The sequence below is a fragment of the Klebsiella sp. GW_Kp182 genome, from assembly GCF_040062275.1.
Lineage (GTDB): Bacteria > Pseudomonadota > Gammaproteobacteria > Enterobacterales > Enterobacteriaceae > Klebsiella > Klebsiella michiganensis.
In genome coordinates this window covers 1-57,671 of the sequence record NZ_JBEAFQ010000010.1, presented here as the reverse complement: position 1 = coordinate 57,671, position 57,671 = coordinate 1, and the positions used below count along the sequence as shown (strand labels likewise).

Sequence of the window (57,671 nt, the reverse complement as noted above, 5' to 3'; positions counted from 1 at the left end):
CAAACGGCACGCCGTAGCGCTCGGCAAAACGGGTCAACGCCTCGCCGGCGCCGGAGTATTTCACCCCGCCGCCGCAGACGATCAGCGGCTTACGGCTGGCTTTAATCGCCGCCACGGCATCCGCCAGCTGCGCGGCGCTGGCCGGGCGGCGATCAAGGCGGTGTACCCGGCGGGTAAAGAAGGATTCCGGATAATCCCAGGCTTCGCCCTGGACATCCTGCGGCAGACAGAGCGTGACCGCACCGGTTTCCGCCGGGTCGGTCAACACGCGCATGGCGTTGATGCAGGCGCTCATCAGCTGTTCCGGACGGGTGATGCGATCCCAGTATTTACTCACCGCGCGAAACGCGTCGTTAGTGGTAATGCTGAGATCGTGGCTCTGTTCGATTTGCTGCAGCACCGGGTCAGGCTGGCGGGTCGCAAACACATCGCCCGGCAGCAGCAGCAGCGGGATGCGGTTGGCGGTCGCGGTGGCGGCAGCGGTAATCATATTCGCCGCGCCGGGGCCAATGGAGGAGGTGCAGGCAATAATCTGACGACGCAGGGACTGTCTGGCAAAACCGGTGGCGACATGCGCCATCCCTTGCTCGTTACGCCCCTGATAGACCCGCATTTCACCGCTATCTTGTTCAAGGGCCTGGCCCATTCCCAGCACGTTGCCGTGGCCAAAGATAGCAAAGATGCCTTTGACGAACTTATGCTCTTCGCCATCGACTTCCAGGTACTGGTTATCCAGGAACTTCACCAGCGCCTGCGCCATTGTCAGTCTCAGTTTGCCCATGTTGCCCAATCCTTATTGTTCAGTATTTGCGTGTGGGTTCGCGTTTTGCCCTGCACAGCGATACAGCGATGAGTCAGGGAAATCGTTAACGTCACTGGAATACTTCTGGATTATAGGCAAACATTTTTTTCATTAAATAGAAATACAGAAGAAATATTTCATTTTGCGAGAGCGATCAAACTCTCTATGCATTTCACCCGTTTCATTCGCATCCTGTATACGGGATAACGCGCAAATTACGCGGCCCACCTCTTAATATCCCCTTAAAAATCATAGGTAAAGACCGCATCTAAACGGGCTCTGGTTCAACTTTCAGCCGCAGCCCAGGATCCGAGGCAGAATGAGGCTCAGCGCGGCATAGTGGTATATCCCTCACATTTTTGGTTTTTTAATTTCGATCTAGTTTGCAAATGAAATATTTATTTCTCAAACTAGAGATAACCAATAACCCTCAGGCTGTTTTCGGAGACGCTGTCGGTATCCCGACTCTTCCGTACAGCAGAAATGCAAAAGGAAACCCTAGCTATGAATGCAGCAGTAAAGCGACTCGACGTCATCTGTATTGGCCGGGTGGCAGTCGATCTCTATGCCCAGCAGATTGGCGCGAGGCTGGAAGATGTCGCCAGTTTTTCTAAATACCTGGGTGGCTCTTCCGGCAACGTCGCCTTCGGCACCGCCATTCAGGGATTAAAATCGGCAATGCTCGCTCGCGTGGGCGATGAGCATAATGGTCGTTTTCTACGCGAAACCCTGAGCCGCGCCGGCGTCGATACCGAATATCTGATCACCGATAAGCAGCGCCTGACGGCGTTAGTGATGCTGGGGATTAAAGATCAGGAGACGTTTCCGCTGATTTTTTACCGCGATAACTGCGCCGACATGGCCCTTTCGCCAGAAGATATTAAGGAAGAGTACATCGCCTCTTCCCGGGCGCTGGCGGTAACCGGCACCCACCTTTCGCACGCCAACACGCGCGAAGCGGTGCTGAAGGCGCTGGAGTACGCCCGCCGTCACGGCCTGCGTACCGCGCTGGATATCGACTATCGTCCGGTGCTTTGGGGGTTAACGTCTTTAGGCGACGGTGAAACGCGTTTCATTGAATCCGGCCAGGTGACCAGCCAGCTGCAGGAAGTCCTGCATCTGTTCGATTTAGTGGTGGGGACAGAAGAGGAGTTTCATATTGCCGGCGGCAGCACCGATACCCTGACCGCGCTGAAAAACGTGCGTAACGCCACGAAAGCGACGCTGGTTTGCAAGCGCGGTCCGATGGGCTGCGTGGTGCTGGAAGGCGCTATTCCCGACAGCTGGGATAGCGTGCCGCTGCAGCAGGGCGTACGCGTAGACGTGCTTAACGTCCTGGGCGCGGGCGATGCCTTTATGTCCGGCCTGCTGCGCGGCTGGCTTAACGATGAAGGCTGGGAGCAGGCCTGCCGCTACGCTAACGCCTGCGGCGCGCTGGTGGTTTCACGCCACGGCTGCGCGCCCGCAATGCCGACCAAAGCCGAGCTTGACGACTATCTGTCGCGGGCAGAATCGGTGCCGCGTCCGGATATCGACGATCGTCTCAACCATCTCCATCGCGTCACCAGCCGCCGCCAGGCGTGGCCGGAGCTGTGCATTTTCGCCTTTGACCACCGTAAACAGCTGGCAGACCTGGCGCTGGAAACCGGGCGTGATGAATCCTGCATTCCGCAGCTGAAGCTGCTGCTGCTGGCGGCCGCGGAAGCCGCCGCAGACGAAGCCGGTCTTGACGGTCGCAGCGGCATCCTCGCCGATGGCACCTACGGCCAGCGCTCGCTCAATGCTATCACCGGCAAGGGCTGGTGGATTGGTCGACCGATTGAAATGCCGAGCTCGCGCCCGCTGCGCCTGGAACATGGCAACATCGGTTCCCAGCTGATCGACTGGCCGCTGGAGCACGTGGTGAAATGCCTGGTCTTCTATCATCCGGCCGATCCGGCCGAGCTGCGCGCCGAACAGGATGCGCTGCTGCTGGAGGTCTGGCAGGCGTGCAACAAGTCCGGGCATGAGCTGCTGCTGGAAATCATCCTGCCGGAAAACGGCCCGGATAAAGATGAACGCCACTACCACGACATGCTGGAGCACTTCTATCAGTTGGGCATCCAGCCGGACTGGTGGAAGCTGCCGCCGCTGTCGAGCGCGGAATGGGAAAGGATTGGCAAACTGATCGCGCGCGAAGATAGCTGGTGCCGCGGGATCTTAATCCTCGGCCTGGACGCCCCTTCGGACCGTCTGCGCGCCGGTTTTGCCGAAGCGGCGAAGCATCCGATGATCAAAGGTTTTGCCGTAGGACGCACCATTTTTGGCCAGCCTTCACGGCGCTGGATGCAGGGAGAGCTCAGCGACGAGGCGCTGATTAACGAAGTGAAACGCAACTACCTCACGCTCATCGGCTACTGGCGAGAAGCCCGCGGCTGATTCCGCCCAGGCCCGCATCCTCTTCAGAAGATGCGGGCTTTTTTCTGGATCTTCGTGAAATGAATCGCGTATTTCATCGTAGTAAATGAAAAATTCGCTTCATTTGATACACTGGAAATTATATTCCTTTCATTTTCTCAGAGCGCAATCTATGGCCAATAATCCGACCCAACTTACCATCTTGCAGGATGAAATCAGGCGTCGCTACGACACGTTAAGCAAACGCCTGAAACAGGTAGCCCGCTATATTCTCGATAACAGCAATAGCGTGGCTTTCGACACCGTGGCCTCTATCGCGCAACAAGCTGACGTCCCCCCTTCCACGCTGATCCGCTTCGCTAACGCCTTTGGTTTTAGCGGCTTCAACGAAATGAAGCAGATGTTCAAGCAGCATCTGATGGAAGAGACGGCTAACTATACCGAGCGCGCGCGTCTGTTCCGCCAGACCACCACGGATGACGCAACCCCGCCGGAAACGCCGACCGAAATCCTGAATATGTTCACCATGGTCAATACCCAGGCGCTGCAGCAGCTGGCGATGCAGACCTCCGGCGACGATCTGCAGCGCGCGGTCGCGCTGCTGGCGGAAGCTGAGAATATCTACGTTATTGGCCTGCGCCGCTCTTTTAGCGTCGCCTCCTATCTGACCTACGCCCTGCGCCATCTGGACCGTAAAGCGTTCCTGATTGACGGTCTGGGCGGCATGTTTACCGAGCAACTGAGCCTGGTCGGGCCGAAAGATGTCGTGGTGGCGGTGAGCTTCTCTCCGTATGCGCGGGAAGTGGTTGAACTGGTGGAGCTCGGCGCGCAGCGTAAAGCACGACAGATAGCGATTACCGACAGCCAGGTCAGCCCGCTGGCGGCCTTCAGCGACGTCTGCTTTGTGGTGCGCGAGGCGCAGGTTGATGGTTTCCGCTCGCAGGTGGCCTCGCTGTGCCTGGCCCAGACGCTGGCGGTCTCGCTGGCGCTGAACAGCAGCAAAGATGCAGAGACGAAGCAGCTGGCTTAAGTTTTTCATGCTTCCCGGATGGCGACGTAAACGTCTTATCCGGGCTACTTGTCCGCAGACGACGGTAAACCCGTAGCACGGCTAAGCGCAGCGCGAGCCGGGGTGCAGCTGGCTTAAGTTTTTCATGACTCCCGGATGGCAATGTACACGTCTTATCCGGGCTACTTGTCCGCAGACGACGGTAAACCCGTAGCCCGGCTAAGCGCAGCGCGAGCCGGGGTGCAGCTGGCTTAAATTTTTCATGTCTACGGATGGCGACATAAACGTCTTACCCGGGCTACTTGTCCGCAGACGACGGTAAACCAGTAGCCCGGCTAAGCGCAGCGCGAGCCGGGGATGTGGCAGAGTTGCGACGACGATCTTATTCGGGTAACAGGATCAAAAAGGCCGGCTAGCATGGCTAACCGGCCTTTTTATCCTCAACCGATGCTAATCGTGGCGGGGATAATCAGGGCTATTGATCCACGCGTGATCCTCTTCCCAGGTAAACATCCATTTGCGATCCGGACCGGCCATCACGTTCAGATAGTAGCTGTCATATCCGGCAATCGCCGCCACCGGATGGTAGCCGCGCGGCACCATGACCACATCGTGGTTGTAGGGGGCCATGCAGGCATCAAGGCTGCGGTCATCGGTATAGACGCGCTGGAAGGCAAAACCCTGCGGCGGATCGAAACGGTGGTAGTAGGTCTCTTCCAGCTGGGTTTCCTGGCCCGGCAGTGCCGTATCATGCTTGTGCGACGGCCATGAGCTGGTCGCCCCTTCCTCGGTGTAAACCTCCACCACCAGCAGGCAGTCCGCCTGCGCGCTATCCGGCAGAATATTGTGCACCAGCCGCTGGTTACGCCCTTTACCGCGATGCTCTACGCCCACGTCCTGCGGGGAGATAACCCGTGCAGGGAAGGTTCCTTTACCCGGGGCGCTGCATACGGCCAGCTCGAGGTCAGAATCTGCCGTCACTTCGACTTTATCCTGCGGCGGCACGTAGACTGACCAGGGCGGCGTCCGCTCAAACGGCGACATACGCTGGCCGAGGTTCGGGAAATCCGCCTGCGTGGTTTTTACCGAAGCCAGGCCGGCAACCAGCACCAGGCACAGTTCGCGATCGCCGCTTTCCAGGGTGACGGTTTGCCCTTTCTTTAACATCCAGACATCAAAACCAATGTACTTCCACCCCGCGCTCTGCGGGGTGATGTGCTGAATCTGCCCTTCTTTTTTTGCTTTAGCCAGTAAAGACATGGCGCTCTCCTTCGCCGATTAGCCTAACGTCGGCATACTGAATTCAGATACGGTTTGCTGACCCTGCGGCCAGCGGACGGTGGCGGTTTTCATACGCGTATAGAAGCGCACGCCGTCCGGGCCATGGACGTTCAGTGCGCCGAATACGGAGCGTTTCCAGCCGCCAAAGCTATGGAAGGCCATTGGAACGGGTACCGGTACGTTGACCCCAACCATTCCGGCCTGGACATCATGGACAAATTCACGCGCGGTGTGGCCGTTGCTGGTAAAGACGGCGCTACCGTTGCCGAACTCATGGCTGTTCACCAGCTCCAGCGCGCTGTGGTAATCCGCCACGCGAACAATCCCCAGCACCGGGCCAAAAATCTCTTCGCGCCAGATAGTCATCTCCGGCGTGACGTTGTCGAACAGCGTTCCGCCGACGTAGTATCCCTCTTCAAACCCGGGCACCTGCGGCTTGCGTCCGTCAACCACCAGCGTCGCCCCCTCGCTAACCCCTTTATCAATATATCCCAGCACTTTTTTCTGATGGGTATCGGAGACGACCGGCCCCATTTCGTTCTCTTCTTTTCCGCGCATACAGCCCGGCCCAACCTTCAGGGATTCCACCAGCGGCTTCAGGCGCGCAATCAGTTTATCCGCCGTTTCATCACCCACGGCAACCACCACCGGCAGCGCCATGCAGCGCTCGCCCGCCGAGCCGAACGCGCCGCCCATAATGGCATTCACGGTGGCATCAAGATCGGCATCCGGCATCACAATCGCGTGGTTTTTCGCCGCACCAAACGCCTGTACCCGCTTGCCATAAGCGCTGGCGGTTTTATAAATATGCTCCGCCACGCCGGAAGATCCGACAAAGCTTACCGCCGCGATCCGCGGGTCCCGGTATAGCTGCTCGGCATCTTCGTTGCTGCAGTGCACGACGTTAAAGACGCCATCCGGCAGACCCGCTTGTTTCAGCAATTCCGCCAGACGCACCGCGGCAGTAGGCGCCAGCGCTGGCGGCTTCAGGACAAAGCTGTTGCCGCAGGCCAGCGCCAGCGGGAACATCCACATCGGTACCATCGCCGGGAAGTTGAACGGCGTAATGCCCGCTACCACGCCCAGCGGCTGCATCAGAGAATAGCTATCAACGCCGGTGCCGACATCCGATGAGAACTCCCCTTTGATCAGGTGCGGAATACCGCAGGCAAACTCAACGACTTCCATGCCGCGCGTCAGCTCCCCCATCGCGTCGGAAAACACTTTACCGTGTTCGCTGACGATAATCCCCGCCAGCTCTTCAGCGTGCTGTTCCAGTAACATTTTAAAATTGAACATCACGCGGGCGCGGCGCAGCGGCGTGGTGCGCGACCAGCTTTCAAAAGCATCACGCGCCACCTGAATGGCGTCAGAGACTTCCTGCGCGGTCGATAACGTGACTTCGCGGACCACTTTGCCCGTCGCGGGGTCGAAAACCGGCATTGTTTTGCTGCTGCCGCTGGTAACGGTTTTCCCGCCAATAAAGTTTCCTGTGATAGTCATGCTCTCGCCTCATCTGTATGGGGTATCGGGGGCCAACGCAGTACGGCCCATTACTGGATCTGCTGTGCTGTAACCGTAGTAAAATGAAATTAATATTTCAATATTGATGACTAGTGAAATTCTATTTTGGTGATGATGGTCGCAATTTCGTGTAAGAAATTGCCGGCTTGCGGACTAAAGCACGATAAAAAGAGTTGAGCTTTAGCGCCACCTGCAACCCGTGCCCTTTAAAACGCAGCAGAAAAATATTTTGCGAGTCGGCTCAAAAAATCACCATTTCATACATTGCTAATTTTGGAATAAATGTTTTGACTATGAGGCATTCGAACGAATCCGATCCCTACATTTCTGGAGAGTCAAAATGGCTATTGCATCGCAACGTTTCTGCATCAACCGCAAGATCGCCCCGTCACTCAGCATTGAGGCCTTTTTCCGGCTGGTGAACAGCCTGGGGCTGAACAAAGTCGAGCTACGTAACGACCTCCCCAGCGGAAAAGTAACCGACGACCTGAGCCACCAGCAGGTGCGGGAGCTGGCTGACCGCTACCATATCGAGATCCTCACTATCAATGCGGTCTACCCCTTCAACTGCCGCACCGCAGAGGTTCGTAGCCTGACGGAGTCATTGCTGAAAGAAGCCAAAGCCGTTGGTGCCAAATCGCTGGTGCTGTGCCCGCTGAACGATGGTACCGAGGTTCCGGCGAGCGAAACCCTTAACGCCCTGCGTGACCTGGCGCCGCTATTCGCCTTCTACGGTATTCAGGGGCTGGTGGAGCCGCTCGGTTTCCCGCAGAGCTCGCTCCGCTCCTCGGCGCAGGCGCAAACGCTGATCCACGACGCGCGGGTGCCGTTTAAGCTGCTGATAGATACCTTCCATCATCATCTTTATCCGCAGGCGGAGCAGGAGTTTAACCAGGTGGATATCGGCGAAATCGGTCTGGTCCATCTTTCCGGCGTAGAGGATACCCGCCCGCGCGAAGCCCTTACCGACAATGAGCGCATCATGCTGACCGCAAAAGACCAGCTGCAAAGCTGCGAGCAGGTCAAAAACCTGGAGGCGCGCGGCTATCAGGGCGTGTATGCGTTCGAACCCTTCGCGCCGGAATTGGCAAACTGGAGCGAAGACGATATCCGCCGCGAAATCGAGCAGAGCATCGCGTTAATTCAGCGCCACTGCGCCTGACGTGAATAAGCGAAGGTGTGCGTGATTTCCCTCCTTTTGCTATCAGGTTGCCTATACTCGCAGCAGGATAAATGGAGAAATCGCTCATGAGCTCACCTCTGCTGATTGCACGCACGCTGGATAAACAGCTGCATTTACTGCCCGCTATGGCCAACCGCCACGGCTTGATTACCGGCGCCACGGGGACCGGTAAAACCGTCACTCTGCAAAAGCTGGCGGAGTCTTTCTCGGAAATCGGCGTTCCGGTATTTATGGCCGATGTGAAAGGCGACCTCACCGGTATCGCCGAGTCGGGCCAAAGTTCGGAAAAGCTGCAGGCGCGTCTGGAAAAAATCGGCGCAACGGACTGGCAGCCGCACGCCAATCCGGTGGTGCTATGGGATATTTTTGGCGAAAAAGGCCACCCGGTTCGCGCCACGGTTTCCGATCTCGGGCCGCTGCTGCTGGCTCGCCTGCTCAACCTCAATGAGGTTCAGTACGGGGTGCTGAATATCATCTTCCGTATCGCCGACGATCGCGGGCTGCTGCTGCTCGACTTTAAAGACCTGCGCGCCATAACCCAATACATTGGCGACAACGCCAAAGCGTTTCAGAACCAGTACGGCAACATCAGCAGCGCCTCCGTTGGGGCGATTCAGCGCGGATTATTAACCCTGGAGCAGCAGGGCGCGGAGCACTTTTTCGGCGAACCTATGCTCGATATCCAGGACTGGATGCGCGTCGACGCTGAGGGTAAAGGGGTGATTAATATCCTGAGCGCCGAAAAGCTTTACCAGATGCCGAAGCTGTACGCCGCCAGCCTGCTGTGGATGCTCTCCGAGCTTTACGAACGCCTGCCGGAGGCCGGTGACCAGGAGAAGCCAAAGCTGGTCTTTTTCTTTGATGAAGCGCATCTGCTGTTTAACGATGCGCCGCAGGTGCTGCTGGATAAAATCGAGCAGGTCATTCGCCTGATTCGTTCTAAAGCCGTCGGGGTCTATTTTGTTTCACAAAACCCGGCGGACATTCCCGATGCGGTTCTCGGTCAGCTGGGTAATCGCGTGCAGCACGCCCTGCGCGCCTTCACGCCGAAAGACCAAAAAACGGTAAAAACCGCCGCGCAGACCATGCGCGCGAATCCCGCGTTCAGTACCGAACAGGCGATCCAGGAGCTGGGCACCGGCGAGGCGCTGATCTCCTTTCTTGATGAGAAAGGCAGCCCTTCGATAGTGGAACGCGCGATGGTTATCGCACCCTGCTCGCGTATGGGGCCGGTCACCGATGACGAACGTAACGGGCTGCTTAACCACTCGGCGCTGTACGGAAAATATGAAGAAGAGATCGACCGTGAATCGGCCTTTGAAATGCTGCAACAGGGCGTTCAGAGCACAACGGAGCAGCAGCAATCACCGCCCGCAAAAGGCCAGCAAAACGGCGATGACGACGGTCTGCTCGGCGGGCTCAAAGACATTCTGTTCGGCACCACCGGGCCGCGCGGCGGCAAACGCGACGGCATTGTGCAAACGGCGGCCAGGAGCGCGGTGCGTCAGGTCACCAACCAGATAGTCAGGGGAATGCTGGGAAGCTTACTTGGCGGGCGGAAACGCTAAAAAAAGCCCCCTTTCTGAATTCAGAAAGGGGGCGCGTGACGTCAGGTTTTACGCATCATCAGCCAGAGGCTCAGCAAGAAGAAGCTGGCGCTCGGCAACAGCGCGCCGATAATCGGCGGAATGCCGTACACCAGGGTGAGCGGGCCGAAAATCTGGTCCAGCACGTAGAAGATAAAGCCGAAGCTGATCCCGGTCACCACTCTGACGCCCATCGGTACGCTACGCAGCGGGCCGAAGATAAACGACAGCGCCATCAGCATCATCACCGCCACCGACAGCGGCTGGAAGATTTTGCTCCACATATTGAGCTGATAGCGGCCCGGATCCTGACCGCTGGACTTCAGATAGGTAACATAGTTGTGCAGGCCGCTGATGGACAGCGCGTCCGGGTCCAGCGCCACCACGCCGAGCTTGTCCGGCGTCAGGTTGGTCTTCCAGGTCCCGCTGACCGTCTGCGTTCCGGTGACCTGTTTCGGGTCAGTCAGGTTGGATTCATCCACCTGCGACAGCCGCCAGAGCTTATTCTCAGTGTCGAACTTTGCCGAAGCGGCATAGCGAACGGACTGTAAGCGGCGCTGGTCGTTAAAGGCGTAAATGCTCACCCCGCCCAGCTCATCGTTGCCTTTTACCCGCTCGATATACACAAAGTTATGGCCGTCTTTCGCCCATAGCCCCTGCTGAGTGGAAAGCAGCGAACCGCCGTACATCTGCTGAGCACGATAGTTACGCGCCATCTGCTCGCCCTGCGGGGCAACCCACTCGCCCATCGCCATGGTCAGCAGCACCAGCGGAATCGCGGTTTTCATCACCGACAGCGCCACCTGCAAACGGGTAAAGCCGGAAGCCTGCATCACCACCAGTTCGCTGCGCTGCGCCAGCATCCCCAGCCCCAGCAGCGCGCCGAGCAGCGCCGCCATCGGGAAGAAGATTTGGATATCTTTCGGCACGCTGAGAATCGTGTAGATTCCGGCCCCCAGCGCATCATAGTTGCCCTGCCCGGCCTTTTTCAGCTGGTCGACAAACTTGATGATGCCCGAGAGGGAAACCAGCATGAACAGGGTCATCATGATGGTATTGAAAATCGTCTTACCGATATAACGGTCAAGTACCCCAAACGCCTGCATCACGCCGCTCCTTTGTTAAAACGGGCACGGAAGCGGCGCATCGGCACCGTATCCCACAGGTTCAACAGCACGGCCAACGAGAAATAGAGCAGGTTTACCGCCCACATCCAGACCATCGGATCCATTTTGCCTTTACCGCCGCTCGATTTAATCGACGTTTGCAGCAGGAAAAACACCAGATAGAGCAGCATCGCCGGCAGCATCGACAGCACGCGGCCCTGGCGCGGGTTCACCACGCTGAGCGGCACCACCATCAGGGCCATGATGAACACCGTTGCCACCAGCGTGAAGCGCCAGTGCAGCTCCGCCCGGGCGCGATCGGTATCGGTATGCCACAGGGTGCGCATATCCATCTGCTCGGTATCGTTCGGGTCGGAGGCCACCGCCTGATGGCCGACTATCGCCTGATAGTTTTTGAAGTCGGTAATGCGGAAGTCGCGCAGCATCGCGGTGCCTTCAAAGCGGGTGCCCTGATTCATGGTCACCACCTGCGAGCCGTCTTTACGCAGCGAGAGCTCGCCGGTATCCGCGACCACCACCGACGGGCGCGCGTTGCCTCGCGGCCGCAGCTGAGCAAGGAAAACGTCGCTGAAGCGGTTGCCGTTGACGTTCTCAATAAACAGCACCGCGCTGCCGTCGCTGGCCTGCTGGAACTGGCCCTGAGCCAGCGCCGCCATGCCGGGGTTCGCTTTCGCTTCCGCCAGCACTTCATCCTGGTGCCGAGAAGACCAGGGGCCGGCCCACATCACGTTGACCGCCGCGACGACGCCCGTAAAGAGCGCCAGGATCATGGCGGCTTTCACCAGCACGGCTTTACTCAGGCCGCAGGCGTGCATCACCGTAATTTCGCTTTCGGTATACAGTTTGCCCAGCGTCATCAGCAGCCCGAGGAATAAACTCAGGGGCAGAATAAGCTGCGCCATTTCAGGTACGCCCAGCCCTAACAGCGAGAGCACCAGATTTGTCGGGATATCGCCATCAACAGCGGCGCCGAGGATCCTGACCAGTTTCTGACAAAAGAAAATGAGCAGCAGGATGAATAGGATCGCCAACTGGCTTTTCAGCGTCTCACGAACCAGATATCTTATGATTATCACTATAAATACGCCCGTAAAAACCCGTTTTATTGCAGGAAAATTGCTTGTTTCATGGCTTAAACGTCATTTATTCTCTTTGGTCGTCGAAAACATCGCTAAGATTAAATGACTCGCTGGTTCTGCGTATCAGGATCTTTTCTGACGAACCAAGGCCGTAATAACGTTAAGATTAACACGAAGTCACCACAACAGCGGACATGAGTTACGAAAGCTTTCAATTTCTATACTCTATGGATTTCGAGTTGCAGGCAGGCGGCAAGACTGTGAAGCCCCGGAGCTTACATCAGGTAAGTGACAGGGGTGAGCAGGCGCAGCCAACGCATCTGCAACTTGAAAGACGACGAGTATATCTGTAGCCACCACTGTTGTCTTTAAGATTCAGGAGCATAGTGCATGGAGTTCAGTGTAAAAAGCGGTAGCCCGGAGAAGCAGCGGAGCGCCTGTATCGTGGTCGGCGTCTTTGAACCACGTCGCCTCTCCCCCATCGCCGAACAGCTTGATAAAATTAGCGACGGTTATATCAGCGCCCTGCTGCGTCGCGGCGAGCTGGAAGGCAAACCTGGCCAGACTTTATTGCTGCACCATGTGCCGAACATTCTGTCAGAGCGCATTCTGCTTATTGGCTGCGGCAAAGAGCGCGAGCTGGATGAACGTCAGTACAAGCAGGTCATTCAGAAAACAATCAATACGCTGAATGATACCGGCTCAATGGAAGCCGTCTGCTTCCTGACCGAGCTGCACGTCAAAGGCCGCAATAACTACTGGAAAGTGCGTCAGGCGGTCGAGACCGCCAAAGAGACGCTATACAGCTTTGACCAGTTGAAAACCAACAAAAGCGAGCCGCGTCGCCCGCTGCGTAAAATGGTCTTCAACGTCCCAACCCGTCGCGAGCTGACCAGCGGCGAACGCGCTATTCAGCACGGTCTGGCGATTGCTGCCGGCATCAAAGCGGCGAAAGATCTCGGCAATATGCCGCCAAACATCTGTAACGCCGCCTATCTGGCCTCTCAGGCGCGCCAGCTGGCCGATACCTACAGTAAGAACGTCATTACCCGCGTTATCGGCGAACAGCAGATGAAAGAGCTGGGAATGAACTCCTATCTGGCGGTCGGCAACGGTTCGCAAAATGAATCGCTGATGTCGGTTATCGAATATAAAGGTAACCCGGCGGAAGACGCGCGCCCTATCGTGCTGGTGGGTAAAGGTCTGACCTTTGACTCCGGCGGCATCTCCATCAAGCCTTCCGAAGGCATGGACGAGATGAAATACGACATGTGCGGCGCGGCGGCGGTGTACGGCGTGATGCGTATGGTTGCCGAACTTCAGCTACCGCTGAACGTTGTCGGCGTGCTGGCCGGATGTGAAAACATGCCGGGCGGCCGCGCCTATCGTCCAGGCGACGTGTTGACCACGATGTCCGGGCAAACGGTGGAAGTGCTGAACACCGATGCCGAAGGGCGTCTGGTGCTGTGCGATGTGCTGACCTACGTTGAGCGCTTCGAGCCGGAAACCGTTATCGACGTGGCCACGCTGACCGGCGCCTGCGTGATTGCGCTGGGCCACCACATCACCGGTCTGATGTCGAACCACAACCCGCTGGCCCACGAGCTGATCGGCGCGTCCGAACTGGCGGGCGATCGCGCATGGCGTCTGCCGCTTGGCGACGAGTTCCAGGAGCAGCTGGAGTCTAACTTTGCGGATATGGCCAATATCGGCGGCCGTCCCGGCGGGGCGATTACCGCGGGCTGCTTCCTGGCGCGCTTTACCCGCAAGTACAACTGGGCGCACCTGGATATCGCCGGTACCGCGTGGCGTTCCGGGAAAGCCAAAGGCGCGACCGGTCGTCCGGTGGCAATGCTGTCGCAGTTCCTGCTTAATCGCGCCGGATTTACCGGCGAAGAGTAATTGCCGTCTGATGCCCGGTGGCGTTACGCTTGCCGGGCCAACGAAAAGATGCCGTTTATAGGCCGGGTCAGCGTAGCGCCGCCCGGCTTAAGCATTTAAAGTCACCACAAGAAGCCCCATATATGAAAAACGCAACGTTCTATCTTCTGGACAATGATACGCAACAAGACGGCCTGAGCGCCGTTGAACAACTGGTGTGTGACATTGCCGCAGAACGTTGGCGCAGCGGCAAGCGGGTACTCATCGCCTGTGAAGATGAGCAGCAGGCCATTCGTCTGGACGAAGCGCTCTGGGCTCGACCCGCGGAAAGTTTCGTTCCGCATAATCTGGCGGGAGAAGGTCCGCGCGGCGGCGCGCCGGTGGAGATTGCCTGGCCGCAAAAGCGCAACAGCAGCCCGCGGGATATTCTGATTAGCCTGCGGCTAAACTTTGCAGATTTTGCCACCGCTTTCACAGAAGTGATAGACTTCGTCCCTTATGAAGATTCTTTGAAACAACTGGCGCGCGAACGCTATAAAGCGTACCGCATGGCTGGTTTCAACCTGAACACGGCAACCTGGAAATAATGGAAAAGACATACAACCCCCAAGATATCGAACAGCCGCTTTACGAGCACTGGGAAAAGCAGGGCTATTTCAAACCCAATGGCGACGAAAGCCAGGAAAGTTTCTGCATCATGATCCCGCCGCCGAACGTCACCGGCAGTTTGCATATGGGTCATGCCTTCCAGCAAACCATCATGGATACCATGATTCGCTACCAGCGCATGCAGGGTAAAAACACCCTGTGGCAGGCCGGTACCGACCACGCGGGCATCGCTACCCAGATGGTGGTTGAGCGTAAGATTGCCGCCGAAGAAGGTAAAACCCGCCACGACTACGGTCGCGACGCCTTTATCGATAAAATCTGGCAGTGGAAAGCGGAATCCGGCGGCACCATTACCCGTCAGATGCGCCGCCTGGGCAACTCCGTGGACTGGGAGCGCGAGCGCTTCACCATGGACGAAGGCCTGTCCAACGCCGTAAAAGAAGTCTTTGTCCGCCTGTACAAAGAAGATCTGATCTACCGCGGTAAGCGCCTGGTCAACTGGGACCCGAAACTGCGCACCGCCATCTCCGATCTGGAAGTGGAAAACCGCGAGTCTAAAGGCTCGATGTGGCATATCCGCTATCCGCTGGCCGACGGCGCGAAAACCGCTGACGGTAAAGATTATCTGGTCGTCGCCACCACCCGTCCGGAGACGGTGCTGGGCGATACCGGCGTGGCCGTTAACCCGGAAGATCCGCGCTATAAAGACCTTATCGGCAAATTCGTGATCCTGCCGCTGGTTGACCGCCGCATTCCGATTGTGGGCGATGAACACGCCGATATGGAAAAGGGCACCGGCTGCGTGAAGATCACCCCGGCGCACGACTTTAACGACTATGAAGTGGGCAAGCGTCATGCGCTGCCGATGATCAACATCCTGACCTTTGACGGCGACATCCGCGAAACCGCGGAAGTTTACGACACCAAAGGCAACGAGTCCGATGTCTACTCAAACGCCATCCCGGCGGAGTTCCAGAAGCTGGAGCGCTTTGCCGCGCGTAAAGCGGTGGTTGCCGCTATCGACGCCCTGGGCCTGCTGGACGAGATAAAACCGCACGATCTGACCGTCCCGTACGGCGACCGCGGCGGCGTGGTAATTGAGCCGATGCTGACCGACCAGTGGTACGTCCGCGCCGACGTGCTGGCTAAACCGGCGGTTGAAGCGGTGGAGAACGGCGACATCCAGTTCGTGCCGAAGCAGTACGAAAACATGTACTTCTCCTGGATGCGCGATATTCAGGACTGGTGTATCTCCCGCCAGCTGTGGTGGGGTCACCGCATCCCGGCATGGTACGACAACGACGGCAACGTCTACGTTGGCCGCACCGAAGACGAAGTGCGTCAGGAAAATAACCTGGGCGCCGACGTGGCGCTGCGCCAGGACGAAGACGTTCTCGATACCTGGTTCTCCTCCGCGCTGTGGACCTTCTCCACCCTCGGCTGGCCGGAAAACACCGATGCCCTGCGTCAGTTCCACCCGACCAGCGTGATGGTTTCCGGCTTCGACATCATCTTCTTCTGGATTGCCCGCATGATCATGATGACCATGCACTTCATCAAAGATGAAAACGGCAAGCCGCAGGTGCCGTTTAAAACCGTCTATATGACCGGTTTGATCCGCGATGACGAAGGCCAGAAGATGTCCAAATCGAAGGGCAACGTTATCGACCCGCTGGATATGGTCGACGGCATTTCCCTGCCGGAGCTGCTGGAAAAACGCACCGGTAACATGATGCAGCCGCAGCTGGCGGAAAAAATCGCCAAACGCACCGAGAAGCAGTTCCCGAACGGCATTGAGCCGCACGGTACCGACGCCCTGCGCTTTACCCTGGCGGCGCTGGCCTCTACCGGCCGCGATATCAACTGGGATATGAAGCGTCTGGAAGGTTACCGTAACTTCTGCAACAAGCTGTGGAACGCCAGCCGCTTTGTGCTAATGAATACCGAAGATCAGGATTGCGGCTTTAACGGCGGCGAGATGACCCTGTCGCTGGCGGACCGCTGGATCCTGGCGGAATTCAACCAGACCATCAAAGCCTACCGCGAGGCGCTGGACGGCTTCCGCTTCGATATTGCCGCAGGCATTCTGTACGAGTTCACCTGGAACCAGTTCTGCGACTGGTATCTGGAGCTGACCAAGCCGGTAATGAACGGCGGTTCCGAGTCTGAGCTGCGCGGCACCCGTCACACGCTGGTGACCGTTCTGGAAGGTCTGCTGCGCCTGGCGCACCCAATTATTCCGTTCATCACCGAGACCATCTGGCAGCGCGTGAAGGTCATTTGCGGTATCACTGCCGATACCATCATGCTGCAGCCGTTCCCGCAGTACGATGCGTCTCAGGTTGACGAAGCGGCGCTGGCCGATACCGAATGGCTGAAGCAGGCGATCGTCGCCGTGCGTAACATCCGTGCGGAAATGAACATCGCCCCAGGTAAGCCGCTGGAGCTGCTGCTGCGCGGCTGCAGCGAAGCCGCGATTCGTCGCGTGAACGACAACCGCAGCTTCCTGCTGAACCTGGCGCGTCTGGAAAGCATCACCGTGCTGCCTGCCGATGATAAAGGTCCGGTTTCCGTGACCAAAATTATCGACGGCGCCGAGCTGCTGATCCCGATGGCTGGCCTTATCAATAAAGAAGATGAGCTGGCGCGCCTCGCTAAAGAGGTGACCAAAATCGAAGGCGAGATTGGCCGCATCGAAAGCAAACTCTCCAACGAAGGCTTTGTGGCGCGCGCGCCGGAAGCGGTGATCGCCAAAGAGCGTGAGAAGCTGGAAGGTTACGCGGAAGCAAAAGCGAAGCTGATTGAGCAGCAGGCGATTATCGCCGCGCTGTAATTCACTCGCCCCTTATCCATTCGGATAAGGGGCGTTTTCTGTGAAAGATCCTCGCTTGCACTCTCCCCTCCCGCAGTGTTATTAACAACATTATCCGTCATTATTTTGCAATGAGTCTTCACATGAATACGAGCGCAACCCTACCGCTAACCCTGCGCCGCATCACGGCTAATGATAATCCGGCGATTGCCGCTGTTATCCGCCAGGTCTCCGCTGAATATGGTCTGACCGCCGACAAAGGCTATACGGTAGCCGATCCGAATCTGGATGAACTCTATGAGCTTTATAGCCAGCCGGGTTCCGCCTATTGGGTCGTTGAGCAGAATGGTGAAGTGGTGGGCGGCGGCGGCGTGGCACCGCTCTCCTGCAGCGAGCCCGATATCTGCGAACTACAAAAAATGTATTTTATGACCTCCGCGCGCGGCCAGGGGCTGGCGAAAAAGCTGGCGCTGATGGCCCTTGATTACGCCCGCGAGCAGGGATTCAAACGCTGCTATCTGGAAACCACCGCCTTCCTGAAAGAAGCGGTCGGTTTATATGAGCACCTCGGCTTCGAGCATATTGCTGAGCCGCTGGGCTGCACCGGCCACGTTGACTGCGAAGTCAGGATGTTGAAAGTGCTGTAGCGCCCGCAAAACGGCGACGTTGATTAATCGAAAAAATGCATGGTTTTCATGCAAAAAGAGCGTTATTCACCGCCCGCTTTCGCTAATACACTCTTCGAGCATTGGATCTTTTCGCCTGCCGCCGCGGCAGGCTTTGCTCAGGATAGAACATCATGAAAAAACTCCCCCTCCTGCTCACCGGCGGCCTGCTGCTTGCCGGCATGGCTTCCTGCGTTAACGCCGGCGAACTTGCTGGCAATACCGAAGGCGCTCAGGTCATTCGCGTGGAAAAAACCCGGGGCCGTATCGATGCGCTCAACGATATCGTTTATAGCCAGGTAAAAAGCACCGTCGCCGTTCGTCAGCTGCATATGTCTTTACTGGTACCGCGTAACGGCGATCTGAAACCGGCAATCATCTATTTCCCCGGCGGCGGTTTCACCAGCGCGGCCTGGAATAAGTTTATCGAGATGCGTATGGCGCTGGCGGCGGCGGGATTCGTCGTCGCGGCGGCGGAATACCGTACGGTTCCCGACACCTTTCCGGCCCCGGTTATCGATGGTAAAGCCGCCGTTCGCTATCTGCGCGAACATGCCGCGGAATACGGTATAGACCCGTCGCGTATTGGCGTGCTGGGGGATTCCGCAGGCGGCTATATGGCGCAGATGCTGGCGCTCACCAACGGTGACAAAACGTTCGATCGTGGCGATAACCTGGCGCAATCCTCGGACGTGCAGGCCGCCGCCACGCTGTACGGTATTTCGAACCTGTTGAATATCGGCGAAGGTTTTCCGCAGGCGATTCAAAAAGTGCACCAGTCGCCGGCGGTCACTGAAGCACTGCTGGTACACGGTAGCGCCTTTCGCGACTGGCCGGGAGCGACGATTGACAGCGATCCGCAAAAAGCCCTGGCGGCCAGCCCGATGGGCCATATCAGCGGTAAAAAGCCGCCGTTTTTAATTATGCACGGCAGCGCCGACACCCTGGTTTCACCGGTACAAAGTCAACAGCTCTATCGCGCGCTGAAAAAGGAGGGCAACCCGGCTGATTACGTGTTGCTGGCGGGCGCGGAGCACGGCGATGACAGCTGGTATCAGAAGCCGGTTATTGAACGGGTGGTGAATTGGTTTAAAGCGACCCTCGGCGCGCCCAAAGCCGCCGCGACGGCAGAGAAAGACAAAAACGCCAATCTGTAATGGATCGTCAGGCCGCGGCGGTGAAGCGGCGGCCTGACGCTCAGGCGGGCACGCCGCTGTGAAAACGAAACTCCGCTTCAGGCGCGTTAATAAGCGCCGCTTCCGCTTCGCCAAGCTGGCGCACGCGTTCGCTGATATCGTCCTGGGCGATTCTCTGCGCTAAATCCAGATAGTCCTGATAGTGGCGCGCTTCGGAACGCAGCAGCGACAGATAAAACTTCTGCAGATCGTCATCCAGCCATGGCGCCAGCGCGGCAAAACGCTCGCAGGAGCGGGCTTCAATATAGGCTCCGCAGATGAGTTTATCGATCAGCATGACCGGTTCGTGAGAACGCACTTCCCGGCGCAGCCCGCGGGCATAGTTGCTGGCGGTGATTTTGACGTACGGGATTTCGCGGGAAAGCATGATTTCCCTCACCTGCCAGAAGTGATGCAGCTCCTCTTTGATCAGCAGAATCATGCTGTCGAGTAGCTGACGTCCCCAGGGATCGTCGGTCTGCGGCATGGCGCTTTTATTTATCTGCTTATGCAGCGCGACGAAATCCGGCTCCGGGCCCCAGCGGTAGGTGAAGTCCTCATACGGCTTCAGGCAGGCCAGCAGCTCATCCGCGTCCGCTTTATCCGCGACGTATCGACGCACCAGCAGCATAGCGTTTTGCGCCGCTTTCAGCTCGCACACCATATGGTCGGTCAACAGCAGCGGGAGGTTTTCCGGTTTACGAGCTTCATCAATCCACGCCTGAGGAGTTGGGCAATGCAGAAAGCTTAAAATCGGGGCGAGTATTTGCGGGTAATCCATTAAAATTCCTTGCTATACGGCGGCATACCGCACCGCCGTATACCTCTGCTACTTAGTGGCGAACGCCGTCATCGTCTTCATCAACCAGATCTTCGTCGTCGTCACCTTCTTCGTCTTCCCCGTTCGGATCTTCGTAGTAGGTGCCCCAGCCGTCGTATTCAACGTCGTATTTTTCCGCCAGGGTCATCAGCTGCTCAACCTGGGCGTCAATCAGCTCGGCATTCAGCGCGGATTCGCTGAGAATATCGCAGCAAATCACGGTATCGCCCTCTTCGACTTCCAGCTCTTCCGGCTCAGTCACTTCGTAGCCCAGCTTGAAGGCCTCGACCGCCACTTTCTCCAGCGTTTCGAAATCATCGGCAGAGAGATGATGCTCAATGGTGTACAGCGCGTCAGGATCGCTGCCGTCTTCGAGCAGCTCTTCAATAATCAGGCGCGTTTCTTCACGCTGTTCTTCCAGTAATTCCGGGTTTGCCATGGCTCGTTCCTCATAATGTGTCGCGGATGCTTCTATTGTCACATACCGCCGTGATTGCCTCCACCTTCTGAGCGAAAGATTTATGACACGGGGTTGCAAATGAATATTCATACATATAAAGTGAATTTTAATTCAACAAATGGCTTAAGCCATGTGAGGGAACCATGTCCGCGTTTTATCAGAAGCATTTTTTAAAGTTGCTCGATTTTACCCCCGCCGAAATCACCGCTCTGCTTGAGCTGGCGGCCAGGCTTAAAGCTGATAAGAAAAACAATATTGAAATTCAGCATCTCACCGGCAAAAACATCGCGCTCATCTTCGAAAAAGACTCTACCCGCACCCGATGCTCTTTCGAAGTTGCCGCATTTGACCAGGGCGCTCGCGTCACCTGGCTCGGCCCCAGCGGCAGCCAGATTGGCCATAAAGAGTCGATTAAAGACACCGCCCGCGTGCTGGGGCGCATGTACGACGGTATTCAATATCGCGGCCACGGCCAGGAAGTGGTTGAAACCCTGGCCGAGTATGCCGGCGTTCCGGTATGGAACGGCCTGACCAACGAATTCCACCCCACCCAGCTGCTGGCGGACTTACTGACCATGCAGGAGCATCTGCCGGGCAAAGCCTTTAATCAGATGACCCTGGTCTACGCCGGCGACGCGCGGAATAATATGGGCAACTCCATGCTCGAAGCCGCCGCGTTGACCGGGCTGGATCTGCGTCTGGTCGCGCCAACCGCCTGCTGGCCGGAAGAGAAGCTGGTCGAGCAGTGCCGGGCGCTGGCGCAGAAAAACGGCGGCAATATTACGCTGACCGAAGATATTGCGGCGGGCGTGAAGGGCGCGGACTTTATCTATACCGACGTCTGGGTATCGATGGGCGAAGCCAAAGAGAAGTGGGCGGAGCGTATCGCGCTGCTGCGCGGGTATCAGGTAAATAGCGAGATGATGGCGCTGACCGGCAATCCGCAGGTGAAATTCCTCCACTGCCTGCCCGCGTTCCACGACGACCAGACCACGCTCGGCAAACAGATGGCGGCGGAGTACGGCCTGCACGGCGGTATGGAAGTCACCGACGAGGTATTTGAATCCGCGGCGAGCATCGTTTTCGACCAGGCGGAAAACCGCATGCATACCATCAAAGCGGTGATGGTGGCGACGCTGGGTAAGTAAGCGTTCCCGCGATATTTCCCCGGATTGCGCTGCGCTTATCCGGGCTACCCGCCCCCAAACCGCGCGGATCTGTAGCCCGGGCAAGGCGCCAGCCGCAGCCCGGGGTATTTTTTACGCCATCAGCATCTTCACTACCGCTTTGCGCACCTTCGCCGGCGTGCCCACGGCGCACAGCGGCTTATGCACTTCACCGGGATAGAACACCACAAAGTCGCCTTCGCTGAGGATGACGGTTTTTTCCTGCGCCCCCTCCGCCAGGAAAGCGATGTCTTTCTCCGCCAGCCAGTCGATATCCGGCGCGCCGGCAGGGAGAACGCTAAAGGTCATTCCTTCCTGGCCTTTCAGTACAATCTGGATGTCCAGGTAGCGGGCGTGATACTCGGCGCGGCGGTCGGCCATCGGCTCGGTGGTATCTTCGGAAATGAGATAGAACAGGTTGTTGCCGTCAATATCATGTTTACCCAGCGGCGTCGCGTCGGTGACATGCGCTTTAACATGTTCGATCGCCTCACGCAGAGACGCCGGCAACCCGCTTTGCAGATGGTGAATATTTCCAACGATCATAATAGCCCTCAAATATAAAACAGCTTTTCATTTCGCGTTTATACCCCCCATCCGACTGCCATACCACCTCTTTTTGCGGGTTTTTTGCGTTAACGCATGATTCCCCAGGCAAACGTTTACCTGTTTGTGGATTAATCGCTTGATCCGAAATATGAGCTGCGTATAATGCCACCCGTTTTGCCGGGAGGAATTATGGTTCAGTGTGTACGATATCGCGTCTTACCGCGTCTGAAAACAGACGCTGGCCTGCCGTTTTTTCTTTCCGTTGCATCCGTATTCGTAAAGCCCCTTATTTAAGGGGCTTTTTTTTTGCCCAGGCGTCAGGAGATAAACATGGCTAACCCGCTATATCAAAAACATATCATTTCCATAAACGATCTCAGCCGCGAAGACCTTGAACTGGTACTGGCAACCGCAGCAAAACTCAAAGCCAATCCGCAGCCGGAGCTGCTCAAGCATAAAGTGATCGCCAGCTGCTTTTTTGAAGCGTCGACCCGCACCCGCCTGTCGTTTGAGACCTCCATGCACCGCCTGGGCGCCAGCGTGGTCGGTTTCTCAGACAGCAGCAACACCTCGCTGGGCAAAAAAGGCGAAACCCTGGCCGATACCATCTCGGTCATCAGCACCTATGTCGATGCCATCGTCATGCGCCACCCGCAGGAGGGCGCGGCGCGTCTGGCGACCGAGTTCTCCTGCGGTATTCCGGTACTCAACGCCGGCGACGGCGCGAACCAGCATCCGACGCAGACCCTGCTGGATCTGTTCACCATTCAGGAGACCCAGGGCCGTCTGGAAAATCTTAACGTGGCGATGGTGGGTGACCTGAAATATGGCCGCACCGTTCACTCCCTGACCCAGGCGCTGGCGAAATTTAACGGCAACCGCTTCTACTTTATCGCCCCGGACGCGCTGGCCATGCCGCAGTACATCCTCGACATGCTCGACGAAAAAGGCATTGCCTGGAGCCTGCATAGCGCCATTGAAGAGGTGATGGAAGAGGTGGACATTCTGTATATGACCCGCGTGCAGAAAGAGCGCCTCGACCCGTCGGAATATGCCAACGTGAAGGCGCAGTTCGTCCTGCGCGCCGCCGACCTGGAAGGCGCGCGCGCGAACATGAAGGTGCTGCATCCGCTGCCGCGCATTGATGAAATCACCACCGATGTCGATAAAACGCCGCACGCCTGGTACTTCCAGCAGGCGGGTAACGGCATCTTCGCGCGCCAGGCGTTACTGGCGCTGGTACTGAATAGCGATCTGGCACTGTAAGGGGAAAAGAGATGACACACGACAATAAATTACAGGTAGAAGCCATCAAACGTGGCACCGTTATCGACCATATCCCGGCGCAGGTCGGCTTTAAGCTGCTGACCCTGTTCAAACTGACCGAAACGGATCAGCGCATCACCATCGGCCTGAACCTGCCGTCAGGCGAAATGGGCCGCAAAGATTTGATCAAAATTGAGAACACCTTCCTGACCGACGAGCAGGTCAACCAGCTCTCCCTGTACGCGCCGCAGGCCACGGTAAACCGCATTGATGAGTATGAAGTCGTCGGTAAATCCCGACCGAATCTGCCGGACCGTATTAACAACGTGCTGGTATGCCCGAACAGCAACTGTATTAGCCACGCCGAGCCGGTGTCCTCCAGCTTTGCGGTGAAGAAACGCGAAAACGATATCGCGCTGAAGTGCAAATATTGTGAAAAAGAATTTTCACATCATGTCGTGCTGGCAAATTAAATTCGCCAGGTTTTATCAGGAGCAGCCCGATAAACGGGACTGCTCCTGAACGATAATTTAAATCATCCGCACGGCCGTCAACTCACTGACCACGGGTCAGATAATCAACATTCATCAATTTCTCATCAACACGCCTCATAATTAAAAATAACAAACAATGAGATTAATCATTAAATATCACTGCTATTGAACCTGAATTTTCCCCTTCATACACTCCAGTGCGTTTTTCATTATTTAATCAATGTTCACAGGATGAATTATGAAAGTGAAAAAAATATCGTTATATACAGCAACATTATTATTTACCTCCTCAGCATTGGCGCACGGCTATGTGGAATCGCCGCCAAGTCGGGCGTACCAATGTCATTTAGGGAAAAACACCGACTGCGGTTCGGTGCAGTGGGAACCGCAAAGCGTCGAGCAAGCGAGCGGTTTTCCTGAAGGGGCAATGCCGCCTGATGGTAAACTGGCCAGCGCGGGTAAAAGCAACTTCTCGCAGCTAGATAGCCAGAGCCCGACTCGCTGGGCGAAAACCACGATAAAGAGCGGTAAAAATAATTTCGTCTGGCACCATTCTGCGCCGCATAGAACGACTAACTGGCGTTATTACATTACCAAACAGAACTGGGATCAAAATAAGCCGCTGACGCGCAGCGATTTTGAAACTAAGCCATTTTGTCAAATCGACGGTAATGGCACGACGCCGGCTGTACAGGTCACGCACTCCTGTAATGTACCCGATCGCACCGGCTATCAGGTTATTTATGCCGTCTGGGAAATTGCCGATACGGCAAATAGTTTTTATCAGGCCATTGACGTTGATTTCGGCGGCGCCAGCGATGAAACGGAGAATGAATCCCTCTGGACAACGCAGCTCGCCGGCCAGCTTAGCGGGAAAGATCTCCATGCGGGAGATAAAGTCATTGCCCATTTCTTTAACGCGAGCGGTGAAGTTCATTCGCTACAAACGGAATTGACCATCGCCAGCGAAGCGCAAGGAAAAAGCAGCCAGTGGTCTTACGATCTGGCTGAAGCTATTAATACCGCGCACCAGGGCAAGCTGCGCGCCGGGGTAAAAGGGAGTGATGGCAACATTACCCCCCTCCACGGCGTTAACCAGGTGTATGTGCCAAAAGACAGCACCGTTCAAAGCGTTACGCTGACCTACGCCGAGTCGCAGTCAGACGATATCGTGGAAGAATCCCTGAGCGTCGCCAACGTTAACGCAACCAAAATCGCCAACGGGAAAGCGACGGTGACGTTCAACGCCACGGCCAGCGGCAAAATGCATCTCACCGCCACCGTCAACGACCATGCGGGCACGCAGAAAGGGAGCATTCAGCAGACGATAGATAATCGCTCCCTGACGGTATCTATTCCGCTGACCAACGTTCAGGCAGGTCATCATATGCTGCGCTACTCAGCCAGCAATGCGCAGGGCGCCACCCTCAGCCAGGGGGTCATTGACCTGATGCTGGAAGAGAGTACGGTTCAGCCGGATCCGACGCCTGCGCCTGCGGGGAACTACGACTATACCTTCCCGGATAACCTGAAAAGCTATAAGGCGGGAACGAAAGTCATGCAGCCTAAAAACGGCAAAGTGTACCAATGTCGCCCGTTCCCCTACAGCGGCTACTGCGTGCAGTGGAGCCAGTACGCCACTCAGTTCGAACCGGGTATAGGTTCTGACTGGGCCAAAGCATGGACGGAAGTCACCCACTAACTTCATCCTTCGGGCTCACGCCTTATGCGGATAGCGCGCTGCGTTATCCGCTTTTCTCCTTCGCAAAATGCGGCCTGCTTAATGATAAAGCAGCCAGCACTCTTTATAATGACCCACGCCAGTCAGATTACATTCACATATTTCAGGAGAACTCATGTCTAAAACTATCGCGACGGAAAATGCGCCAGCAGCCATCGGCCCGTACGTTCAGGGCGTTGATCTGGGTAACATGATCATCACTTCCGGCCAGATCCCGGTAGACCCGAAAACCGGTAGCGTGCCGGAAGATGTCGCCGCTCAGGCGCGTCAGTCTCTGGAGAACGTGAAAGCTATCGTCGAAGCCGCGGGCCTGAAAGTGGGCGATATCGTTAAAACCACCGTTTTCGTCAAAGACCTCAACGATTTCGCCACCGTTAACGCCACCTATGAAGCCTTCTTCACCGAGCACAACGCCACCTTCCCGGCGCGCTCCTGCGTGGAAGTGGCGCGTCTGCCGAAAGACGTAAAAATTGAGATCGAAGCGATCGCCATTCGTCGCTAATCGTAGACAGTATGAACAAAGGCAGCCCGTGGCTGCCTTTGTTGTTTCTGCACGTAAAGCGCCTCGCTCACTGCCAGCCGTAGCGGCGGCTGTAGAAGCCTTTGACCATCTGGGTTAGCGTCATATAGCCCGCAAGGATCGCAATCAGCCATGGGAAGTAGCTGAGCGGCAGCGCCTGAAGCTGCAGGTAGCCCGCCAGCGGCGAGAACGGCAGCGCAATCCCCACCACCATCACCAGCAGCGTCATCACGATCAGCGGCCAGGCCGCGCGGCTCTGGATAAACGGGATCCGCCGCGTACGGATCATATGCACAATCAGCGTCTGCGACAGCAGGCCAACCACGAACCAGCCGGACTGGAACAGGGTCTGATGTTCCGGCGTGTTGGCGTGGAACACCCACCACATCAGGCAGAACGTCAGAATATCGAATATGGAACTAATTGGCCCAAAGAAGACCATAAAGCGGCCAAGATCCGCCGGGTTCCAGCGCTGCGGTTTACGGATCTGCTCATCGTCCACGTTATCAAACGGAATGGCGACCTGGGAGACATCGTACAGCAGGTTCTGGATCAGCAGATGCAGCGGCAGCATCGGCAGGAACGGCAGGAAGGCGCTGGCGACCAGCACGCTGAAGACGTTACCGAAGTTGGAGCTGGCGGTCATTTTGATGTACTTGAGCATATTGGCGAAGGTCCGGCGGCCTTCAATAACCCCCTCTTCCAGCACCATCAGGCTCTTCTCCAGCAGGATGATATCCGCCGCCTCGCGGGCGATATCCACCGCGCCGTCGACGGAAATACCGATATCCGCCGCGCGCAGCGCCGGAGCGTCGTTAATGCCGTCGCCCATAAAACCCACCACGTGTCCTTCGCGTTTCAGCAGGGTCACGATACGCTCTTTGTGCAGCGGCGCCAGGCGAGCAAACAGGGTGGTACGTTTTGCCAGCTCGGCCAGCTCATCATCATTCAGCGCTTCAACCTGGCTGCCGATAACCACGTCACCCGCGTCCAGCCCCACTTCATGGCAGACTTTCGCCGCCACCAGCTCGCTGTCGCCGGTCAGGATTTTGACCGTAATACCGCTGGCCTTCAGCGCCTTCAGCGCCGGGGCGGTGGTCTCTTTCGGCGGATCGAGGAAGGCGATATAGCCTTCGAGGATCAGGTCTGACTCATCCGCGCGCTGGTAGTCGCCTTCGCGGGCGGGCAGGTACTTCGTCGCCACCGCCACCACGCGCAGTCCCTGACGGTTGAGGGTGTCGGTTACGCGACGGATGCGCCGCAGCATGGTGTCGTCCAGCGGTACGATGTCGCCGTTATAGCGCACCTGGGTCGAGACGTTGAGGATCTCCTGCAGCGCCCCCTTGCAGATCAGCTGATGGACGTTGTCCTGCTCCTGCACCACAACCGACATGCGGCGACGCTCAAAATCGAACGGGATCTCATCGACTTTCTGCCAGCGTTCCGCCAGCCCGCGCGCTGACTCCAGCTCGACGCCCTCAAGCACCGCGGTATCGAGCAGATTCTTTAGCCCGGTCTGATAGTGGCTGTTCAGCCAGGCCGTATGCAGCACGCGTTCGCTCACCTTGCCGGAGGCATCGGTGTGGTTCTCCAGCACGATTTTATCCTGCGTCAGGGTGCCGGTTTTATCGGTGCACAGGATGTCCATCGCGCCAAAGTTCTGTATCGCGTCGAGGTGCTTGACGATCACTTTCTGTTTCGACAGCTTCACCGCCCCGCGCGCCAGGGTCGAGGTGACGATCATCGGCAGCATTTCCGGGGTCAGGCCCACCGCGACGGAGAGCGCGAACAGCGCCGCCTCCCACCAGTCGCCTTTGGTGTAGCCGTTAATCAGCAGCACGATCGGGGTCATCACCAGCATAAAGCGGATCAGCAGCATGCTGACCCGGCTGATGCCTTTCTGAAAGGCGTTCGGCTCGCTTTCCTGCTCGCTGACGCGGCCAGCCAGCTGGCCAAACCAGGTGCCGCCGCCGGTAGCGAAAACAATCGCCTGCGCCGAACCGCTGACCACGTTGGTGCCCATAAAGCACAGGGTGTCGCACTCCAGCGGGTTTGCCTGCAGCGGGTCGCGGGTGCGGGCCACTTTTTCGACCGGCAGCGATTCACCGGTCAGCGAGGCCTGAGCGACAAACAGGTCGCGCGCCTGAATGACGCGCAGGTCTGCCGGGATCATGTCTCCCGCCGATAGCTTGACGATATCCCCCGGCACCAGCTGGTCGATGGGCAGCTCGCACCAGCGGCTCTCGCCCTGTTCGTTCACCACCCGCAGGACCGTCGCGGTGTTGCTGACCATCGCCTTCAGGGCGTCCGCCGCTTTAGTTGAACGGGCTTCCTGAATAAAGTTCAGCAGCGTGGAGATTCCCACCATCAGGGCGATAACCGCGGCGGCAAACAGATCTTCCGTTGAGTAGGAGACGATACCCAGAACGGTCAGCAGCAGGTTGAAGGGGTTGCGGTAGCAGCTCCAAAGATGCACCCACCACGGCGACGGCTTCTGCGCCGGGATCTGATTTTCGCCATACTGCGCGATTTTCTGCGCCACTTCGCCCGCATTTAGCCCTTCCGGATGGCTGGCGAAGGCGCGCCAGATTTCATTCTCATCCATTGCCGCCACGTCCAGGCACTGCTTGCCGAGGGAGTCCGGGATCGGCGCGCTCGCCAGATTGCGGGCATCGGGTAGCGGATCGCGTTGTACTAAACGACGCGGTAAATGACGACCAAGCTGGGCAAACAGCTGGCGGGTAAAATTTTTAAACATAAACAGTCCCTCCGCGCTCGCGCGAGCGAACGCAGGCTACCGACAGGCGCGAGTCAACCTTACCTGTCAGGCATGTTATTTTTATGGCAGGGACGTCAAAGACATCGCTGCTTTACGCTTCCGGTAAAGCAGCGCTACGCAGATTTACCGGAAAAAAAGGGGGCTCCATCGAGGATGAGGAGTGGGATCGGGGTCCATAAAATCTCCGGTAAATGAATACAAACGGCGCGAATTATACCGTCGCCGATAATCTATTTGTGGCTATTATGGCGATAATACCCCCGGGCAACTAAACCAGACGTAAACCAGACTTTGCTCATTGTGGTTTCGTTGAGTAGCATTAGGCTCACTTTAAGCGGACCACAACGAGAACCCTGCATGCAAAACCGGCTGACCATCAAAGATATCGCACGCTTAAGCGGCGTCGGGAAATCGACGGTATCGCGCGTGCTTAACAACGAAAGTGGCGTCAGCGAACGCACGCGTGAGCGCGTTGAAGCGGTGATGCAGCAGCACGGGTTTTCGCCCTCACGTTCCGCCAGGGCGATGCGCGGCCAGAGCGATAAAGTGGTGGCGATCATCGTCACCCGTCTGGATTCGCTGTCGGAAAACCTCGCCGTACAGACCATGCTTCCCGCCTTTTACGCTCAGGGCTACGATCCGATTATGATGGAGAGCCAGTTCTCCCCGGCGCTGGTCGAGGAGCATCTCGGCATGCTCGCCCGGCGCAATATCGACGGCGTGGTGCTGTTTGGTTTCACCGGCATCCATGAAGAGATGCTCACCCCGTGGCGAGAGACGCTGGTGCTGCTGGCCCGCGACGCGCCGGGCATCGCCTCCGTCTGCTATGACGATGAAGGATCGATCAGGATGCTGATGCAGCGCCTGTACGATCGCGGGCATCGCCACATCAGTTTCCTCGGCGTGCCGCACAGCGACATCACCACCGGGCAACGCCGCCACCAGGCCTACCTCGATTTCTGCCAGAAAAAACACCTCACGCCCCTCGCCGCGCTGCCGGGCCTGGGCATGAAGCAGGGCTACGAAAACGTCGCCGGCGTGCTGTCGGCTGAAACCAGCGCGCTGGTCTGCGCCACCGATACCCTCGCGCTGGGAGCCAGCAAATATCTCCAGCAGCAGGGAATCGATCGTCTCCAGCTCGCCAGCGTCGGCAGCACGCCGCTGATGAAGTTTCTCCACCCGGAGATCCTGACGGTCGATCCCGGCTACGCCGAGTCCGGACGCCAGGCGGCGCAGCAGCTGATCGAGCAGATCGCCGGAAACCGTGAACCCCGTCAAATCGTGATTCCCGCCGTACTGAATTAAGCCTGTCTTAACGATTTATGTGATCTTCGCTGGGTTTCGGGAACGTTCCCATTTTGCAATTCAAACGGAGCGAGTAGGATCCAATGCAAGTTAAATGCAACCTCTCCCCTCGGTCATGAGGCCTCATCATGAGTAAAGTGAATCAGCAGGACATCGATAAACTTATCGAACTGGTGGGCGGGCGCGACAATATCGCCACCGTCAGCCACTGTATTACCCGTCTGCGCTTTGTGCTGAATAATCCAGCCATTGCCAAACCGAAAGAAATTGAACAGCTCCGCATGGTGAAGGGCTGCTTTACCAACGCCGGTCAGTTCCAGGTGGTGATCGGTACCGAGGTTGGTGACTACTATAAAGTGCTGCTGGCGACCACCGGCCAGGCCAGCGCCGATAAAGAACAAGCCAAGAAAGCCGCGCGGCAGAATATGAAGTGGCATGAACAGCTCATTTCACACTTCGCGGAGATCTTCTTCCCGCTGCTGCCTGCGCTGATCAGCGGCGGTCTGATCTTAGGCTTCCGCAACGTGATCGGCGATCTGCCGATGAGCAACGGCCAGACGCTGGCGCAGATGCACCCGTCGCTGAAAACCCTTTATGACTTCCTGTGGCTGATTGGCGAGGCGATCTTCTTCTACCTGCCGGTGGGTATCTGCTGGTCCGCGGTAAAGAAAATGGGCGGCACGCCAATCCTCGGCATCGTGCTGGGCGTTACGTTAGTTTCTCCGCAGCTGATGAATGCCTACCTGCTGGGCCAGCAGGTGCCGGAAGTATGGAACTTCGGCCTGTTCACCATTGAGAAAGTCGGCTACCAGGCGCAGGTGATCCCGGCCTTGATGGCGGGGCTGGCGCTCGGCTTTATCGAAACGCGGCTGAAACGCATCGTGCCTGACTACCTCTATCTGGTGATCGTGCCGGTCTGTTCGCTGATCCTGGCGGTCTTTCTCGCCCACGCTTTTATCGGCCCGGTTGGCCGCATGATTGGCGACGGCGTGGCCTGGGCCGTGCGTCATCTGTTAACCGGCAGCTTCGCGCCGATTGGTGCCGCGCTGTTCGGCTTCCTGTACGCGCCGCTGGTGATTACCGGGGTCCATCAGACCACGCTCGCCATCGATATGCAGATGATTCAAAGCATGGGCGGTACGCCGGTCTGGCCGCTGATCGCGCTGTCCAACATCGCCCAGGCATCGGCGGTGGTGGGAATCATCATCGCCAGCCGCAAGCAGAACGAACGCGAAATCTCCGTTCCGGCGGCCATTTCCGCCTACCTCGGCGTGACGGAACCGGCCATGTACGGCATCAACCTGAAATACCGCTTCCCGATGCTCTGCGCGATGGTCGGCTCCGGTCTTGCCGGGCTGCTGTGCGGACTGAACGGCGTGATGGCCAACGGCATCGGCGTCGGCGGCCTGCCGGGTATCCTCTCCATTCAGCCAACCTACTGGCAGGTTTACGCGCTGGCGATGGCTATCGCCGTGGTCGTGCCGATTGTCCTGACAACGGTTGTTTACCAGCGCAAATTCCGCCAGGGCACCTTACAGATTGTCTGACGTCTTATTTTCGGGGCGCGCTGTCGCCCCCTTTTTTGTAGCAGGAACGCAAGTATGAATACCCTTCCCCTCTGGTGGCAAAACGGCGTTATTTATCAAATCTATCCGAAGAGTTTCCAGGACACCACCGGGACCGGCACCGGCGATTTGCGCGGCGTGACCTCCCGCCTCGACTATCTGCAAAAGCTCGGCGTTGACGCTATCTGGCTGACGCCGTTCTACGTCTCGCCGCAGGTGGATAACGGCTACGATGTGGCCAACTATACCGCTATCGATCCCGCCTACGGCACGCTCGACGATTTCGACGAGCTGGTGGCCCAGGCGAAGGCGCGAGGAATTCGTATCGTGCTGGATATGGTGCTGAACCACACGTCGACCGAGCACGCCTGGTTCCGCGAAGCGCTCAACAAAGAGAGCCCGTATCGTCAGTTCTATATCTGGCGCGACGGTGAACCGACCACGCCGCCGAACAACTGGCAATCTAAGTTTGGCGGCAACGCCTGGCAGTGGCACGCCGAAAGCGAGCAGTACTATCTGCATCTGTACGCCGTCGAGCAGGCGGATCTGAACTGGGAAAATCCGGCGGTGCGCGCGGAGCTGAAAAAAGTCTGCGAATTCTGGGCCGATCGCGGCGTCGACGGCCTGCGCCTCGACGTGATCAATGTTATCTCCAAAGACCAGACCTTCCCGTCCGATACCGCGGGCGACGGCCGGCGCTTCTATACCGATGGTCCGCGAGCGCACGAATTTTTGCAGGAGATGAGCCGCGATGTCTTTACCCCGCGCAACCTGATGACGGTGGGCGAAATGTCCTCCACCACGCTTGAGCATTGCCAGAAGTACGCGGCGCTCGACGGCAGCGAGCTATCGATGACCTTTAACTTCCACCATCTGAAGGTGGACTATCCCGGCGGCGAGAAGTGGACGCTGGCGCGCCCGGATTTTGTAGCCTTGAAATCGCTGTTCAGGCACTGGCAGCAGGGGATGCACAATCGCGCGTGGAACGCGCTGTTCTGGTGTAATCACGACCAGCCGCGCATCGTCTCTCGCTTCGGCGACGAGGGAGAGTACCGCGTCCCGGCGGCGAAAATGCTGGCGATGGTGCTGCACGGCATGCAGGGCACGCCCTATATCTATCAGGGCGAAGAGATTGGCATGACCAACCCGCACTTTACGCGCATCACCGATTATCGCGACGTTGAGAGCCACAACATGTTTATCGAACGCGCGGCGCAGGGCCGGGATGCGGATGAACTGTTGGCGATTCTGGCCAGCAAATCGCGCGATAACAGCCGCACGCCCATGCAGTGGAACAGCGGTGAGGGCGGCGGATTCACCGCCGGCGAGCCGTGGATTGCGCTGTGCGATAACTATCGCGAGATTAACGCCGAGGCGGCGCTGGCGGACCCGGAATCGGTGTTTTATGCCTATCAGCAGCTGATTACGCTGCGCAAGAGCACGCCGGTGCTGACCTGGGGCGACTATCAGGATCTGCTGCCGGAACATCCGTCGCTGTGGTGCTATCGCCGTCAGTGGCAGGGGCAAACCCTGGTGGTCGTGGCGAACCTGAGCCGCGAGTTTCAGCGCTGGCAGCCGGAAGCGATGAGCGGCGACTGGCGGATGCTGATAAGCAACTACGCGGAGGCGGCGAACCGCCCTGCCGATATGACCCTGCGTCCGTTTGAAGCGGTATGGTGGCTGCAGGAGTAACCCACGGCTTGCGCTGAGAGTCCCGGGTCGCGCTGCGCTTACCCGGGCTACAGGTTCACCATCTTCTGCGAGCCGGTAGCCCGGACAGGCGCGTCAAGCGCCGCCTCCGGGAATATGCTTTAAATACGATCGGCCGCAGACAGCGTCGCGCTGGCTTCCGGCTGCGCGGACGCCTGCTCTTCTTTCGCCTTCAGGCGATCCCATGCCCGGAAGAACGGATAGTAGATCACCAGCGAGATCGCCAGGTTCACCACCTGCAGCACCGCGCCGGAAACGTGCCCTCCCGTCGCCAGATAGCCGCTCATAAAAATAGGCGTGGTAAACGGCAGCGCAATCCCCGCTGGCTTCATCACCAGCCCGGTGGCCATCGCGGTATACGAGACAATCACCAGCAGGACCGGCGTCAAAATAAACGGCAGGAAGAAGTACGGGTTCATCACCAGCGGAATGCCGAATACCATCGGCTCGCTGATATTGAACAGCGCTCCCGGCGCGGCGATTTTCCCCAGCTGTTTCATCTGCTGGCTACGGCTGCGCAGCAGCATAAAAATCACCAGTCCTAACAGCGCCCCGGTACCGCCGGGCGCAATCCACAGGTCATAAAACTGCTGGGTGATGATATGCGGGATCGGCAGCCCATTCTGAAACGCTTCCAGGTTTTCCGACATATTCGACAGCCAGACCGGGCGAATAAACACCAGCACAATGGTGTCGCCGTGCAGCCCCAGGGTCCACAGGATACCAATCAGGATCACCGAGATAATCATCCCCGGCAGCGAACCGCCGACGTGCGACATGGGAATACCGATAAGGGTGGTAATCATGCTATTGATATCGCCGAACGGCGAAGCTTCAACGATCAGGCGCAGCGCCAGCACCACGGCCAGCACGCAGAAGCCGGGGATCAGGGCGAGAAAAGATTTCGCCACCGCGGGCGGTACGCCCTCCGGCATGCGGATCACCAGATTACGGCTGGCCACCAGGCGGTAGATCTCCGTGGAAAGCAGCGAAATCACAATCGCCACAAACAGCCCCTGGCTGCCAATCATCCCCACCGGCAGCACGCCTTTGACAAGCTGCGCCGCCGAACCGTCTGCCGGCGTAAAGAGCGTCACCTGGGGGATCGTCATCACAAACGCCACCAGCGACATCGCCCCGGCGCTGAGCGGGTCCAGGGTGCGATATTTTTCCGCCAGCCGGTAGGCAATGCCGAACGCGGAGAGCAGCGCCATGATGTCATAGGTCGCTTTGACCGGGTACAGCATCTTATCGCGCCAGGCATCGCCAAACACGCTGGTCATCATCTCACCGTAGCCGGGAATCGGCAGGTAGGCGAATATCAGGAAAAACGAGCCAATCAGCATAAACGGCATATTGAGAATAATGCCGTCGCGTACCGACAGGACATGCTTCTGACCGCCGATTTTCAGCGCGGCGGGCATGACATAGCGTTCAATAAATGAAGTACGAGACATAGTGGTATCCCCGAAGGCGGAAAAGTTTAGTTAAACTGCGTTAACCAGGGGCGGTTGATGGTTAACACCTCATCAAGCAGCGCCCGGGCATCGGTCACATTCCCGACCAGCGGGTTACTCACCAGCGCCAGCAGCGCGCTATCCCGGCAGCCGTGGACCGCGGCCTCAATCGTCAAGCGCTCGAAGGCTTTCACCTGTTGCGTCAGACCGTTCATGATCGGCGGCAGCGCGCCAAAGGCCAGCGGTCGTGCGCCCTGCGCGTCAATAATGCTGTTAATTTCCACCACCGCATCATCATCGAAGCCGTGAATCGCGCCGTTGTTGCGGGTGTTGACGACCATCTCTTTGCCAAGATTGTTGTAGATGGCGTTAATCAGCTCCACCGCCACTTCGGAGTAGTACGCCCCGCCGCGGAAGCTCAGCTGTTCGGGCTTTTCATCCAGCTCGGGCCGGGCATAGATATCAAACAGCTCCTGTTCCACCTTCATCACCTGTTCCGCGCGGGTGCCTTTGGTTTTGGCCGCCTCAATCTCTTCCGCCAGCATCGCCGGCGTCAGCCAGAAATAGCGATGATAGGGACAGGGGATGGCCTTCAGGGCCCGCAGAAACTCCGCCGGCCACGGCAGCGATTGAATATTGTTCATCGAGAGCGATTGACCGTCACACAGCATGTCGATGACCTTACTGGTCACCTCTTCCCGCCCCTGCATCACCTTGTGTACCCAGACCATATGATTCAGCCCGGCGAAGCTCAGCCGGACCTCCTCTTCTTTTGCGTCCAGCATTCCGGCAATCATGTGCTGCATATTGATGGGCACGTTGCACAGGCCGATGATTTTCGCGCTGCTGTAGCGGCTCACCGCCTCCGTCACGATCCCTGCCGGATTGGTAAAATTAAGGATAAAGGCGTCGGGCGCCAGCGCTTCCACCTTGCGAGCAACCTGTAAAATCACCGGAATCGTGCGCAGCGCTTTGGCAAAGCCGCCGACGCCGGTGGTTTCCTGACCCAGCAGATGGTACTTCAGCCCCAACCGCTCATCCGCCGCCCGCGCCGCCAGCTGCCCAACCCGCAGCTGGGTCAGCACGAATTGAGCGCCGCGAATGGCCTCATCGAGGCCGAAATGCACGCTGACCTTCACCTGTTCAAGGCCATGGCGCTTTAGCATACGCTGGGTCAGCGCGGCGATAATCGCCACTTTCTCGCGCCCGGCTTCGACATCCACCAGCGCCAGTTCCGTGACCGGAATCTGCTGATGGCGAAGGATAATGCCTTCGATAAGTTCCGGCGTATAGCTGCTGCCGCCGCCGATGACGGCAATTTTCAATGTTTGCATAGTGGCCTCATTTTTGGCGTACAGATCCCCGCGCAAGGCCGCAGCGGCGTTGCGAAATGAACGCGTTGATGGGAAAGGGTTAGGAGTTCAGCAGAGCGAGCGCTTTATCGAGGACGGCGGCCCCGCGCATCATGCCGTAATCCGCCATGTCGATCACCGCCACGGCTTTCCCGTGCGGGGCAGCAAGCTCCGTTAATCGTGGGGCTTCGTACTTCACCTGTGGCCCCAGTAAGATCACGTCGGCATTGGGCAACTCGCGCTCAAACTCGGCGACGGGTACGGCGTAAATCTCCAGCCCCAGCGCGCGCTGCTGCGCCTCGGCCTTCATTTTGTTAACCAGCATGCTGGTGGACATTCCGGCGGCGCAGCACAGGACGATACGTGGCATAATTCCTCCCAATGGATTTGGCGTAAGCGAGCGCTAAACAGACACCATCGACTATAAGACGAGGTGCCGGTATGGGTGAAGGCTATATGAAAATTTTTTTCACGTACGTGATCGGAGCGTTATTTTTCACCTCTTTACTCCGGCATAAAAGAGAAAGCGGCAATAATCTCAGGCATTGTGCGTGATTGCGTGGTATAAAAAGCCCTCATTACTTGAAAAATATTTTCAATCAGGCGGTGGCGGAGAAAGAGGCTGAAAGCATGGATATCGTAGGACAGTTACAGGAAGGCATGAGTCGCTTTAGCGCTCAGGAATCAAGAGTCGCGGCATTTATTCTGCAGAATTTAAGTTTTACCGCCAGCGCTTCGATTGATGAACTGGCGGTGCGCGCTGGCGTGAGCGCAGCCACAATTACCCGCTTTGCCCGCTCCGTCGGCTGCGAGGATATTCGTGATTTGCGAAAGCAGCTGGCGCAGGCTTGCGAACGTCGTACCAGCTGGCTTAACGAGGAGAGCGCCGCGCTGCCCGTCGCGTGGCGCGACAAATTAAGCCTGATTAGCACACATCTTGAGCAGCAGCTGGTGAGCACGCCCGAATCAACGCTGCAAAAGCTGCGCACGCGCCTGCAAAATGCCCGCGCCGTACACTGTTTCGCCCTCGGCGCACAGGACATCGCGCTGGCGACGCTGCTTCAGCACCAGCTGCTCTCCATCGGGATCGTGATGAATCTCTGCCAGGACAGCGCCCTGATGCGGATGATCGCCAGTACCCTCAGCGACGATCATCTCCTGCTGGTGCTGGCAACCGGCGAGGCCGACGCGATTTTGCAGGGCGCGACCCTGCTGGCCCGGGTACAGGAAGCGACAATTTTCGCCCTCACCCCCGTCAACCACGCGTTGAGCAATATGGCCTCCGCGCTGCTGCCCCTGCCTGAGAATGCGCAGGCCGCGCGTTACGCCCTGCTGCTGCTGGTTGACCTGCTTAACGACGCGCTGCTCGCCTGACGTTATCCCTTTCGGGCCTGAATTTCCTGCGTTCAGGCCCCATTTTTGCTTATTTTATAAGCGGATAAATTTACATTAAGCGCAAGCGCCCATCATTCCTGCTCTCCTCTTTTTACTTTGTTCTGCATCAATAAAATTGCAAACATCTTTGATGCAAAGCACTACATATAGAACTTAAAATGCGTCCCGGCCCCACATATTGTATTAATAGTCTATTATGTCACCACACCCATCGTACTCAGGCGGTGATGGGATGTGGATAAAAAGGGCCGGGATCGGAGGGAAACGGCGGCAGCTACAGCGCCCCGGGACTTCGGTTGACCTTCCGCCTCTGTGGATAACCTGTTCTGTAAAAAATTATGGAGTGATCATGACACCGCATGTGATGAAACGCGATGGCTGTAAAGTGCCGTTCAAGTCAGAGCGCATTAATGAAGCAATTCTACGTGCAGCTAAAGCAGCGGGAGTCGATGACGCAGACTATTGCGCCACCGTCGCAGAAGTCGTTAGCCAGCAAATGCAGGGTCGCGCCCAGGTGGATATCAGCGAGATCCAGACCGCCGTTGAGAACCAGCTGATGTCCGGTCCGTACAAGCAGCTGGCGCGCGCCTACATTGAATATCGCCACGACCGCGATAGCCAACGTGAAAAGCGCGGTCGTCTGAACCAGGAAATTCGCGGCCTGGTTGAGCAGACCAACTCGGCGTTACTCAACGAGAACGCCAACAAAGACAGTAAAGTCATCCCTACCCAGCGCGATCTGCTGGCGGGCATCGTCGCCAAGCACTACGCGCGCCAGCACCTGCTGCCGCATGACGTGGTCATGGCCCACGAGCGCGGCGTGATCCACTATCACGATCTCGACTACTCCCCATTCTTCCCGATGTTCAACTGTATGCTGATCGATCTTAAAGGCATGCTGACCCAGGGTTTTAAAATGGGCAACGCCGAGATTGAGCCGCCGAAGTCTATCTCTACCGCTACCGCGGTGACGGCGCAGATTATCGCTCAGGTCGCCAGCCATATTTATGGCGGTACGACCATCAACCGCATCGATGAAGTACTGGCGCCGTTTGTTACCGAAAGCTTCAATAAGCACCGTAAAATTGCCGAAGAGTGGCACATTCCCGACGCCGAAGGCTACGCCCGTTCTCGCACCGAGAAAGAGTGCTACGACGCCTTCCAGTCGCTGGAATATGAAGTGAACACCCTGCATACCGCCAACGGTCAAACGCCGTTTGTGACCTTCGGTTTCGGCCTCGGCACCAGTTGGGAATCGCGTCTGATTCAGCAGTCCATTCTGCGCAACCGCATTGCGGGACTCGGTAAAAACCGTAAAACGGCGGTATTCCCGAAGCTGGTCTTCGCCATTCGCGACGGTCTGAACCACAAGTTTGGCGATGCGAACTACGATATTAAGCAGCTGGCGCTGGAGTGCGCGAGCAAGCGCATGTATCCGGATATCCTCAACTACGATCAGGTCGTGAAGGTGACCGGCTCGTTCAAAACCCCGATGGGCTGCCGCAGCTTCCTCGGCGTGTGGGAAAACGAGGACGGCGAACAGGTGCACGATGGCCGCAACAACCTCGGCGTTATCAGCCTCAACCTGCCGCGCATCGCGCTGGAAGCCCGTGGCGACGAGACTGAGTTCTGGAAACTTCTCGACGAACGCCTGCAGCTGGCGCGTAAAGCGCTGATGACCCGCATCGCCCGTCTGGAAGGGGTGAAGGCTCGCGTGGCGCCGATTCTGTATATGGAAGGCGCCTGCGGCGTGCGTCTGAAAGCGGACGACGACGTCTCTGAGATTTTCAAAAACGGCCGCGCGTCGATTTCGCTGGGCTATATCGGCATTCATGAAACCATCAACGCGCTGTTCGGCAACAAGCATATGTACGATAGCGCAGCGCTGCGTGAGAAAGGCGTCGCCATCGTTCAGCGCCTGCGCGAAGCGGTAGACCAGTGGAAAGACGAGACGGGCTACGGCTTTAGCCTGTACAGCACGCCGAGCGAAAACCTCTGCGACCGCTTCTGCCGTCTGGATACCGCTGAGTTCGGCGTGATCGAAGGCGTAACCGATAAAGGGTATTACACCAACAGCTTCCACCTTGACGTAGAGAAGAAGGTAAACCCGTACGATAAAATCGATTTTGAAGCGCCTTATCCGCCGCTGGCTAACGGGGGCTTTATTTGCTACGGCGAGTACCCGAATATTCAGCACAACCTGAGAGCGCTGGAAGACGTGTGGGATTACAGCTATCAGCACGTGCCCTATTACGGAACCAATACGCCGATCGACGAATGCTACGAGTGCGGCTTTACCGGTGAGTTCGAATGCACCAGCAAAGGCTTCACCTGCCCGAAATGCGGCAACCACGATGCCTCCCGCGTGTCGGTAACCCGCCGCGTGTGCGGCTATCTCGGGAGCCCGGACGCCCGTCCGTTCAACGCCGGCAAGCAGGAAGAAGTGAAGCGCCGGGTTAAGCACCTGGGCAACGGGCAGATCGGTTAATTCCAGGTGGTTTAGCCCCTCCCCCTCTCAGCAACGGGGAGAGGGGACCGGCCGGCCACTCGAGCCGTTCCCGGATCGCGGCGCAAAGCGCCTTATCCGGGCTACAACCGCGTATGCGGCTCTTCGTAGCCCGGCCGAGCGCAGCAACGCCGGGAGTCGTTCCCTTTACAAATGCAAAGCCCCTCCGTTTTCGCAAAGCAATTCGCGTCAGAGCAAGGCGGCAAACGAGGGAATCCCCGGGAGCGTACATTAAGTACGTGACTGGGGTGAGCGAGCGCAGCCAACGCGGCTATGGCGTTAATTGAGAAGCGAAAAATGAATTACCATCAGTATTACCCGGTAGATATCGTTAACGGTCCGGGCACTCGCTGCACCCTGTTCGTTTCCGGCTGCGTTCACGAGTGCCCCGGCTGCTATAACAAGAGCACCTGGCGGCTAAACTCCGGCATGCCGTTCACCGCCGAGATGGCCGACCGCATTATTGCTGACCTCAACGATACCCGCGTTAAGCGCCAGGGGATCTCGCTTTCCGGCGGCGACCCGCTGCACCCGCAGAACGTCCCGGAGATCCTTAAGCTGGTGCAGCGCGTTCGCGCCGAGTGCCCCGGCAAAGATATCTGGGTGTGGACCGGCTACAAGCTGGACGAACTTAACGCCGCGCAGATGCAGGTGGTGGATCTCATCAACGTGCTGGTTGATGGCAAATTTGTGCAGGACTTAAAAGACCCGGCGCTGATCTGGCGCGGCAGCAGCAACCAGGTTGTACATCACCTGAGATAGCCTCCCGCTACAGCCGTTTATGGACGTTCCGATAGACGGCTAATTTCTCTCGTTTTCCCACAGCAATAACATAAACCCTCACCACCTCATCCCGAACCTGATATACCCGTCGATATCCCGAAGCACGCGCGGCTCGAACTCTGGCTGCGCATCTCAAAACCGGCTGACGCACTCCATGGCCACCGCTTTAAACTCAGCAAAACTGCGGGTGGCGGCAAGGCGGGTCATAGCGCGTTCGCGCAGGAAGGTGACGAAAATATCGTAGATCGCCATCGCCTCTTCATACTCGCTTTTGCTGATGGCGAGCAGGAAGATGATATGCGCGGTTTCGTCGCCCCAGGCGATACCGTGCGGGGCGATAACCGTATAGACCACGGTCTTTTTCGCCAGCAGGCCGAGGGCGTGAGGCAGCGCGATCCCGTCGCCGAGCATGGTGCTGACGATAGCCTCACGCTCCACCACCGACCCATGAAACTCCGCTCCGACAAACCCCTCCTGCTGCAGCTGCTGGCACAGCGTGGCAAACAGCGCCTGCTGATCCATCGGGGTATCTATCACCTGGAAGTGGGCCTCATCAAAATACTTATTCAGCATCCAGGGACGCGTGCGGTCCACCAGCACCAGCTTGCCGATTTGGTCGAGCTGGTAGTCGGTAGGAAACGGCGCAATGGTGACCACCGGCTTCTCTTTCTCGCTGATACGCACGGTGGAAATGACAAAATCTTCCGCGATCTCTTCCCGCTGTTCATATTCGCGTTGCGAAAGGGTGGCGGCAATTTCCAGCTGCGGATACTTACGCTGCAGGATGGCTTCAATCATCCGCACCATCGCGTTGCTGGTATCGCAGACCAGCAGCACCTGCGGCTGACGCTGATAGCCGATATTGTAATGGCGCTCCAGCCCGACGCCGATATGCAGCACCAGAAAGCCGATCTCGTTTTCGCTGATGGCGTAGGGAGTATATTTCCCCCAGCTCGATACCGCCGCCAGGGTCATGTCCCACGCCATGGGGTAGTGCTGTTTGATATTTTCCAGAAGCGGGTTGGGGATCATTATCTGGTAGCGCACGCGGGTGATCATGGTCTTAATATGGGTCAGTAAATCCGCACGCAGCTGGGCATCGTCCAGCAGATTGTAGTTATATTGCTGATTGATATAGCGCAGGATGTAGTTCACCAGCGCTTCGTCGTCGTCGGCGCTGATGGTGCCCGGATCGACGTCCTGCACCTGGCGGGCGGCAAGGTGGACACACAGCCACTCCTCTTCCGCCGGAGCAAGCAGTTTGCCCGCCAGCTGCTGCATCGTGTTTGCCAGCTCGCGTGCGGCGTCGCGTACGTTTTGCGCCACATCTTCGGCGCTAAAATCCGCCAGCGGATACCCTTCGCTCACGCGGCGCACGGCAACCGCGACGTACAGGCAGATAAAGCGCTCCCCCGCGTCCGTCAGCCGCACGTGATGGCGGGTTAACGTCTCCTGCAGCACGCCGGCCAGCAGCGTCGGTACGCTGGCGTCAAACGCCTCTTCGCCAATAAGCGGGTTCAGCGGCCCCTGCTGGCTCAGCTCCCACAGCAGATCGGTCAGGCAGGCGCGAATGGAGACCTCGCTGCCGAACAGCTTCATGCCGTGGCGCGGCCGGGTCTCGAGGGTGAGCTGATAACGCTGAAAACGCTCGCGTACGTCAACCATATCGCCCTGTAAGGTGGCGCGGCTGACGAACCACGTATCGGCCAGATCCTCCAGCTTGATAGAAAACGCGGAAGTTAAAAAGCGCACCAGCAAAAAGTGGATGCGATCCGCCGCGGTTCGCGGGATATGCTGCGCTTTCGGCGCGCTCTCTTCCAGCGTCTGATAGCGAGTCGGATCGTGAATCACCAGCTGATAGCCGCTGCCGCGGGTGAGGATAAACTGCGCGCCGTAGTGCAGCAGCAGCGCGTTCAGCGCGGTGATGTCCGCGCGTACCGTGCGAGTAGAAACCGACAGCCGCTGCGCCAGCTCCTCCTGCGGCAGCGTTTCGTTTTGCAACAGAGTAAACAGCTGCGCTAAACGTTGATGGGGAAATCGCATGTCAGTTCCTTTTTCTTACGGCTCAGGGTTGAGCGGATATCACCATCTGCGACGGGCTGCCAACCGGGGTGTAGTCCGGAGATAACGTCAGCCTGCCATCCTTCGGCGCGACGCGAAAGCGGGTGATGTTGTCGCTACGCTGGTTCATGACGTACAGCCACTGCCCCTGACTGTCCAGCGTCAGCGTGCGCGGATAGTCGCCGCGGGTCCAGATATCGTCCTGGTGGCTCAGGCTGCCGTCAGCCAGCACCGTAAAGTGGGCGATACTGTTATGCAGTCGGTTGGCGACGTACAGCTGCTTGCCGTCGCGGCTCAGGACCAGGCCGGCGGCAAAGCTGGTGCCCTTATACTCTGCAGGCAAAGCCGAGACCGTTTTCCCCTCGCGCAGCAGGCCGCTTTGCTTATCGAGATGATAAAAGGTGAGCGTCGACGCCTCTTCGTTAATCAACCATAGTCCGTCGCCCTGCGGCGTAAACACAAAGTGGCGCGGTCCGGCGCCGGGAGATGAGGCCGCGATAAACGGCGGATCGTTCGGCGTCAGCTTCCCTGTGGCGCTATCCAGCCGGTACTGATAGATCCGGTCCAGGCCGAGATCGGTGGAGTAAACGAATTTACCGCTGGGATCGGCGGCGATCATATGGGCGTGGGGGCCGTTATGATCGCTAATGGCAAAACTACCTTCGACGGCTGCCGCCGGGCGTTCCGCGCCTGCAGGTCCTTGATCCTGACGCACATCCACCGCCTCGCCCAGGTTACCATCTTCTTTCACCGGCAGCACGGCGATACTGCCGCTGACGTAGTTTGCCACCAGCAGATGACGTCCATCGGGGGTCAGGGAGAGATAAACCGGCCCGGCGCCGCCGGAAGCGACCTGATTCAGCTCGCTCAGTTCACCGTTGCTGCCGATGCGCCACGCCTGCACCACTCCCTTTTCCACTTCGCTGGCGCCGTACAGGGTTTTGCCATCCGCCGAGACGGTAAGCTGGGCCAGGTCAGGCAGCGTCCCGACCAGCGTTTTATCGCGCAGCGCCCCGGTCTGGCTATCAACGGTAAAGCGATACAGCCCTTCGCCATTGGGGTTGTAGGTGCCGACCCAGGCGTACTGGGTTTGCGCAGCGGCGCCGGCGGCGAGCAGAGAGAGTGAAGCAACAAGCAGGTGACGAGCGGTTGGCATGGTGACTCCTTGATGGTTCGGTGGCGGTTTCCCTTCGCCCTAACCCTCTCCCCGTTGGGGAGAGGGCCGGGGTGAGGGACAATCGGCGCTATTTTACTAACTGTTTGGTGATCGAAAGCAGCTGACGCACGTCCGCCGGGCGGGTGTGACCGCTGGCTTTATCAATAATCGAACTGTAGATATGCGGGATAATTTTACTCACCCCTGCGTCCAGCGCGATCTGCAGGATCTCGCCGTAGTTTTCCAGATCGATCCCGCCGGTGGGCTCCAGCCAGAAATCATGATGGGCGCAGGCCTCGGCCACCGCAATAAACTCGTCGCGATGCTTCAGCCCGCCCATCGGGAAATATTTAATCGAACTGCCGCCCATATCTTTCAGCAGCGCAATCGCCGTTTCCAGCGGTACGATGCCGTCCGGCGCGCCGCTGCTGAGCGGGCCGGTGGAGATCTTCACCATTCCCGGCGTACCGGTTGGCGACACCAGGCCGTTAACCACGGTTTCGTTCTGCCCCAGCAGCGCGCGGCTGGTCGCCACGCCGGTAAATACCTGGTTGACGTGCTGCGGCTGCACCTGACGCGAAATTACGCTGACCATCGCCGACTGGTTCGGGTCGCCCGCGCCCAGTCCCACGGAGAGCGCGTTATCAATCCGCTGCGCGTATTCACGCATATCGGCAACCGCGCTGGCGACGTCCGGGTAATTTTTGGAGAGCACGCCCACCAGTACATGACCTTCCGCCGCCTCATAAATCTCGCTGGCGTTCTCTTTGCTCCCCGCCAGCACGTTCAGGCAGACGCGGTCACGATAAAAATTAGGGGTCAGTTTCATGCGTTTTTCTCCTTGTTCAAAACTTCTGCGATGCGACGGGAGACAATCTCCAGCTGCTGCGCGTTCACGCTGCGGACATCGGCTTCAATAATGCCTTCATTTGCTTTATAGCCACGGAAGTAGATGGCGTATTCGCCCTGCTTCAGCGCATTGACCAGATCGCCGGTATCGACGCCGGTCACCGCTTCATCAAACTTGATCTCCGCCCGCGCGATATCGCGGCCGGCGCTGTCCCAGACCACGCGCGCGGTGACGCCATCGAGCGTATTGAGCTGCTGAATAAACGGCGTCATCTTCGCCACCATCTCTTCACCGCTCTCTTTGCGCGCCGTCAGATAGTGCTCAATCGCGCAGGTCAGGCCGAGGATCCCCTCTTTGCCCACCTTCATCGCCCGGCCAATGCCGTTCGACTGGCGTTTAACCCACTCAACGTATTGGGTTTTGCCAATCACCAGCCCACTGGTCGGCCCTTCGATCGCCTTCGCGCCGCTATAAATCACCAGATCCGCGCCGGCGCGATAGTAGGCCTGGAGGTCTTCCTCCGCCGCCGCGTCGACAATCAGCGGCAGATTATGGCTCTGCGCCACCGCTGCCGCCTGCGCCACGTTGAGCATGCTTTTCTGCACGCAGTGGTGGGATTTGATATACAGAATGGCCGCGGTGCGCGGGGTAATGGCCGCCGCCAGCTGCCCGGCGGAACATTCATTGGCGTAGCCCGCTTCCACCAGCCTGCCGCCGCCCAGCGCCACCATGGTGCCCACCGGCGCGCCAAAATTGACGTTATGACCCTTAGGCAGCACGATTTCGTTGTTTTCAATCGGCGTCACGTGCAGGTTTTCCAGCAGCCAGTCGCTGTCTTTTACCAGCACCGCCGCCACCGACTGGGCGATGCCCGCCGAGGCGCAGGAGACGACGGTCGCCCCTTCCACGTCCAGCAGCTTCGCAATATACGCGCCGGTTTTATTGACCAGATCTTTCATCTCGAAGTACTGGTTCATCCCCGCCATCGCGGCATCCACCACTTCCGGCCGCGGCGTGGAGACGCCGAGAATGGTCATACGACCGGAGGTATTAATCACCTGTTTTAAATCATATTTCTCAAAAATCGAAGGCATTTTCCGCGCTCCCTTGTTCGGTCAGATAGCCCTTGCCCGCGCGAACGGCGGCAAGCGGCAGCAGAATCTTGTCGGTCTGAAGGCTCTCTTTTTCCGCATCCACCAGCACCGTTGGCGTCTGCGCGAGGGTAAACAGCGTCAGGTCGGCGTCGTAACCCACTTCCAGCCGCCCTTTGTGGCTAAGACGCAGGCCTTCAGCGGCGTTGGCGGTCACGCAGTCAATGACCTGCGGCAGCGACATGCCAATGGCGAGGAATTTCGACATCACCAGCGCCAGCGATCGCACCGGGCCGTCGATACGGTTGCGGCAGTAAATATCGGAGCTGATGGTGTGCGGCAGAATGCCCATAGCAATCGCCCGCCGCGCCACCTCGAAGCTGAAGCTGGCGGTGCCGTGGCCGATATCAAGGCGCACGCCGCGCTGTAGCGCGCGGGAAATCGAGCTTTTCAGCTCGCCGGACGGCGTCAGGATACGATTGGGTTTACCGTTGTAGCAGTGGGTAATGATGTCGCCGGAGGTCAGCAGGTCGGCGATCTCATCCAGGTCGGGCGGATTGTTGCCGATATGCACCATCAGCGGCAGGCCGCCGTTTTCCTGCTGAATCGCCTTTGCGCGCGCCAGCGGCGTAATGCCGTTTTCCCCCACCACGCTGCTGCTCATCCGCGCCTTCAGGCCGACGATAAAGTTCGGGTAGCGATTGACCACCTGCTTCACCGCCTCTGCGTCGATATTCGCCATATTGGCCAGTTCATTCTGGGCAATCAGCCCGACGCGGGAGATGTTAAGCAGGGCGTAAACTTCGGTCGCGGCTTTGCGGGTCAGCTGGTAGAAATCATCCACGTCGTCCGCGCCGGTGCTGCCCGCGTCAATCACGGTGGTCACGCCGGTAGCAACCCCCACGCTGTCCGGCTCATCATGGTAAATCGGCGAGTTCGGATAGCAGTGAACGTGAGAGTCAATCCAGCCTGCGCTGACGTAATAGCGACCGTCCAGCTCAAGGGTTTTGCGCGCAGGCGCGCTAATCTCGCCAAGCGCCGCGATTTTACCGTCCCGGATGGCGATATCGGTCAGGGTATCGTCGACGAGGCGCGCACGGCGCAGGAGTAAATCAAACATGTCTCTCTCTCCTGTTAACGCGGGCGCCGAGGCGCCCGCAGGACTTAACTAATCGCCACCGGGAAGATTGACCCAAGAAGCATGGCGCCAAGGATCGCGCCGCCGGTGATAGGCTTCTGCCAGATGTAGAACAGCAGCGCGCCCGCCAGGGAACCGATGCCGATAGGAATAGAAGCGGTCATGGCGCTGAGGATAATCAACGGTCCGAGGAAACGGCCTGAGGCGTTACCGGCCCCCATCATGACGTCCGCACCGTAGGTGGAATCGCTCTGGTTGATGGTGAATTTACGCGCCAGGATGATGATGTAGCCAATCGCGAGGCCCAGCACCAGGCCGGTGACCAGCGAGGCGGCAAAGTTGGCGACCGGGAAAACAAAGCCCGCGCCGAGCAGCAGCGCCGGAACGCCTAAGCCGACGCCGGTCTGAATCGCCCCGCCGATATCCAGAATCCCCACCAGCGAGCCTTCGATAATACGCGCGAACAGGAAGCTGGCGCCGAACGCCGCTACCGCGCCGTAGGCTCCGGTATCAATTCCCGCTTTCAGCATCGCCACGAAGGCGACTTCGTTAAACGCGCCGATGCCGTAGAGGTAGTACATATGCGTCCCGGCAAAGACGCCGGCGGAGAGCAGGCCAACAAAGATCGGGAACGACCAGTCGGCATACCAAAAACCTTTATTTTGTTCCATGAGAGGCTCCTGTTATTTACCGCTGAGCGAGTTGTGGATCAGTTCCAGCCAGTTCGGCACGGTCAGATGGAAGGATTCAATCATCTTCATGTCGAAACCGCGGAAGAAGCCGCTCAGAACGAACAGCGCGACGATCGCCACCATCATCACCTTGGTGACGCGGTGCCAGCCGCTCTCTTCAACGCCTTTCCCGATCAGGATGCCCAGCACCAGGCCCGGAACGGCGTTGCCCATAATCAGCTGCGCCGCGCCGCCGAAAATCGTCGCCCAGAAGCCCGATTTTTTACCGGCATCAATCGCCGCCAGCCAGAAGATGACCGGCATCACCGTATTCACCAGCAGGTTTGCCGCCGGAACCAGCACTTTTACCGCCGTCACCTGCAGCGCTTCCGGTACAGAAGAGGCGGTGAGGTTGAGGAAAGCGACCACGATCATGCCGATAATGCCGCAGGCGATGGCCATCTTTTTCGGATCGTGCAGCGTCTCGCCGACGTTGCGGTTTTTAATCATCAGCGCTGCCGCCCCCCAGTTGGGGATAATGCGGTGGTCAACGTCCTGAGTGAAGGAGCCTGCCGCGACGGAAGAGGCCCAGGCGTTGAAGAAGAAGCCCAGGCCAAATGAGAAGTGGGAAGCCGGATCGCCTTCACATGAATTCAGCTCGCCCAAGGTACGAAACGCCCCCATCCCCTGCGTGGTGGGCGCATGAAACATGCGTGCCGCTCCGGCGCCTACGCCGACGCCAACCAGGCCGCCGATGATGAGCGATTTTATTAAAATTATCAGGAACATAGTCTGACCCTTTGGTGAAAATCAGGTTTGCGTGACGAAATCCACTTTATCGAGATTAATGGCGGTCACGGTGACGGTGACCTTCAGCTCCACGCTGTAGGTTCGTCGCTCACGGCGCAAAAAGAAGAATAAAAAGGCCTCTTTCCGTACCGCTTCACGCGCATGAACAACCTCCACGTCCTGTGGTTCAATACGCAGTAAGATGTGCGGCGACGTTTTCATCACCGCCGCCTGGACATGGTTCAGGGCATCGGCAAAAGCGCGCGTTTTGCTCTCGCCTTTGCCGGTTACGCTCACCGTGGTGGTGAATTGCTCTTTCATGCTCACGCGCCGTACTTCTTCTTCCAGGCCTCAACCAGGCGTTCACCCAGCTCTTCTTTATCCATAAAGCCGAAGCCCAGTACGTTGTAGCCTTCGTTGATCGCGGTGACGCCTTCATCAACGGAACGCATGCCATATTTCGCCTTGTAGCCGTGCTTATTCTGCGCGGTGATAGCCCCTGCGCCGCCGCTGCCGCAGAAAGAGATACCGAAGGTGGCGTTTTCCGCCTTCATCATGTCGCCCAGCTTCATATCCGCGGCAACGCCCGGCACGACCACGGCGCGAGCGCCGGCTTTTTCCGCACCTGCGGCAACTTTTTGTCCTTTACCCAGGCGATCGCCAATAACAACGGTGATTTGTTCCATTTGTGTGCTCCTTACAGGTTATCTTTCGCGACTTCGAAGTGGACGGACAGCAGCCAGGCTTCTTCATCTGGCAGATTGCCGAACTGCGCGACCACTTCGCGGGCCAGCATCATTGAATCTTCTGAGATCTCTTCGAACAGGCTGGCATCCACTTCCGGCAGCGGCTCGCCGCTGATTGACCGATGGGCCATCGCCCGAACGTGGGAAGTCAGCATTTGCTCCTGAACGTCGTTGGGGACGATGTTGCGGCGGCTTAATAGTGCGAAAACCTGCTGCAGCATCTTGTCGGCCAGCTGTTCGGTTAGCGTGGCCTGCTCCTCTGGGACGTGTGTTACCGCTCCGTTATTCACTTGAATTACCCCGTTGATGTCTCTGGGGATAACACTAATGCCGGGGGCAAAGAGTTTGTAGCGAGTTGTTTTCCACTTCGAAGTGGAAAGGAAGAAGGCAGGCGTGATCTATTTCACATAGTTATTGTGGATGTATTCGCCCCAACCAATTCTCGTGATGAACATCACAAGATCATCGGTGTCATGGTGGCGAAAACCGGCATGCAGGAAAAGCGAAAAATGTGACGGTGATGGAGTTTTGAATTAACAGAATGTGGGAGGCATCGGCTGACGCCTCCCCACAAAGAGAAATTAACGGTACTTCTTATGGTATGTATTGCGGGTGGTTTTAAACTCTTCCGCTGCGGCCTGGGCTTCTTTGACTTTGCCTTCATCAGCCAGCTTCAGCGCGCCGTCAATCTGGCCGATCAGCACATCGAAACCGTGACGATAGTCTTTCATTTCCGCGCTGTCCGCCGCTTTACCTTCCAGCTTCGGCGGCGTCTCTTTCTGAGCGTCAGCCGCCGCTGTGCGCATCTTATTCAGCGCCGCTTTCAGCTCGCCGGCATCTGAAGTTTTCTGCACCACTTGCAGGTTCTCAGCAAGGGTATCCATGTCTTCGCCCAGATCGGCGAAAGCCGATGCCGAACCAAGCGCAAAAGCCGATACGGCCAGCATCGCTAACAGTTTTTTACGCATTGCTCACTTCCTTTTTTATTATTAAGCACACAAGTGTTATTGCCCGGCGATCTTCATCTCCGGCAGCAGTACGGAACCGCACTGAATGTTGCTGCGCGTTTCGATATCGTCGCCGATGGTCACGATATTACGCCACATATCTTTCAGATTTCCTGCAATGGTTATCTCACTGACCGGATACTGAATTTCGCCGTTTTCTACCCAGAAGCCGGATGCGCCGCGTGAGTAGTCGCCGGTGACGCCGCTTACACCCTGCCCCATCAGTTCCGTGACGACAAGACCGGTCCCCATCTCTTTAAGCAACTTTGCAAAACTCAGGCCGCGGCCGTTAATACGCCAGTTATGAATACCGCCCGCGTGGCCAGTGCTCTTCAATCCCAGCTTGCGCGCCGAGTAGTTGGTCAACAGCCACTGGGTCAGTACGCCGTCTTTAATGATATCCCGGCGTTCCGTACGGACGCCTTCACTATCAAACGGCGTCGAAGCCAGACCTTTCAGCAGGTGCGGATGCTCTTCAATGGTCAGCCAGTCCGGCAGGATCTGGCTACCCAGCGCATCAAGCAGGAAGGTGGATTTACGGTAAACCGAACCGCCGGCGATCGCCCCGACCAGATGGCCAAACAGACCGGTAGCGACTTCGTTGGCAAAAATCACCGGCGCTTTCATCGTCGATAGCTTACGCGGGGCCAGGCGCGACAGGGTGCGGCGGGCGCACTCTTCGCCAACCCACTCCGGCGATTGCAGGTCGTCTATCGCCCGTCCGATGGTGTAAGCGTAATCGCGCTCCATATCGCCATTCTCTTCGGCAATCACGCAGCTGGAGAGCGAGTGGCGGGTAGAGCAGTAGCTCTGCAGCATGCCGTGGCTGTTGCCGAACACTTTAATGCCGTAGTGGCTGTTAAAGCTGCCGCCTTCGGTATTGCTGATGCGTTTATCGGCTTTTAGCGCCGCCTGTTCAGCGCGGGAGGCCAGCTCAATGGCTTCATCCGGGGAAACTTCCGCCGGATGGAACAGGTCAAGATCCGGGGCTTCAAAAGCCAGCAGTTCTTTATCCGCCACGCCCGCGCACGGGTCCGGCGAGGTATAGCGGGCGATATCCAGCGCCGCCTGCACCGTGCGGGCAATAGCCTGCGGGCTGAGATCGGTCGAAGACGCGCTGCCTTTGCGATTCTGGTGATAAACGGTGATGCCGAGAGCACCATCGCTGTTGAATTCTACGTTCTCCACTTCGCCGTAGCGGGTGCTCACGCCGATACCGGTAGTTTTACTGACGGAGACTTCCGCGCCGTCGGATTTGCCTGCCGCCAGTTCCAGCGCCGTGGTCACGGCCTCTTCCAGCGTCTTACGCTGTTGTGCAACTTGAGAGATGACTTTCATCGCTAATGCCATAATGTAAGAAGGAGTTAACTGAAGTCTAACAGAGAACCGTTTTTCAGTGCGCGCCTTAACTGGTAACATTAGTCTCTTTTTTAAGGAGCCTGAGATGACAAAGCAGCCCGAAGACTGGCTCGACGACGTCCCTGGTGATGACGTCGAAGATGAAGACGATGAAATTATCTGGGTCAGTAAAAGTGAAATTAAGCGTGACGCCGAAGAACTGAAGCGTCTTGGCGCGGAAATGGTCGAGCTGGGTAAAAACGCGCTCGATAAAATCCCGCTGGATACCGACCTGCGCGACGCGATTGAACTCGCCCAGCGTATCAAGAAAGAAGGCCGCCGCCGCCAGATGCAGCTGATTGGTAAAATGCTGCGCAGCCGCGACGTCGAGCCGATTCGTCAGGCGCTGGACAAGCTGAAGAACCGCCACAACCAGCAGGTTGCGCTGTTCCATAAGCTTGAGCAGATCCGCGATCGTCTGATTGATAATGGTGATGATGCCGTGGCTGAAGTGCTGAACCTGTGGCCAGATGCCGATCGTCAGCAGCTGCGTTCGCTGATCCGCAACGCCAAAAAAGAGAAAGAAGGCAACAAGCCGCCGAAGTCCGCGCGTCTTATCTTCCAGTACCTGCGCGAACTGGCCGAAAGCGAAGGCTAATTCTGTATGACTCCCCCGGATTACGGCTGTTGCCCGATCCGGGCGACCCACTCCCTCGAGCGCAATGCCATGGACAATGGTCAATTCGAATTTTCCCTGCATTTAAATCGGTTTTAATTTTTCATTTTCATTCGATTTCGCGCTTATATTTAACTTTTATTTCACAAGAAAGCCGTTCCATTGCAATCCGGCTGGCAATCTCCCCTCGCCATCAACGCCAATGCCATCAACACAACCTGTTAACTTTATTAAATAAAACAATATAACCCTGCCTTTAGGGCGCTGACTTCATCAGCAGTTTGCTTATCTTTGATCCACCTCTCAAAACGGTTTTGTTATTTCATACATTATAATAATGAAAAATAAATTTCATTAAAGTACAAGAACCGAAACGGTGCGTGCGCGTATTTTTGGCCAGTGAGTTCTGTTCATTAAAACCTGGCGTCTGCAGGCTTTCCTCAGCAGAAAGTCGACAAAATCATCCGCACCGCCGCAGGTGAATCGCCCAGCGGAGGCCATCGTCCGGCAAGAAGCAGGAATTCACTTTTCACGAAAGGGGCTAACCCGGCGGTCGGTTATTTGCCGCCGACCGGAGCCAGATTTTAGAGAGTCGACAGCTATCATCATGGAGAAAAATATGACTACTGTACCAAGGCTGAAATATTTCGTTGATGGTCAATGGCGCGTATCGCAGACCGAACGCTATATGGACGTCTATAACCCAAGTACCGGGGAAGTCATGGCTCAGGCCCCCTGCTGCACCGAGCAAGAAGTGCTGGATGCCGTTGCCGCGGCGCGCAAAGCCTTTCCGGCGTGGTCAGATACGCCGGCCATTAAACGCTCGCAAATTATGTTCCGCGTTCGCGAATTATTAATCCAGCATCAGGACCGCTTAACCGAGCTGGTGGCAAAAGAAAACGGTAAAGCCTGGGGCGACGCCCAGGGCGATGTATTAAAAGCGAAAGAAGGTACCGAGCTTGCCTGCTCGATTCCCACTCTCATGGCCGGTGAAAACCTGATGGACGCCTCTGCCGGGATCGACACCAACCTTTATCGTGAGCCAATTGGCGTGTTCGCCGGTATTGTGCCGTTTAACTTCCCGGCAATGATCCCGATGGGATGGATGGCGCCATTATGCGTCGCCTCCGGTAATACCATGGTGATTAAAGCGGCCAGTATGACGCCGATGACCTGTATGGAAATCACCAAACTCTATCAGGAAGCAGGAGTGCCGGATGGGGTGATTAACGTAGTGACCTGCTCACGCAATGAAGCCGATATCTTGCTGACCCACCCGGACGTCAACGGCGTCTCCTTCGTCGGCTCAACCTCCGTGGGTCTGCACGTTTACTCCAAAGCCGCCGCTCACGGCAAGCGCGTTCAGGCGCTGTGCGAAGCGAAAAACCATGCCCTGGTGCTGGCCGATGCGCCAATTAACCGTACCGCAGCGGGGATTATCAACGCCGCGTTTGGCTGCGCGGGCGAACGCTGCATGGCGCTGCCGGTTGTCGTGGTGCAGGAAGAGATCGCTGATAAGCTGATTGCCGCCGTCGCCGAGAAAGCCAAACAGCTGAAAATCGGCCCCGGCTATCTGCGCGATACCGATATGGGTCCGGTGATTTCTAAAGATCATAAGCAATCGGTCATCAACTGGATTAATAAAGGCATTGAGGAGGGGGCAAAGCTGGTGCTCGACGGTCGCGCTATTCAGGTGCCGGGCCAGGAAAATGGCTTCTACGTCGGGCCAACCATCCTGGATCGCGTAACCGAAGAGATGAGCGTCGGCACGCAGGAAATTTTCGGGCCGGTGCTGTGCTTTAAGCGGGTCAAAACCTTCGAAGAAGGTCTGCAACTTATGAACAATAACCCGTTTGCCAACGGCTCGGTTATTTTCACCCAAAGCGGCTACTACGCCCGCGAATTCCAGAAACGCACCCACGGCGGCATGGTCGGTATCAACGTCGGTATTCCGGTGCCGGTCGGCGTATTCCCGTTCTCAGGCCATAAGCAGTCCTTCTTCGGCGACCTGCACTGCCTGGGCAAAGACGGCGTCCGTTTCTACACCGAATCAAAATGCGTGACCTCGCGCTGGTTTGATGAAGAGGAAGCGAAACGCGAAAAAGTCGACTCCTGGGACGGTACGATTTAAACGCCGCTAATACCCCAAATAATTCAAGTTGCAGTCAACGCACCAGCCGCTCGAAGTATGACGGTCAACTCCCTCCAGATATTGCTTCGGCAATATCTGGAGCATTAATTCGATTTTTTTACTCTGCACGTGTCGCTGAATCGTAAATGACGAATGCACACTAAAAAAATCCTTAATATTAAATGGAGTTTCCTATGACCCAGGCCTTCTCAATTCCTCGCAGTATTATTTATGGCGAAAATGCTTTAGAACATCTTTCCACCCTGAGCGGCAAAAAAGCCGCGTTAGTCACTGGCGGAAGTTCCATGAAGCGTTTTGGCTTTCTGGATAAAGCCGTCAGCGAACTCAATAAAGCAGGTATGGAGTGCATTATTATCGATAATGTCGAACCCAATCCGTCCATTAAAACCGTCTGGCGCGGCGCAAAAGCGATGCAGGCTTTTGAACCGGACTGGATAGTGGCGATTGGCGGCGGCTCCGCGCTTGATGCCGCAAAAGTAATGTGGTGTTTCTACGAGCATCCGCAGCTGAAGTTCGAGGATATTCTCCCGGTCGGTTCCATGCCGGCGCTACGCAATAAAGCCCGATTTGTGGCGATCCCTTCCACCAGCGGCAGCGCCTCTGAGATCACCGCATTTTCGGTGATCACCGACACGGCAAATCATATCAAATACCCGATTGTTGCCGCCGATCTGGTACCGGATATCGCCATTCTCGACCCCACCATTCCGGCAAAAATGCCGCCGCACGTTACCGTTCATACCGGAATGGACGTTCTGACCCACGCCATTGAAGCCTATGTCTCCACCGCGGCCAACTCGTTTACTGACCCCTATGCGGTAGAAGCGATTCGGCTGGTGTTTACGTATCTGGAAATCGCCTGGCGCTCACCTGATGATTTAAATGCCCGCATGCATATGCACAATGCTTCTGCGCTGGCGGGAATCGCCTTCACCAACGCCTCGCTGGGGTTAGTTCATTCAATGGCGCATAAGATTGGCGGCGAGTTTGGTATAACCCACGGTCTGGCAAACGCGATTATGCTGCCTTATATCATTCAATATAATGCGAAGTTCACCAAAAAATATCGTCAGCTGGAAGCGGCGTTAGGCATCAAAAACCTGATTGAAGCGATCAACGCGCTGAATCAACGTCTGGGCGTGCCGAAAACGCTAAGCCAGTGCGGCGAAGTTGAAATCAATGAAATCACCTTTGTGAACGTCCTCGACAGAATGAGTCACCATGCCGTTGACGATCCCTGCACATTAACGAATCCTAACTATCCGTCCGTTCAGGATGTCAAAGGGCTCTATACCAAAGCGTTCTACGGCGCTTGATAACCTCCCCGCTGCGTTTTTTTAAACGATAAAGCCGCTTCAACCAGGGCCGCCTGGGCCACTAAAGCCCGGCGGCCCTGTCGTTTCTAAAAGCTTCATCATAGCCGTAGCCAGTAATAGCTGAATCGTTAAAGCTAAAATCATCTTGATTCACATTTTTTTAGCAACAACTTTTATAATTACTTAAAAAAAGCGATTTAAATCTCATTTAAAAATATAAAAACGGCCGTTTTCTCACCAGGTGAGACACTTCACATTTTCATAATCCACTTACAACTAAATTCCCTGCATCAGCAACACAATCGATTCAGCAAAAGGGTTAAAAAATGAAAAAAACATTAGCTTTAACAGCAATTGCCATGCTTGTTTCTGGGCCTGTAGTCGCGAAAACATGGGTGCTGACAAGCGCTGAAAGCGGTATGGATAAAGGAAACTGGCAGATAACCAGCGACCAGCTGAAGATAAAAGATCATAACTTCAGCATTGAGCAAAAAGTCCTTCACGGCGGGAAACAGGAAGGCAGCAAAATCCTCGTGATCCACAGCAAAGACGGCCTGACGATTACCCTGAGCCCGACTCGCGGCATGAATCTACTGAAAATCGAAGGTTTTGGTTCACGGATGGGCTGGGACTCACCGGTAAAAGAGGTGGTCAACCCGGCCTTTATTAACCTCGAAAGCCGCAACGGGCTGGGCTGGCTGGAAGGCTTCAATGAAATGATGGTGCGCTGCGGCTATGAATGGACCGGCCACCCGGTAACCGCAGACGGGCAGATTTATACCCTGCACGGCAAGGTCGGCAACACGCCGGCTTCGCAGGTGGAAGTGGAAGTCGCGGACACCGCGCCGTATGAAATTCGCGTTCGCGGGCTGGTGAAGGAGAGCACGTTTAAGAAAGCGGATCTGCAGACCATGACCGAGCTGCGCTATGTACCCGGCAGCAACAGCTTCAGCCTGCACGATGTCTTAACCAACCATGCTGACTATCCGCATGACTATCAGATTATCTATCACAGCAACTTTGGCAAGCCGATCCTCGAAGAGGGGGCCCGCTTTATGGCGCCGATCGCCAGCATCAGCCCGTTCAATGACTACGCCAAAGCCGGCTTAAAAACCTGGCAAACCTACGCCGGTCCAACCAAAGATTTCGATGAAATGGTGTTTAACATGCAGCCGCTGGCGGACGAAAATCATCAAACGCTGGCCGCCGTGGTCAACAAAGCCGGCGACAAAGGGGCATCGATTCAGTTTGATACCCGCCAGCTGCCGATGCTGACGCTGTGGAAAAACACCGATACCGAGAAACAGGGTTACGTGACCGGTATTGAGCCGGGTACCAGCTACGCCTATCCGGTAACCATCGAGCGCGAGCAAAAACGCGTTAAGCAGCTTCAGCCCGGGGCAAGCACCCAGTTTGATCTGACCTATACGCTGCTGCACAGCAGCGAGCAGGTTGCCGACGTGGAGAAGAAAATCGCGGCCATTCAGGGCGATACCAAAGTGGCGGAAAACGAAACGCCTATCGCGAAGGAGTAGCGTAAGCTTTGAACCCATCCCGGGTTGCGGCGTAACGCCTGACCCGGGCTACCGGCCCGCAGACGACGGTAAACCCGTAGCCCGGCTAAGCACAGCGCGAGCCGGGAAAAAAGCGGAGATGACATTGCGCGCTGCTTCCCGGAGGCG

The 57,671-nt window shown here is 57.2% G+C and carries 49 protein-coding genes and 1 pseudogene (1 of these 50 running past the window's edge); 25 read left to right on the top strand and 25 right to left on the bottom strand.

From position 1 onward, the window contains the following. Window positions 1-781 carry the 5' portion of a 3D-(3,5/4)-trihydroxycyclohexane-1,2-dione acylhydrolase (decyclizing) gene (iolD, locus tag ABLU88_RS12185; RefSeq protein WP_014227682.1) on the bottom strand. Its footprint begins 1,160 nt before the window's first position, so the window shows 781 of its 1,941 coding nt (coding positions 1-781); its start codon is at window positions 779-781; its stop codon lies beyond the left edge, outside the window. A gap of 525 nt (window positions 782-1,306) precedes the next feature. Here iolD and iolC point away from each other — a divergent pair. Beyond that, the gene (iolC, locus tag ABLU88_RS12180; protein WP_014227681.1) at window positions 1,307-3,220 is read left to right on the top strand and encodes a 5-dehydro-2-deoxygluconokinase; all 1,914 of its coding nucleotides are present in this window, start codon (window positions 1,307-1,309) and stop codon (window positions 3,218-3,220) included. Window positions 3,221-3,371: 151 nt separating this feature from the next. Next, complete coding sequence (locus ABLU88_RS12175; RefSeq protein WP_004098142.1) at window positions 3,372-4,229, top strand: MurR/RpiR family transcriptional regulator; 858 nt, start codon at window positions 3,372-3,374, stop codon at window positions 4,227-4,229. 429 nt (window positions 4,230-4,658) lie between these two features. Here ABLU88_RS12175 and iolB read toward each other — a convergent pair whose 3' ends face one another. Both iolB and ABLU88_RS12165 read right to left on the bottom strand, forming a co-directional pair. Beyond that, window positions 4,659-5,468, bottom strand: coding sequence for a 5-deoxy-glucuronate isomerase (gene iolB / locus ABLU88_RS12170; protein ID WP_025107465.1), 810 nt, complete (start codon window positions 5,466-5,468; stop codon window positions 4,659-4,661). 18 nt (window positions 5,469-5,486) lie between these two features. Next, window positions 5,487-6,992 carry a CoA-acylating methylmalonate-semialdehyde dehydrogenase gene (locus ABLU88_RS12165; RefSeq protein ID WP_014837226.1) on the bottom strand — a complete coding sequence of 502 codons (1,506 nt, stop codon included), beginning with the start codon at window positions 6,990-6,992 and terminating at the stop codon, window positions 5,487-5,489. A gap of 361 nt (window positions 6,993-7,353) precedes the next feature. Here ABLU88_RS12165 and ABLU88_RS12160 point away from each other — a divergent pair, with 361 nt between their 5' ends. After that, window positions 7,354-8,175, top strand: coding sequence for a TIM barrel protein (locus ABLU88_RS12160; RefSeq protein ID WP_032747679.1), 822 nt, complete (start codon window positions 7,354-7,356; stop codon window positions 8,173-8,175). An 86-nt stretch (window positions 8,176-8,261) separates the two neighbouring features. Next, on the top strand, window positions 8,262-9,764 hold the full coding sequence (locus ABLU88_RS12155) for a helicase HerA-like C-terminal domain-containing protein (protein WP_348836613.1): 1,503 nt from the start codon (window positions 8,262-8,264) through the stop codon (window positions 9,762-9,764). Between the two features lie 41 nt (window positions 9,765-9,805). On the opposite strand, the gene lptG is transcribed toward ABLU88_RS12155, so the two are convergent. Then, complete coding sequence (gene lptG, locus ABLU88_RS12150) at window positions 9,806-10,888, bottom strand: LPS export ABC transporter permease LptG (protein ID WP_014227676.1); 1,083 nt, start codon at window positions 10,886-10,888, stop codon at window positions 9,806-9,808. Then, window positions 10,888-11,985: an LPS export ABC transporter permease LptF gene (gene lptF, locus ABLU88_RS12145; RefSeq protein ID WP_025107461.1), complete on the bottom strand. Its 1,098-nt coding sequence runs from the start codon at window positions 11,983-11,985 to the stop codon at window positions 10,888-10,890. Before lptF ends, lptG begins: the two co-directional genes overlap by 1 nt. A 393-nt stretch (window positions 11,986-12,378) precedes the next feature. On the opposite strand from lptF, the gene pepA reads away from it, so the two are divergent. From pepA to ABLU88_RS12120, 5 genes are all read left to right on the top strand, one after another. Continuing rightward, the gene (gene pepA, locus ABLU88_RS12140; protein ID WP_004098131.1) at window positions 12,379-13,890 is read left to right on the top strand and encodes a leucyl aminopeptidase; all 1,512 of its coding nucleotides are present in this window, start codon (window positions 12,379-12,381) and stop codon (window positions 13,888-13,890) included. Between the two features lie 122 nt (window positions 13,891-14,012). Then, complete coding sequence (holC, locus tag ABLU88_RS12135; RefSeq protein ID WP_004098129.1) at window positions 14,013-14,456, top strand: DNA polymerase III subunit chi; 444 nt, start codon at window positions 14,013-14,015, stop codon at window positions 14,454-14,456. Beyond that, window positions 14,456-17,311, top strand: a complete 2,856-nt coding sequence (locus tag ABLU88_RS12130; RefSeq protein WP_004098127.1) for a valine--tRNA ligase — start codon at window positions 14,456-14,458, stop codon at window positions 17,309-17,311. The genes holC and ABLU88_RS12130 overlap by 1 nt, the downstream gene beginning before the upstream one ends. A gap of 122 nt (window positions 17,312-17,433) precedes the next feature. Next, window positions 17,434-17,937, top strand: a complete 504-nt coding sequence (locus tag ABLU88_RS12125) for a GNAT family N-acetyltransferase (RefSeq protein ID WP_004098126.1) — start codon at window positions 17,434-17,436, stop codon at window positions 17,935-17,937. 152 nt (window positions 17,938-18,089) lie between these two features. After that, the gene (locus tag ABLU88_RS12120; RefSeq protein WP_025107460.1) at window positions 18,090-19,112 is read left to right on the top strand and encodes an alpha/beta hydrolase; all 1,023 of its coding nucleotides are present in this window, start codon (window positions 18,090-18,092) and stop codon (window positions 19,110-19,112) included. Between the two features lie 40 nt (window positions 19,113-19,152). Here the strand turns inward: ABLU88_RS12120 and miaE are convergent, their stop codons facing one another. Beyond that, a complete protein-coding gene (gene miaE, locus ABLU88_RS12115) occupies window positions 19,153-19,911 on the bottom strand; it encodes a tRNA isopentenyl-2-thiomethyl-A-37 hydroxylase MiaE (protein ID WP_014227673.1) in 759 nt (252 codons plus the stop codon). Between the two features lie 52 nt (window positions 19,912-19,963). After that, on the bottom strand, window positions 19,964-20,389 hold the full coding sequence (gene rraB, locus ABLU88_RS12110) for a ribonuclease E inhibitor RraB (RefSeq protein WP_004098122.1): 426 nt from the start codon (window positions 20,387-20,389) through the stop codon (window positions 19,964-19,966). 164 nt (window positions 20,390-20,553) lie between these two features. On the opposite strand from rraB, the gene argF reads away from it, so the two are divergent. Then, the gene (gene argF, locus ABLU88_RS12105) at window positions 20,554-21,558 is read left to right on the top strand and encodes an ornithine carbamoyltransferase (protein WP_014227672.1); all 1,005 of its coding nucleotides are present in this window, start codon (window positions 20,554-20,556) and stop codon (window positions 21,556-21,558) included. Window positions 21,559-21,669: 111 nt separating this feature from the next. On the opposite strand, the gene ABLU88_RS12100 is transcribed toward argF, so the two are convergent. Then, window positions 21,670-22,122: a YhcH/YjgK/YiaL family protein gene (locus ABLU88_RS12100; protein ID WP_014227671.1), complete on the bottom strand. Its 453-nt coding sequence runs from the start codon at window positions 22,120-22,122 to the stop codon at window positions 21,670-21,672. A 192-nt stretch (window positions 22,123-22,314) separates the two neighbouring features. Between ABLU88_RS12100 and ABLU88_RS12095 the strand changes: the two genes are divergently transcribed. The 5 genes from ABLU88_RS12095 (at window position 22,315) to ridA (ending at window position 26,128) form a co-directional block, all read left to right on the top strand. After that, window positions 22,315-22,419, top strand: coding sequence for a pyrBI operon leader peptide (locus tag ABLU88_RS12095; protein ID WP_348836611.1), 105 nt, complete (start codon window positions 22,315-22,317; stop codon window positions 22,417-22,419). A gap of 36 nt (window positions 22,420-22,455) precedes the next feature. After that, window positions 22,456-23,391 (top strand): aspartate carbamoyltransferase, encoded by a 936-nt coding sequence (pyrB, locus tag ABLU88_RS12090; protein ID WP_348836609.1) that lies wholly within the window; start codon window positions 22,456-22,458, stop codon window positions 23,389-23,391. Between the two features lie 11 nt (window positions 23,392-23,402). Beyond that, window positions 23,403-23,864: an aspartate carbamoyltransferase regulatory subunit gene (gene pyrI, locus ABLU88_RS12085; RefSeq protein ID WP_004098115.1), complete on the top strand. Its 462-nt coding sequence runs from the start codon at window positions 23,403-23,405 to the stop codon at window positions 23,862-23,864. A 259-nt stretch (window positions 23,865-24,123) separates the two neighbouring features. Then, window positions 24,124-25,587, top strand: a complete 1,464-nt coding sequence (gbpA, locus tag ABLU88_RS12080; RefSeq protein ID WP_049079512.1) for an N-acetylglucosamine-binding protein GbpA — start codon at window positions 24,124-24,126, stop codon at window positions 25,585-25,587. Between the two features lie 154 nt (window positions 25,588-25,741). Next, complete coding sequence (gene ridA / locus ABLU88_RS12075; RefSeq protein ID WP_009652347.1) at window positions 25,742-26,128, top strand: 2-iminobutanoate/2-iminopropanoate deaminase; 387 nt, start codon at window positions 25,742-25,744, stop codon at window positions 26,126-26,128. A 67-nt stretch (window positions 26,129-26,195) separates the two neighbouring features. Here the strand turns inward: ridA and mgtA are convergent, their stop codons facing one another. Continuing rightward, entirely contained in the window at window positions 26,196-28,904 is a 2,709-nt protein-coding gene (gene mgtA / locus ABLU88_RS12070) for a magnesium-translocating P-type ATPase (RefSeq protein ID WP_348836606.1), read from the bottom strand. Window positions 28,905-29,282: 378 nt separating this feature from the next. Here mgtA and treR point away from each other — a divergent pair, with 378 nt between their 5' ends. From treR to treC, 3 genes are all read left to right on the top strand, one after another. Then, a complete protein-coding gene (treR, locus tag ABLU88_RS12065) occupies window positions 29,283-30,230 on the top strand; it encodes a trehalose operon repressor TreR (protein ID WP_014227667.1) in 948 nt (315 codons plus the stop codon). Window positions 30,231-30,358: 128 nt separating this feature from the next. Beyond that, a complete protein-coding gene (gene treB, locus ABLU88_RS12060) occupies window positions 30,359-31,777 on the top strand; it encodes a PTS trehalose transporter subunit IIBC (protein WP_348836604.1) in 1,419 nt (472 codons plus the stop codon). A gap of 54 nt (window positions 31,778-31,831) precedes the next feature. After that, entirely contained in the window at window positions 31,832-33,487 is a 1,656-nt protein-coding gene (gene treC, locus ABLU88_RS12055) for an alpha,alpha-phosphotrehalase (RefSeq protein ID WP_122116687.1), read from the top strand. Window positions 33,488-33,606: 119 nt separating this feature from the next. On the opposite strand, the gene celB is transcribed toward treC, so the two are convergent. The 3 genes from celB to ABLU88_RS12040 form a co-directional block, all read right to left on the bottom strand. Further along, complete coding sequence (gene celB / locus ABLU88_RS12050; RefSeq protein WP_128696640.1) at window positions 33,607-34,962, bottom strand: PTS cellobiose transporter subunit IIC; 1,356 nt, start codon at window positions 34,960-34,962, stop codon at window positions 33,607-33,609. Between the two features lie 26 nt (window positions 34,963-34,988). Beyond that, complete coding sequence (locus ABLU88_RS12045) at window positions 34,989-36,296, bottom strand: 6-phospho-beta-glucosidase (RefSeq protein WP_032718874.1); 1,308 nt, start codon at window positions 36,294-36,296, stop codon at window positions 34,989-34,991. Window positions 36,297-36,375: 79 nt separating this feature from the next. Then, the gene (locus tag ABLU88_RS12040) at window positions 36,376-36,684 is read right to left on the bottom strand and encodes a PTS sugar transporter subunit IIB (RefSeq protein WP_032747668.1); all 309 of its coding nucleotides are present in this window, start codon (window positions 36,682-36,684) and stop codon (window positions 36,376-36,378) included. Window positions 36,685-36,944: 260 nt separating this feature from the next. On the opposite strand from ABLU88_RS12040, the gene ABLU88_RS12035 reads away from it, so the two are divergent. The 3 genes from ABLU88_RS12035 to nrdG all read left to right on the top strand — a co-directional run bounded on the left by ABLU88_RS12035 (window position 36,945) and on the right by nrdG (window position 40,977). After that, window positions 36,945-37,688 carry a MurR/RpiR family transcriptional regulator gene (locus ABLU88_RS12035; RefSeq protein ID WP_348836602.1) on the top strand — a complete coding sequence of 248 codons (744 nt, stop codon included), beginning with the start codon at window positions 36,945-36,947 and terminating at the stop codon, window positions 37,686-37,688. Between the two features lie 370 nt (window positions 37,689-38,058). Further along, window positions 38,059-40,197 (top strand): anaerobic ribonucleoside-triphosphate reductase, encoded by a 2,139-nt coding sequence (gene nrdD, locus ABLU88_RS12030; RefSeq protein WP_032747666.1) that lies wholly within the window; start codon window positions 38,059-38,061, stop codon window positions 40,195-40,197. A 315-nt stretch (window positions 40,198-40,512) separates the two neighbouring features. Next, window positions 40,513-40,977, top strand: coding sequence for an anaerobic ribonucleoside-triphosphate reductase-activating protein (nrdG, locus tag ABLU88_RS12025; protein ID WP_348836600.1), 465 nt, complete (start codon window positions 40,513-40,515; stop codon window positions 40,975-40,977). Between the two features lie 7 nt (window positions 40,978-40,984). On the opposite strand, the pseudogene ABLU88_RS12020 reads toward nrdG, so the two are convergent. The 13 genes and pseudogenes from ABLU88_RS12020 to pmbA all read right to left on the bottom strand — a co-directional run. Then, window positions 40,985-41,119: pseudogene (locus tag ABLU88_RS12020) on the bottom strand (hypothetical protein); the annotation flags it as partial. Window positions 41,120-41,130: 11 nt separating this feature from the next. Further along, the gene (locus ABLU88_RS12015) at window positions 41,131-43,041 is read right to left on the bottom strand and encodes a PRD domain-containing protein (protein WP_348836599.1); all 1,911 of its coding nucleotides are present in this window, start codon (window positions 43,039-43,041) and stop codon (window positions 41,131-41,133) included. 22 nt (window positions 43,042-43,063) lie between these two features. Then, window positions 43,064-44,215, bottom strand: coding sequence for a lactonase family protein (locus ABLU88_RS12010; RefSeq protein WP_348836597.1), 1,152 nt, complete (start codon window positions 44,213-44,215; stop codon window positions 43,064-43,066). Between the two features lie 88 nt (window positions 44,216-44,303). Then, window positions 44,304-45,044, bottom strand: coding sequence for a KDGP aldolase family protein (locus ABLU88_RS12005; protein WP_064405961.1), 741 nt, complete (start codon window positions 45,042-45,044; stop codon window positions 44,304-44,306). Beyond that, window positions 45,041-46,159 (bottom strand): DgaE family pyridoxal phosphate-dependent ammonia lyase, encoded by a 1,119-nt coding sequence (locus tag ABLU88_RS12000; RefSeq protein ID WP_014227652.1) that lies wholly within the window; start codon window positions 46,157-46,159, stop codon window positions 45,041-45,043. Before ABLU88_RS12000 ends, ABLU88_RS12005 begins: the two co-directional genes overlap by 4 nt. Next, window positions 46,143-47,276, bottom strand: coding sequence for an amidohydrolase/deacetylase family metallohydrolase (locus tag ABLU88_RS11995; RefSeq protein ID WP_064375407.1), 1,134 nt, complete (start codon window positions 47,274-47,276; stop codon window positions 46,143-46,145). Before ABLU88_RS11995 ends, ABLU88_RS12000 begins: the two co-directional genes overlap by 17 nt. 44 nt (window positions 47,277-47,320) lie before the next feature. Continuing rightward, on the bottom strand, window positions 47,321-47,965 hold the full coding sequence (locus ABLU88_RS11990) for a DUF4310 family protein (protein WP_004098076.1): 645 nt from the start codon (window positions 47,963-47,965) through the stop codon (window positions 47,321-47,323). 12 nt (window positions 47,966-47,977) lie between these two features. Then, window positions 47,978-48,754, bottom strand: a complete 777-nt coding sequence (locus tag ABLU88_RS11985) for a DUF4311 domain-containing protein (protein WP_004098075.1) — start codon at window positions 48,752-48,754, stop codon at window positions 47,978-47,980. Window positions 48,755-48,775: 21 nt separating this feature from the next. Continuing rightward, window positions 48,776-49,075, bottom strand: coding sequence for a DUF4312 family protein (locus ABLU88_RS11980; RefSeq protein ID WP_004098073.1), 300 nt, complete (start codon window positions 49,073-49,075; stop codon window positions 48,776-48,778). 2 nt (window positions 49,076-49,077) lie between these two features. Beyond that, window positions 49,078-49,440 carry an SFCGS family glycine-rich protein gene (locus ABLU88_RS11975; RefSeq protein WP_004098072.1) on the bottom strand — a complete coding sequence of 121 codons (363 nt, stop codon included), beginning with the start codon at window positions 49,438-49,440 and terminating at the stop codon, window positions 49,078-49,080. A gap of 11 nt (window positions 49,441-49,451) precedes the next feature. Continuing rightward, the gene (locus tag ABLU88_RS11970; RefSeq protein ID WP_004098070.1) at window positions 49,452-49,790 is read right to left on the bottom strand and encodes a PRD domain-containing protein; all 339 of its coding nucleotides are present in this window, start codon (window positions 49,788-49,790) and stop codon (window positions 49,452-49,454) included. A 291-nt stretch (window positions 49,791-50,081) separates the two neighbouring features. Further along, the gene (gene cybC / locus ABLU88_RS11965; protein ID WP_032695164.1) at window positions 50,082-50,468 is read right to left on the bottom strand and encodes a cytochrome b562; all 387 of its coding nucleotides are present in this window, start codon (window positions 50,466-50,468) and stop codon (window positions 50,082-50,084) included. A 36-nt stretch (window positions 50,469-50,504) separates the two neighbouring features. After that, window positions 50,505-51,857, bottom strand: a complete 1,353-nt coding sequence (pmbA, locus tag ABLU88_RS11960; protein WP_004098067.1) for a metalloprotease PmbA — start codon at window positions 51,855-51,857, stop codon at window positions 50,505-50,507. A gap of 94 nt (window positions 51,858-51,951) precedes the next feature. Here pmbA and yjgA point away from each other — a divergent pair, with 94 nt between their 5' ends. From yjgA to ABLU88_RS11940, 4 genes are all read left to right on the top strand, one after another. Continuing rightward, entirely contained in the window at window positions 51,952-52,503 is a 552-nt protein-coding gene (gene yjgA, locus ABLU88_RS11955; RefSeq protein WP_004098062.1) for a ribosome biogenesis factor YjgA, read from the top strand. Window positions 52,504-53,140: 637 nt separating this feature from the next. Continuing rightward, complete coding sequence (locus ABLU88_RS11950; protein WP_049079517.1) at window positions 53,141-54,652, top strand: CoA-acylating methylmalonate-semialdehyde dehydrogenase; 1,512 nt, start codon at window positions 53,141-53,143, stop codon at window positions 54,650-54,652. A gap of 194 nt (window positions 54,653-54,846) precedes the next feature. Continuing rightward, the gene (locus ABLU88_RS11945) at window positions 54,847-55,989 is read left to right on the top strand and encodes an iron-containing alcohol dehydrogenase (RefSeq protein WP_014837210.1); all 1,143 of its coding nucleotides are present in this window, start codon (window positions 54,847-54,849) and stop codon (window positions 55,987-55,989) included. A gap of 326 nt (window positions 55,990-56,315) precedes the next feature. Then, entirely contained in the window at window positions 56,316-57,524 is a 1,209-nt protein-coding gene (locus ABLU88_RS11940) for an aldose 1-epimerase family protein (RefSeq protein ID WP_154904468.1), read from the top strand. The last annotated feature ends 147 nt before the right edge of the window (window positions 57,525-57,671 follow it).

Excerpts from the sequence above, each read along its gene's own strand:
- ABLU88_RS12005 (WP_064405961.1), bottom strand. The coding sequence starts at position 45,044 with ATGAAACTGACCCCTAATTTTTATCGTGACCGCGTCTGCCTGAACGTG.
- ABLU88_RS12160 (WP_032747679.1), top strand. The coding sequence starts at position 7,354 with ATGGCTATTGCATCGCAACGTTTCTGCATCAACCGCAAGATCGCCCCG.
- gbpA (WP_049079512.1), top strand. The coding sequence starts at position 24,124 with ATGAAAGTGAAAAAAATATCGTTATATACAGCAACATTATTATTTACC.
- cybC (WP_032695164.1), bottom strand. The coding sequence starts at position 50,468 with ATGCGTAAAAAACTGTTAGCGATGCTGGCCGTATCGGCTTTTGCGCTT.
- pmbA (WP_004098067.1), bottom strand. The coding sequence starts at position 51,857 with ATGGCATTAGCGATGAAAGTCATCTCTCAAGTTGCACAACAGCGTAAG.
- ABLU88_RS12035 (WP_348836602.1), top strand. The coding sequence starts at position 36,945 with ATGGATATCGTAGGACAGTTACAGGAAGGCATGAGTCGCTTTAGCGCT.
- ABLU88_RS11980 (WP_004098073.1), bottom strand. The coding sequence starts at position 49,075 with ATGAAAGAGCAATTCACCACCACGGTGAGCGTAACCGGCAAAGGCGAG.
- ABLU88_RS11945 (WP_014837210.1), top strand. The coding sequence starts at position 54,847 with ATGACCCAGGCCTTCTCAATTCCTCGCAGTATTATTTATGGCGAAAAT.
- argF (WP_014227672.1), top strand. The coding sequence starts at position 20,554 with ATGTCCGCGTTTTATCAGAAGCATTTTTTAAAGTTGCTCGATTTTACC.
- ABLU88_RS12095 (WP_348836611.1), top strand. The coding sequence starts at position 22,315 with ATGGTTCAGTGTGTACGATATCGCGTCTTACCGCGTCTGAAAACAGAC.
- yjgA (WP_004098062.1), top strand. The coding sequence starts at position 51,952 with ATGACAAAGCAGCCCGAAGACTGGCTCGACGACGTCCCTGGTGATGAC.
- ABLU88_RS12010 (WP_348836597.1), bottom strand. The coding sequence starts at position 44,215 with ATGCCAACCGCTCGTCACCTGCTTGTTGCTTCACTCTCTCTGCTCGCC.
- ABLU88_RS11995 (WP_064375407.1), bottom strand. The coding sequence starts at position 47,276 with ATGTTTGATTTACTCCTGCGCCGTGCGCGCCTCGTCGACGATACCCTG.
- ABLU88_RS11990 (WP_004098076.1), bottom strand. The coding sequence starts at position 47,965 with ATGGAACAAAATAAAGGTTTTTGGTATGCCGACTGGTCGTTCCCGATC.
- ABLU88_RS11940 (WP_154904468.1), top strand. The coding sequence starts at position 56,316 with ATGAAAAAAACATTAGCTTTAACAGCAATTGCCATGCTTGTTTCTGGG.
- treR (WP_014227667.1), top strand. The coding sequence starts at position 29,283 with ATGCAAAACCGGCTGACCATCAAAGATATCGCACGCTTAAGCGGCGTC.
- ABLU88_RS12165 (WP_014837226.1), bottom strand. The coding sequence starts at position 6,992 with ATGACTATCACAGGAAACTTTATTGGCGGGAAAACCGTTACCAGCGGC.
- rraB (WP_004098122.1), bottom strand. The coding sequence starts at position 20,389 with ATGGCAAACCCGGAATTACTGGAAGAACAGCGTGAAGAAACGCGCCTG.
- treB (WP_348836604.1), top strand. The coding sequence starts at position 30,359 with ATGAGTAAAGTGAATCAGCAGGACATCGATAAACTTATCGAACTGGTG.
- lptG (WP_014227676.1), bottom strand. The coding sequence starts at position 10,888 with ATGCAGGCGTTTGGGGTACTTGACCGTTATATCGGTAAGACGATTTTC.
- pepA (WP_004098131.1), top strand. The coding sequence starts at position 12,379 with ATGGAGTTCAGTGTAAAAAGCGGTAGCCCGGAGAAGCAGCGGAGCGCC.
- celB (WP_128696640.1), bottom strand. The coding sequence starts at position 34,962 with ATGTCTCGTACTTCATTTATTGAACGCTATGTCATGCCCGCCGCGCTG.
- ABLU88_RS12155 (WP_348836613.1), top strand. The coding sequence starts at position 8,262 with ATGAGCTCACCTCTGCTGATTGCACGCACGCTGGATAAACAGCTGCAT.
- ABLU88_RS11985 (WP_004098075.1), bottom strand. The coding sequence starts at position 48,754 with ATGTTCCTGATAATTTTAATAAAATCGCTCATCATCGGCGGCCTGGTT.
- ridA (WP_009652347.1), top strand. The coding sequence starts at position 25,742 with ATGTCTAAAACTATCGCGACGGAAAATGCGCCAGCAGCCATCGGCCCG.
- ABLU88_RS11975 (WP_004098072.1), bottom strand. The coding sequence starts at position 49,440 with ATGGAACAAATCACCGTTGTTATTGGCGATCGCCTGGGTAAAGGACAA.
- nrdD (WP_032747666.1), top strand. The coding sequence starts at position 38,059 with ATGACACCGCATGTGATGAAACGCGATGGCTGTAAAGTGCCGTTCAAG.
- pyrB (WP_348836609.1), top strand. The coding sequence starts at position 22,456 with ATGGCTAACCCGCTATATCAAAAACATATCATTTCCATAAACGATCTC.
- treC (WP_122116687.1), top strand. The coding sequence starts at position 31,832 with ATGAATACCCTTCCCCTCTGGTGGCAAAACGGCGTTATTTATCAAATC.
- ABLU88_RS12040 (WP_032747668.1), bottom strand. The coding sequence starts at position 36,684 with ATGCCACGTATCGTCCTGTGCTGCGCCGCCGGAATGTCCACCAGCATG.
- ABLU88_RS12100 (WP_014227671.1), bottom strand. The coding sequence starts at position 22,122 with ATGATCGTTGGAAATATTCACCATCTGCAAAGCGGGTTGCCGGCGTCT.
- ABLU88_RS12015 (WP_348836599.1), bottom strand. The coding sequence starts at position 43,041 with ATGCGATTTCCCCATCAACGTTTAGCGCAGCTGTTTACTCTGTTGCAA.
- nrdG (WP_348836600.1), top strand. The coding sequence starts at position 40,513 with ATGAATTACCATCAGTATTACCCGGTAGATATCGTTAACGGTCCGGGC.
- ABLU88_RS12045 (WP_032718874.1), bottom strand. The coding sequence starts at position 36,296 with ATGCAAACATTGAAAATTGCCGTCATCGGCGGCGGCAGCAGCTATACG.
- miaE (WP_014227673.1), bottom strand. The coding sequence starts at position 19,911 with ATGGATTACCCGCAAATACTCGCCCCGATTTTAAGCTTTCTGCATTGC.
- ABLU88_RS12130 (WP_004098127.1), top strand. The coding sequence starts at position 14,456 with ATGGAAAAGACATACAACCCCCAAGATATCGAACAGCCGCTTTACGAG.
- mgtA (WP_348836606.1), bottom strand. The coding sequence starts at position 28,904 with ATGTTTAAAAATTTTACCCGCCAGCTGTTTGCCCAGCTTGGTCGTCAT.
- holC (WP_004098129.1), top strand. The coding sequence starts at position 14,013 with ATGAAAAACGCAACGTTCTATCTTCTGGACAATGATACGCAACAAGAC.
- ABLU88_RS12125 (WP_004098126.1), top strand. The coding sequence starts at position 17,434 with ATGAATACGAGCGCAACCCTACCGCTAACCCTGCGCCGCATCACGGCT.
- ABLU88_RS12175 (WP_004098142.1), top strand. The coding sequence starts at position 3,372 with ATGGCCAATAATCCGACCCAACTTACCATCTTGCAGGATGAAATCAGG.
- iolB (WP_025107465.1), bottom strand. The coding sequence starts at position 5,468 with ATGTCTTTACTGGCTAAAGCAAAAAAAGAAGGGCAGATTCAGCACATC.
- ABLU88_RS11950 (WP_049079517.1), top strand. The coding sequence starts at position 53,141 with ATGACTACTGTACCAAGGCTGAAATATTTCGTTGATGGTCAATGGCGC.
- ABLU88_RS12000 (WP_014227652.1), bottom strand. The coding sequence starts at position 46,159 with ATGCCTTCGATTTTTGAGAAATATGATTTAAAACAGGTGATTAATACC.
- ABLU88_RS12120 (WP_025107460.1), top strand. The coding sequence starts at position 18,090 with ATGAAAAAACTCCCCCTCCTGCTCACCGGCGGCCTGCTGCTTGCCGGC.
- iolC (WP_014227681.1), top strand. The coding sequence starts at position 1,307 with ATGAATGCAGCAGTAAAGCGACTCGACGTCATCTGTATTGGCCGGGTG.
- pyrI (WP_004098115.1), top strand. The coding sequence starts at position 23,403 with ATGACACACGACAATAAATTACAGGTAGAAGCCATCAAACGTGGCACC.